At 53.0% G+C, this 57,671-nt stretch carries 50 protein-coding genes (1 of these 50 only partly in view); 11 read left to right on the forward strand and 39 right to left on the reverse strand.

Translation table 11 applies throughout. The features are described from left to right. Window positions 1–919 carry the 5' portion of a phosphate ABC transporter permease subunit PstC gene (pstC, locus tag MJO52_RS21025; protein WP_252083915.1) on the reverse strand. It extends 461 nt beyond the left edge of the window, so the window shows 919 of its 1,380 coding nt (coding positions 1–919); it begins with the start codon at window positions 917–919; its stop codon lies beyond the left edge, outside the window. Window positions 920–1,057: 138 nt separating this feature from the next. Continuing rightward, window positions 1,058–2,110: a PstS family phosphate ABC transporter substrate-binding protein gene (locus MJO52_RS21030; RefSeq protein WP_252083916.1), complete on the reverse strand. Its 1,053-nt coding sequence runs from the start codon at window positions 2,108–2,110 to the stop codon at window positions 1,058–1,060. 183 nt (window positions 2,111–2,293) lie between these two features. Here MJO52_RS21030 and MJO52_RS21035 point away from each other — a divergent pair, with 183 nt between their 5' ends. The 5 genes from MJO52_RS21035 (at window position 2,294) to MJO52_RS21055 (ending at window position 9,594) form a co-directional block, all read left to right on the forward strand. Then, window positions 2,294–2,866: a TRAP transporter small permease subunit gene (locus MJO52_RS21035; protein WP_252083918.1), complete on the forward strand. Its 573-nt coding sequence runs from the start codon at window positions 2,294–2,296 to the stop codon at window positions 2,864–2,866. Beyond that, a complete protein-coding gene (locus tag MJO52_RS21040; RefSeq protein ID WP_252083919.1) occupies window positions 2,863–4,227 on the forward strand; it encodes a TRAP transporter large permease in 1,365 nt (454 codons plus the stop codon). The genes MJO52_RS21035 and MJO52_RS21040 overlap by 4 nt, the downstream gene beginning before the upstream one ends. Before the next feature lie 303 nt (window positions 4,228–4,530). Then, window positions 4,531–5,424: an ABC transporter ATP-binding protein gene (locus tag MJO52_RS21045; RefSeq protein ID WP_252083921.1), complete on the forward strand. Its 894-nt coding sequence runs from the start codon at window positions 4,531–4,533 to the stop codon at window positions 5,422–5,424. A 19-nt stretch (window positions 5,425–5,443) separates the two neighbouring features. After that, window positions 5,444–9,025 (forward strand): ABC transporter permease/M1 family aminopeptidase, encoded by a 3,582-nt coding sequence (locus MJO52_RS21050; protein ID WP_252083923.1) that lies wholly within the window; start codon window positions 5,444–5,446, stop codon window positions 9,023–9,025. A 170-nt stretch (window positions 9,026–9,195) separates the two neighbouring features. After that, complete coding sequence (locus MJO52_RS21055; protein ID WP_152455932.1) at window positions 9,196–9,594, forward strand: acyl-CoA thioesterase; 399 nt, start codon at window positions 9,196–9,198, stop codon at window positions 9,592–9,594. Window positions 9,595–9,664: 70 nt separating this feature from the next. On the opposite strand, the gene MJO52_RS21060 is transcribed toward MJO52_RS21055, so the two are convergent. After that, a complete protein-coding gene (locus MJO52_RS21060; protein WP_252083924.1) occupies window positions 9,665–10,813 on the reverse strand; it encodes a TRAP transporter substrate-binding protein in 1,149 nt (382 codons plus the stop codon). Between the two features lie 139 nt (window positions 10,814–10,952). After that, window positions 10,953–13,157, reverse strand: coding sequence for a DNA helicase II (gene uvrD / locus MJO52_RS21065; RefSeq protein WP_252083925.1), 2,205 nt, complete (start codon window positions 13,155–13,157; stop codon window positions 10,953–10,955). A gap of 139 nt (window positions 13,158–13,296) precedes the next feature. Between uvrD and hexR the strand changes: the two genes are divergently transcribed. Both hexR and MJO52_RS21075 read left to right on the forward strand, forming a co-directional pair. After that, window positions 13,297–14,151: a transcriptional regulator HexR gene (hexR, locus tag MJO52_RS21070; RefSeq protein WP_108735063.1), complete on the forward strand. Its 855-nt coding sequence runs from the start codon at window positions 13,297–13,299 to the stop codon at window positions 14,149–14,151. Window positions 14,152–14,270: 119 nt separating this feature from the next. Then, window positions 14,271–15,530 carry a multidrug effflux MFS transporter gene (locus tag MJO52_RS21075; protein ID WP_252083926.1) on the forward strand — a complete coding sequence of 420 codons (1,260 nt, stop codon included), beginning with the start codon at window positions 14,271–14,273 and terminating at the stop codon, window positions 15,528–15,530. A gap of 57 nt (window positions 15,531–15,587) precedes the next feature. Here the strand turns inward: MJO52_RS21075 and MJO52_RS21080 are convergent, their stop codons facing one another. Together MJO52_RS21080 and MJO52_RS21085 are read right to left on the reverse strand one after the other, a co-directional pair. After that, on the reverse strand, window positions 15,588–16,037 hold the full coding sequence (locus MJO52_RS21080; RefSeq protein WP_252083927.1) for a GNAT family N-acetyltransferase: 450 nt from the start codon (window positions 16,035–16,037) through the stop codon (window positions 15,588–15,590). Between the two features lie 90 nt (window positions 16,038–16,127). Continuing rightward, on the reverse strand, window positions 16,128–16,541 hold the full coding sequence (locus MJO52_RS21085) for a rhodanese-like domain-containing protein (RefSeq protein WP_252083928.1): 414 nt from the start codon (window positions 16,539–16,541) through the stop codon (window positions 16,128–16,130). A 144-nt stretch (window positions 16,542–16,685) separates the two neighbouring features. On the opposite strand from MJO52_RS21085, the gene MJO52_RS21090 reads away from it, so the two are divergent. Next, window positions 16,686–17,675 (forward strand): helix-turn-helix domain-containing protein, encoded by a 990-nt coding sequence (locus tag MJO52_RS21090; RefSeq protein ID WP_252083929.1) that lies wholly within the window; start codon window positions 16,686–16,688, stop codon window positions 17,673–17,675. Window positions 17,676–17,799: 124 nt separating this feature from the next. Here the strand turns inward: MJO52_RS21090 and gstA are convergent, their stop codons facing one another. Both gstA and MJO52_RS21100 read right to left on the reverse strand, forming a co-directional pair. Then, window positions 17,800–18,399, reverse strand: a complete 600-nt coding sequence (gene gstA / locus MJO52_RS21095; RefSeq protein WP_252083930.1) for a glutathione transferase GstA — start codon at window positions 18,397–18,399, stop codon at window positions 17,800–17,802. 65 nt (window positions 18,400–18,464) lie between these two features. Then, window positions 18,465–18,863, reverse strand: a complete 399-nt coding sequence (locus MJO52_RS21100; protein ID WP_252083931.1) for a DoxX family protein — start codon at window positions 18,861–18,863, stop codon at window positions 18,465–18,467. Between the two features lie 442 nt (window positions 18,864–19,305). Here MJO52_RS21100 and MJO52_RS21105 point away from each other — a divergent pair, with 442 nt between their 5' ends. After that, complete coding sequence (locus tag MJO52_RS21105; protein ID WP_252083932.1) at window positions 19,306–20,613, forward strand: cation:proton antiporter; 1,308 nt, start codon at window positions 19,306–19,308, stop codon at window positions 20,611–20,613. A gap of 13 nt (window positions 20,614–20,626) precedes the next feature. Continuing rightward, complete coding sequence (locus MJO52_RS21110) at window positions 20,627–22,483, forward strand: monovalent cation:proton antiporter-2 (CPA2) family protein (protein WP_252083933.1); 1,857 nt, start codon at window positions 20,627–20,629, stop codon at window positions 22,481–22,483. A 117-nt stretch (window positions 22,484–22,600) separates the two neighbouring features. On the opposite strand, the gene MJO52_RS21115 is transcribed toward MJO52_RS21110, so the two are convergent. From MJO52_RS21115 to glmU, 9 genes are all read right to left on the reverse strand, one after another. Further along, complete coding sequence (locus MJO52_RS21115; protein WP_252083934.1) at window positions 22,601–22,963, reverse strand: cupin domain-containing protein; 363 nt, start codon at window positions 22,961–22,963, stop codon at window positions 22,601–22,603. A 41-nt stretch (window positions 22,964–23,004) separates the two neighbouring features. Continuing rightward, a complete protein-coding gene (locus tag MJO52_RS21120) occupies window positions 23,005–24,624 on the reverse strand; it encodes a Na+/H+ antiporter (protein ID WP_252083935.1) in 1,620 nt (539 codons plus the stop codon). A gap of 547 nt (window positions 24,625–25,171) precedes the next feature. Then, entirely contained in the window at window positions 25,172–26,020 is an 849-nt protein-coding gene (locus tag MJO52_RS21125; protein ID WP_252083936.1) for an alpha/beta fold hydrolase, read from the reverse strand. A 23-nt stretch (window positions 26,021–26,043) separates the two neighbouring features. Next, complete coding sequence (gene glmS, locus MJO52_RS21130; RefSeq protein WP_252083937.1) at window positions 26,044–27,873, reverse strand: glutamine--fructose-6-phosphate transaminase (isomerizing); 1,830 nt, start codon at window positions 27,871–27,873, stop codon at window positions 26,044–26,046. A 46-nt stretch (window positions 27,874–27,919) separates the two neighbouring features. Further along, on the reverse strand, window positions 27,920–28,696 hold the full coding sequence (locus MJO52_RS21135; RefSeq protein WP_252083938.1) for a DeoR/GlpR family DNA-binding transcription regulator: 777 nt from the start codon (window positions 28,694–28,696) through the stop codon (window positions 27,920–27,922). Window positions 28,697–28,810: 114 nt separating this feature from the next. After that, window positions 28,811–30,082: a dihydrolipoamide acetyltransferase family protein gene (locus tag MJO52_RS21140; RefSeq protein WP_252083939.1), complete on the reverse strand. Its 1,272-nt coding sequence runs from the start codon at window positions 30,080–30,082 to the stop codon at window positions 28,811–28,813. Further along, a complete protein-coding gene (locus MJO52_RS21145; protein ID WP_252083940.1) occupies window positions 30,079–31,074 on the reverse strand; it encodes an alpha-ketoacid dehydrogenase subunit beta in 996 nt (331 codons plus the stop codon). The genes MJO52_RS21140 and MJO52_RS21145 overlap by 4 nt, the downstream gene beginning before the upstream one ends. Then, on the reverse strand, window positions 31,074–32,165 hold the full coding sequence (gene pdhA, locus MJO52_RS21150; protein ID WP_252083941.1) for a pyruvate dehydrogenase (acetyl-transferring) E1 component subunit alpha: 1,092 nt from the start codon (window positions 32,163–32,165) through the stop codon (window positions 31,074–31,076). The genes MJO52_RS21145 and pdhA overlap by 1 nt, the downstream gene beginning before the upstream one ends. A 126-nt stretch (window positions 32,166–32,291) precedes the next feature. Continuing rightward, window positions 32,292–33,653 carry a bifunctional UDP-N-acetylglucosamine diphosphorylase/glucosamine-1-phosphate N-acetyltransferase GlmU gene (gene glmU, locus MJO52_RS21155; protein ID WP_252083942.1) on the reverse strand — a complete coding sequence of 454 codons (1,362 nt, stop codon included), beginning with the start codon at window positions 33,651–33,653 and terminating at the stop codon, window positions 32,292–32,294. 214 nt (window positions 33,654–33,867) lie between these two features. Between glmU and MJO52_RS21160 the strand changes: the two genes are divergently transcribed. Continuing rightward, the gene (locus MJO52_RS21160; RefSeq protein WP_252083943.1) at window positions 33,868–37,209 is read left to right on the forward strand and encodes an amidohydrolase family protein; all 3,342 of its coding nucleotides are present in this window, start codon (window positions 33,868–33,870) and stop codon (window positions 37,207–37,209) included. 118 nt (window positions 37,210–37,327) lie between these two features. Here the strand turns inward: MJO52_RS21160 and MJO52_RS21165 are convergent, their stop codons facing one another. The 22 genes from MJO52_RS21165 to rpmH form a co-directional block, all read right to left on the reverse strand. Then, window positions 37,328–38,050: a formate/nitrite transporter family protein gene (locus MJO52_RS21165; RefSeq protein ID WP_252083944.1), complete on the reverse strand. Its 723-nt coding sequence runs from the start codon at window positions 38,048–38,050 to the stop codon at window positions 37,328–37,330. A gap of 338 nt (window positions 38,051–38,388) precedes the next feature. Next, window positions 38,389–39,021: a glutathione S-transferase family protein gene (locus MJO52_RS21170; protein WP_252083945.1), complete on the reverse strand. Its 633-nt coding sequence runs from the start codon at window positions 39,019–39,021 to the stop codon at window positions 38,389–38,391. Between the two features lie 150 nt (window positions 39,022–39,171). Continuing rightward, window positions 39,172–39,606, reverse strand: a complete 435-nt coding sequence (locus tag MJO52_RS21175) for a VOC family protein (protein ID WP_252083946.1) — start codon at window positions 39,604–39,606, stop codon at window positions 39,172–39,174. Window positions 39,607–39,626: 20 nt separating this feature from the next. Beyond that, the gene (locus MJO52_RS21180; protein WP_252083947.1) at window positions 39,627–40,616 is read right to left on the reverse strand and encodes a hypothetical protein; all 990 of its coding nucleotides are present in this window, start codon (window positions 40,614–40,616) and stop codon (window positions 39,627–39,629) included. A 191-nt stretch (window positions 40,617–40,807) separates the two neighbouring features. Beyond that, window positions 40,808–41,227, reverse strand: a complete 420-nt coding sequence (locus tag MJO52_RS21185) for a F0F1 ATP synthase subunit epsilon (RefSeq protein WP_020413901.1) — start codon at window positions 41,225–41,227, stop codon at window positions 40,808–40,810. A gap of 18 nt (window positions 41,228–41,245) precedes the next feature. Then, the gene (atpD, locus tag MJO52_RS21190) at window positions 41,246–42,649 is read right to left on the reverse strand and encodes a F0F1 ATP synthase subunit beta (protein ID WP_252083948.1); all 1,404 of its coding nucleotides are present in this window, start codon (window positions 42,647–42,649) and stop codon (window positions 41,246–41,248) included. A 59-nt stretch (window positions 42,650–42,708) separates the two neighbouring features. Then, a complete protein-coding gene (gene atpG / locus MJO52_RS21195; RefSeq protein ID WP_252083949.1) occupies window positions 42,709–43,569 on the reverse strand; it encodes a F0F1 ATP synthase subunit gamma in 861 nt (286 codons plus the stop codon). 77 nt (window positions 43,570–43,646) lie between these two features. Beyond that, the gene (gene atpA, locus MJO52_RS21200; RefSeq protein WP_152455988.1) at window positions 43,647–45,191 is read right to left on the reverse strand and encodes a F0F1 ATP synthase subunit alpha; all 1,545 of its coding nucleotides are present in this window, start codon (window positions 45,189–45,191) and stop codon (window positions 43,647–43,649) included. Window positions 45,192–45,240: 49 nt separating this feature from the next. Beyond that, entirely contained in the window at window positions 45,241–45,777 is a 537-nt protein-coding gene (locus MJO52_RS21205) for a F0F1 ATP synthase subunit delta (RefSeq protein ID WP_252083950.1), read from the reverse strand. A 12-nt stretch (window positions 45,778–45,789) separates the two neighbouring features. After that, entirely contained in the window at window positions 45,790–46,260 is a 471-nt protein-coding gene (locus tag MJO52_RS21210; RefSeq protein WP_252083951.1) for a F0F1 ATP synthase subunit B, read from the reverse strand. A 52-nt stretch (window positions 46,261–46,312) separates the two neighbouring features. Continuing rightward, window positions 46,313–46,558: a F0F1 ATP synthase subunit C gene (gene atpE, locus MJO52_RS21215; RefSeq protein WP_020413895.1), complete on the reverse strand. Its 246-nt coding sequence runs from the start codon at window positions 46,556–46,558 to the stop codon at window positions 46,313–46,315. A 59-nt stretch (window positions 46,559–46,617) separates the two neighbouring features. Further along, the gene (atpB, locus tag MJO52_RS21220) at window positions 46,618–47,544 is read right to left on the reverse strand and encodes a F0F1 ATP synthase subunit A (protein WP_252083952.1); all 927 of its coding nucleotides are present in this window, start codon (window positions 47,542–47,544) and stop codon (window positions 46,618–46,620) included. Between the two features lie 50 nt (window positions 47,545–47,594). After that, entirely contained in the window at window positions 47,595–47,957 is a 363-nt protein-coding gene (locus MJO52_RS21225; protein WP_252083953.1) for an ATP synthase subunit I, read from the reverse strand. 201 nt (window positions 47,958–48,158) lie between these two features. Then, on the reverse strand, window positions 48,159–49,061 hold the full coding sequence (locus MJO52_RS21230; protein ID WP_252083954.1) for a ParB/RepB/Spo0J family partition protein: 903 nt from the start codon (window positions 49,059–49,061) through the stop codon (window positions 48,159–48,161). Window positions 49,062–49,073: 12 nt separating this feature from the next. Then, on the reverse strand, window positions 49,074–49,883 hold the full coding sequence (locus MJO52_RS21235) for a ParA family protein (RefSeq protein WP_252083955.1): 810 nt from the start codon (window positions 49,881–49,883) through the stop codon (window positions 49,074–49,076). 126 nt (window positions 49,884–50,009) lie between these two features. Further along, window positions 50,010–50,639 (reverse strand): 16S rRNA (guanine(527)-N(7))-methyltransferase RsmG, encoded by a 630-nt coding sequence (gene rsmG, locus MJO52_RS21240; RefSeq protein WP_252083956.1) that lies wholly within the window; start codon window positions 50,637–50,639, stop codon window positions 50,010–50,012. An 85-nt stretch (window positions 50,640–50,724) separates the two neighbouring features. Beyond that, complete coding sequence (mnmG, locus tag MJO52_RS21245; RefSeq protein WP_252083957.1) at window positions 50,725–52,614, reverse strand: tRNA uridine-5-carboxymethylaminomethyl(34) synthesis enzyme MnmG; 1,890 nt, start codon at window positions 52,612–52,614, stop codon at window positions 50,725–50,727. Between the two features lie 892 nt (window positions 52,615–53,506). Then, window positions 53,507–54,883, reverse strand: coding sequence for a tRNA uridine-5-carboxymethylaminomethyl(34) synthesis GTPase MnmE (gene mnmE, locus MJO52_RS21250; protein ID WP_252083958.1), 1,377 nt, complete (start codon window positions 54,881–54,883; stop codon window positions 53,507–53,509). A 75-nt stretch (window positions 54,884–54,958) separates the two neighbouring features. After that, complete coding sequence (gene yidC / locus MJO52_RS21255; RefSeq protein ID WP_252083959.1) at window positions 54,959–56,626, reverse strand: membrane protein insertase YidC; 1,668 nt, start codon at window positions 56,624–56,626, stop codon at window positions 54,959–54,961. 8 nt (window positions 56,627–56,634) lie between these two features. Further along, window positions 56,635–56,868, reverse strand: a complete 234-nt coding sequence (gene yidD, locus MJO52_RS21260; RefSeq protein ID WP_083922742.1) for a membrane protein insertion efficiency factor YidD — start codon at window positions 56,866–56,868, stop codon at window positions 56,635–56,637. Then, a complete protein-coding gene (gene rnpA / locus MJO52_RS21265; RefSeq protein ID WP_252083960.1) occupies window positions 56,865–57,251 on the reverse strand; it encodes a ribonuclease P protein component in 387 nt (128 codons plus the stop codon). Before rnpA ends, yidD begins: the two co-directional genes overlap by 4 nt. 27 nt (window positions 57,252–57,278) lie before the next feature. Beyond that, window positions 57,279–57,413 carry a 50S ribosomal protein L34 gene (rpmH, locus tag MJO52_RS21270; protein ID WP_020413885.1) on the reverse strand — a complete coding sequence of 45 codons (135 nt, stop codon included), beginning with the start codon at window positions 57,411–57,413 and terminating at the stop codon, window positions 57,279–57,281. Window positions 57,414–57,671 lie beyond the last annotated feature (258 nt).

Consider the following 57,671-nt stretch of genomic DNA (forward strand, 5'->3'; position numbering starts at 1 on the left):
AGGCCTGTAAACCCATTGAGGTGGCCAGGTCGCGAATAAATGGGGCAACAGTCAGTGCCGCAAAAAAGCCGTATACCACGGTGGGTACACCGGCGAGAATTTCCAAAATAGGCTTGGCTACGTTGCGCACGCGCTTGCTGGCGTACTCGGCCAGATAAATAGCGGCCATCAGGCCCACAGGCACCGCCACCAACATGGCGATTGCGGAAACCATCAGGGTGCCGGTAAATAGGGGTACCGCACCAAAGGCTCCGCTGGAACCAACCTGATCGGCGCGCAGGGCCATCTGCGGGCTCCAGTGCAGGCCGAACAAGAATTCAGTCACTGGCACCGACTGGAAAAAGCGCAGCGACTCAAACAGTACCGAGAACAAAATACCCACAGTGGTAAAAATCGCGGCGCAGGCACAGGTAATCAGAATAGCCTTCAGGACTTTTTCCACTTTCTCACGGGCACGCAGCTCCGGAGAAAAACGCAACAGTGCAAATGCCCCCAGGCCCACCGCCAATACCAGGCTTAAAAAGGCCTGTAGAGTATTGGAATTATTGCGCAACTGACTGAGGTGCTCGGCAGCCGACTGTAACTGTGGAGATGACTCTCCCACCAAATGGCCAGCGGCAAGGTTTTGAATTTGTGCATAGAGCAGGTTCTGCCCGGCAATGGTATCGGGCTTATCGGCGATGCTGTGCATCACCATAGAGCGAATAATGGCATCGTCAAAAATCAGCCAGGCACCCAGTAGTAAAAGTGCCGGTAAACCACACCAAAGCGCGGTAAATAATCCGTGATAGCTGGGCAGTGAGGCCAGATTACGCAGGCCTCCTCGGCTGCGCGCTGCACTCAGTGCACGACTAAAGCCGGTACCGTAGGCCACTAAAATCAACAGCAGCAAAAGGGCGAACAGTGTGGGGGTTTGCATTGAATTACCGTGCTAAAAATGTCGATGTCGGCATTATCCCGACTTTTCCCTGTGTTTCCACTTGGCTTTCATAAAAACGGCCAAGCCCTCTCGAGCTTGGCCGTCAATTCCCTTTGACTGTACTACTCCAAGATAAATTTACTTCGCAGCAAGATTGCTCAGGGCATTCAGCTTGCGAACGTCAGTAGCAATTTTCTGGCGTTTCTCTTGGGGCAACGGGATCATACCTTTGTCAGTCAGGTAACCTTCATCACCCCAAGCGCGCTCATTGGTGAACTCCGCCAGGAACTGCTTGATACCTGGCACTACGTCGGCATGTGCCTTCTTCACGTAAATAAACAGCGGGCGGGAAACTGGATATCTCTGATCGGCGATAGAATCGAAAGTCGGAGCCTGTCCTTCGATCAAAGAGCCTTGTACTTTATCGGCATTCTGGTCGAGGAAGCTGAAACCAAAGATGCCTAGGGCATTTGGATTGGCAACCAACTTGTTGACGATCAGGTTATCGTTCTCACCGGCTTCAACATAAGCGCCGTCTTCGCGTACGTTGTGACAGATCGCCTTATAAGCGCTCTTGTCTTTTTTCTTCATGGCCTTGATCCAGCCAAATTTCTTACAACCACCTTCCATTGCCAGCTCCGCGAAGGCATCGCGGGTACCGGAAGTGGGGGGCGGCCCCAAAACTTCAATTTTGGTATTGGGCAGCGCAGGATTTACGTCTTTCCAGGTCTTGTAAGGGTTAGCTACCAGCGTTTCGGAACCGTCCGGGTTCGGTACTTCTTTTGCCAGGGCCAAGAAAATATCTTTGCGGGAAAGCTTGAAAGGAGTTGCTTTCTTAGCATTGGCCAGCACGATACCGTCGTAGCCAATCTGTACTTCCACAACATCAACGCCGTTGCCGTTACACATTTCCAGCTCGGACTGCTTAATGCGGCGGGAAGCACCAGTGATGTCTGCAGTGCTTTCACCAACGCCCTGACAGAACAGCTTCATGCCGCCGCCAGTACCTGTGGATTCAACTACCGGAGTCTTGAACTGGGTAGCACGGCTGAAACGCTCCGCCACAGTGGTGGTAAAAGGGTAAACAGTGGAAGAACCCACAACACTGATGTAGTCGCGAGCCGCCAGGGCTACCTGAGAGGTGGCAAGGGTCAATGCCGCCAGGGAAGTAGCCAAAATTTGCTTGTTCATGTGTAACTCCGATGAGTGTTTTTTATTTCACGCGGCGATGCTAGGAACAACGGATGACGATTCTATGAATAAAACATGACAAAAAAGTTACAGCCGGAAATTTACCCCGCTGGTGCCCGGGCAAGCAAAGCGGTAACCTGCATACAAACGAGATAACAATAAGATGTAAAGAGAGAAGCCCCCATGCTATTTCTGATGCGTGGAGCGCGTGCACTGGAGAGTCTATCCAGTCGCACCGGCCACCTGCTCGCCTGGTTTACCTGGGCCATGGTCTTAATACAGTCCTGCGTTGTGGCTCTGCGCCACCTGTTCGACAGTGGCTCCATAGCGCTACAGGAGTCCGTAATCTATCTGCACGGTGCCGCCTTTATGTTGGGCCTGGCCTATGCGCTGCAAACCGACGCCCACGTGCGTGTCGATGTCTTCTATCGGCGAATGGGTCCCAGGGGTAAGGCTTGGGTTAATGCTCTGGGTTTTCTGCTATTTCTTTTGCCAGTCTGCACTTTTATGTTGCTGAGCAGCTGGCAGTTTGCTCTGAATAGTTGGTCAGTGCTTGAGGAGAGCGCCAATGCCGGCGGCCTTCCCGGTGTTTTCCTGCTGAAAAGTCTGATTCCCCTCGCGGCAGTAACCCTCGGTCTCGCCGGCACCGCCCAGTTTATTCGTGCTCTGCTACAGCTTATGGAGGTTTCAAGCCCGGTAAGCGAATCTGTAGCGAAACCACGATTGCTCAAGCAGGTGGAGGAGGCAGAGGCATGATCGAGCTGATACCTCTATTGATGTTTGCCGCCGTTTGCGGGCTACTGATGTTCGGTTACCCGGTAGCTTTCACGCTCGCCGGTACGGCCCTAATCACCGCCGGGTTGGGTATCGTGTATGGCGCTTTCGATGCCGAGCTACTGCGTGCCTTCCCCGACCGCCTCTACGGCATTATGCAAAACGGCACCCTGGTTGCCGTGCCGCTCTTTGTCTTAATGGGAGTCATTCTCGAGAGAGCAAAAATCGCTGAAGACTTATTGGTCAATCTGACCAAAGTATTTATGGGTGCGCCGGCGGGTATGGCCATTTCTGTAGTAGTTGTCGGTGCACTTCTGGCCGCTAGTACCGGTATTGTGGGCGCCACCGTAGTGACTATGGGTTTAATGTCCCTGCCCTCCATGTTGAAACAGGGCTACTCCCCAAAGCTAGCCACTGGCACCATCTGCGCCACCGGCACCCTCGGACAAATTATTCCCCCCTCTATTGCTCTGGTGCTTCTTGGGGATACTCTCTCCAACGCCTATCAGCAGGCACAACTATCTGCAGGTATTTTTAATCCCAAGCCGGTCAGCGTTGGCGACCTTTTTATCGGTGCCATTATTCCCGGCCTATTGCTGGTAGCAGCCTACATTGTTTATCTATTGTTCGTGGCGCGCCGTTCTCCGGGTAAGGCCAAGACCGCGCAGCAGCAACCTCTGGAAGTTTGGCCGCTACTGAGTAGCCTTTTTCCTCCTATCGCTTTGATGCTATTAGTGCTGGGTTCAATTATTACCGGTGCCGCAACGCCTACAGAAGCCGCCGCCGTAGGTGCTCTGGGGGCGGGATTACTGGCTTACAGTCGCGGTGCTCTGCATTGGGCGCAAGCGGGGGAGGTGGGTCGCAGCACTCTACAGGTAAGCGCGATGGTGTTTGCCATTCTTATTGGTGCTTCATTGTTCTCACTGGTCTTCCGTGGATATGGCGGTGAAGAACTTGTCACCAGTATTTTCCACAGTCTGCCTGGGGGTGTTATTGGTGCGACCTTGCTGGTCATGCTGGTGATCTTCTTGCTCGGTTTCATTCTCGACTTTATTGAGATCACCTTTGTGGTGGTGCCCATTGTTGGGCCGGTGTTGTTGGCGATGGGTGTGGACCCGATTTGGCTGGGCATCATGATTGCAATCAACTTGCAGACTTCCTTCCTTACTCCACCCTTTGGATTTGCATTGTTTTATCTTCGCGGCGTTGCGCCAAGTTCAGTGGCCACTTCCGCTATCTATCGCGGCGTTATGCCATTTATCGCTATTCAGCTGTTGATTTTGTGCCTCCTAGCACTCTGGCCTGCTCTGGTGACTTGGTTGCCGGGGGTGGTTCAGAATTAACCCAAAAGACAACGATCGGTAGTGATAAGACCTTGTATCGCTACCGATTGGATCCAGCCCAAAACGATCGTACTAACATTGAAACTTAATAAACCCTTCGCCCCTTAAATTCATCGGCACATCTTGATTCCCTACGGCAAGTCACCAGCACCTGCTAAATTGGCATTCAATTTTTAATTTGCTCGCCAGACCATCAATAAACCTCTGCGGATATCTTTCCTTAAAAAAATAGACCCATCAAAAGGAATTAAATACTGCTATCGATATCCAAGCACGAATAAAAAATTAAAAAGGATTTAAAAAATGCTAAATATAACTAGTCTTTCCAAGACCTACGATAACGGCGTGCATGCGCTTAAAAACGTCAACTTGGATATCCCCAAAGGAATGTTCGGGTTACTCGGCCCCAATGGCGCCGGAAAATCTTCATTAATGCGTACTATCGCCACGCTGCAATTTGCAGACAGCGGCTCCATCACTTTTGATGGTATCGATGTGGCCAGTAACCCTCAGAAAATTCGCAGCACCTTGGGTTATCTACCACAGGATTTCGGGGTTTATCCGAGAATCAGTGCCGAAGATATGCTCGATCATATGGCAGTTCTAAAAGGTATTAGTAATCGCAAAGAACGTCGCGAAATGGTGGCTGAATTACTGCACCAGACCAATTTATTTAAGGATCGCAAAAAAAACCTAAGCGGTTACTCTGGAGGTATGCGCCAGCGCTTTGGTATTGCCCAAGCCCTGATCGGCGACCCACGCCTGATTATTGTCGACGAGCCTACCGCTGGTCTCGACCCTCAGGAGCGCAATCGCTTTCACAACCTGCTTAGCGAAATTGGCGAGAACGTAGTGGTAATTCTTTCCACCCATATTGTCGAAGATGTTGCCGATCTGTGCCCCAATATGGCGATCCTGGCCGCAGGTCAAATTGTGGCCCAAGGTAAACCCGAAGAACTTATCTCTAAATTGCAAGGACGTGTATGGCGGCGCACCGTCGATAAATCTGAGCTGGAAGAATGCCACAATAATTTTGATGTGATTTCCACTCGTTTATTAGCCGGGCGCCATGTTGTGCATGCGCTGGCAGATACCCAACCGGCAGTAGGCTTTGAGCAGCTGCAACCGGACCTTGAAGATGTCTACTTCTCTACCCTGTTTAGCAATAAAAAAGCTCAAGTGGCTAGCGCCGCTTGAGGTGGGGGAGGATTTCTAAATGTTTTTATCGGTTGCTAAGTTTGAATTTCACTACCAGTTGCGCCAGCCACTGTTTTATGTGACCAGCCTGGTATTTTTTCTACTGACTTTTGGTGCTATGACCGTCGACAATATACAGATCGGCGGCGGTGGAGGTAGCACCCTGATCAACTCTCCCTACGCGATTATGCTAACCCTGTTAGTAATGTGCGTTTTCAGTATTTTTATCACTGCCGCCTTCGCAGCCAATCCGGTGCTGCGTGATCGCGATATGAAAATGGAAGGTATTGTCTTCAGTACCCCTATTAATAAGCGTGATTATTTATTGGGGCGCTTCACAGGATCATTCGCCGTGGCCTTTCTGGCTTTCTCATCTACGGCGCTGGGTATGCTGTTTGGTTCATGGATGCCTTGGCTAGACCCAGAGCGCTTGGGCCCCACTCAAATATCCCACTACCTGCAAACCTTATTCATACTTATCTTTCCCACCATGCTGTTTTGCAGCGCCATGTTTTTTAGCCTGGCAGCCATAACTCGCAGCATGATGGCCACTTACCTGGGGTTGATCGCCTTCCTGATACTCTATTTCACCAGCCAGGGAATCATGGATGAACCCGCCTATCGAAGTGCTGCCGCACTGGCTGACCCCTTTGGTATCGCCGCCTTCCAGGAGACAACTCGCTACTGGACCGCTTTCGATCGCAATACCTCTATGATCGCACTAGAGGGAAACTTTCTAATCAACCGCTTACTATGGCTGGGCGTCAGCTTATTATTTATCGGCTTAGGCTATAAATGCTTTTCATTTGCCGAACGTAAATCTCTCTGGTCGCGCCGCCGCACCACAGAAGCCGCAGATAGTGAGATACCTAGGTACATCAAGCCCCTACCGCGAATTACTCCAAACTTTGGGGCAGCCACGGTTTGGCAACAATTCCGTATACGCTGCGGTTTTGAAGTAAAAGCAGTAGTAAAAAGCCTAGCTTTTTGGGTAATCCTGGCACTGGGTGTTCTGAATGTCTTGGGCGCATCCCTGAGCCTGGAGGCAGTATTTGGCACCTCGGTATACCCGGTGACTCGTTCTATGGTCAGTCTGATAGAAGGTGCTTTTAGCCTCATCATGTTGATTATTCTGATCTACTATGGGGCTGAATTGGTGTGGCGAGAACGCCAGGCCGGTTGCCATGAAATTATGGATGCCGTGCCCACACCCAGCTGGATTTTCGTAGCGAGCAAGTTTATTGCAATGCTGGTGGTTCTGGCCGGTATCCTGATAGCCTGCATGCTTACCACTGTGGCTGTACAGCTGGGCAAGGGATATACAACGCTTGAGCCTGGACTGTATTTTTACGGACTCTGGTATCAGTTTGCGCTGCCGTTTTACTTGATGGCAGTCCTATCTATCTTTGCCCAGGTGATAACCCGCAATAAATTCCTCGGCATGCTACTGATGGTGGGCTACTTAATTAGCTCCAGTGTCCTTGATGGCCTTGGGTTCGAACACAACCTCTATCAATTTGCAGACTGGAACGCCGCACCTTACTCGGACATGAATGGTTATGGTCACTTTGATCAGGGTCGGGCTTGGTTTGCGTTATATTGGATCAGCTTCAGCCTGATACTGGCCATCTTGAGTTACGGGCTCTGGCAGCGCGGAACCCTGGCTCCTCTAACTAGCCGGGTCAAAGCCCTGCGCTTCCAATTGGGGCTTTCCAGTCGATTAACTGCCTCCACAACCCTGCTACTGTTTATCGGCACTGGCGCCTTTATTTACTACAACACCAATATTCTCAATCACTACGAAACCAGCAAGGATCGTGAACGACTAGCTGCAGACTATGAGAAGAAATACAAGGCCCTAGAGGATAAACTCGCACCACATATCACCGATGTCAAAGTGGATGTGGATATCTTCCCCAATGAACGCCGCTATGAAGTGCGCGGCCGCTATTTCCTGGTTAACAAGCGTGAGGAGTCGATTGATGAGGTAGTTATAGGGCTGGATCGCGGCCTTACAGTTAACCAGTTATCCCTAAATCAGGCCAAGTTACGCGAAAAGGACGAGCAGTTCGGACACTATTTCTTCGAGCTGGATCGCCCACTTGAACCCGGCCAGTCCCTCACGCTGGAGTTTGATCTGAGCAGGATCAATCGCGGCTTTATGAACTCCGGCTCCTCCACCACCTTGGTGCAGAACGGTACCTTCTTTAATAACTACGAAGCGCTGCCCTTTATCGGTTACAACAGCAATTTTGAGTTGACTGATCGTCACCTGCGTAAAAAGCACGATCTACCGCCGCCGCAGCGTATGCCCAAACTGGAGGACAAAGAGCACTACCGAAAATCCTATCTTCGCAGCGACTCTGACTGGATCAACTTTGAAACCACCGTCAGTACTTCCTTGGGACAGATAGCACTGGCCCCCGGCTACCTACAAAAAGACTGGCAGGAGGGAGAGCGCCATTACTTTCATTACAAGATGGACGCGCCCATTCACAACTTTTTTTCCTACCTTTCAGCGGACTACACAGTGGTCAAAGATAAATGGCAGGACGTTGCCATTGAGGTCTACCACCACAAGCCCCACGACTACAACATAGATCGTATGGTTGAGGGGGTGAAAAAGTCCCTGGAGTATTTCAGTGAGGCATTCAGCCCTTATCAATATCGCCAACTGCGTATCGTCGAGTTCCCAGGCTATGAATCCTTTGCCCAGGCATTCCCCAACACCGTACCTTTCTCTGAATCTATCGGTTTTGTCGCCGATCTGCGGGACCCGGATGAGATTGATTACGTCTTCTATGTAACCGCCCACGAGGTGGCGCACCAGTGGTGGGCGCATCAATTGATTGGCGCCAATGTACAGGGAGCGACTCTACTGTCTGAAACCCTGGCGCAGTACTCAGCACTAATGGTGATGGAGCGGGAATACGGCCCTGAAAAAATGCGTCGTTTCCTCAAATATGAGCTGGATGGCTACCTGAGCGCTCGGGGTACCGAGTTGCTTGAGGAGTTACCTTTATCTCGCAACGAAAACCAGACCTATATCCATTACGACAAGGGCTCGCTAGCGATGTACGCCCTTAAGGATGCGATGGGTGAAGATGCCGTCAATGCGGCTTTGGCTTCCCTATTAAAAGAAAAAGGCTTCTCCAGTGATCCCTATCCCACCAGCATGGATTTAGTGGCAAGACTCCGAGCCCACGCCGCCCCCCCCCAGCAAGAGCTGATCACCGATATGCTGGAGCGAGTAGTCCTCTTTGATCTCAAAGTCGCAAATGCCACCTATGAGCTGTTGGAGAACGGCAATTATCGCGTATTACTGGAGCTGGAAGCGCACAAATATGAAGCCGAAGGGGATGGACAGGAACAAGAAATTCCCATCAATAACTGGATAGATGTTGCCATTTTTGCAGAAGATCCCGACAAGAACACCAGTTCAGACAATGTGCTCTACTTGGCCAAACAGGAGATCAGTGAAGAGACCACCCTGTTGGAATTTGAGGTGAAGGGCAAACCGAGCATTGCTGGCTTTGATCCCTATATCAAGATGATCGACAAAAACCCGGACGACAATCTGTTGGCAATAGAGGCACTTTAGGGCTCTTGTCACTAATTTCCCGGCCACCTAGGGGGTGGCTGGGAAAAACTTCACTCGTTTTCGTTGGAAAAACTCAGACAAGCACTGGTCAAATACTACTCAATTTGTGCTAGAATGCGCCACCTTCCCTCAGGTGGAAACCAATAACTCTAACAATCTGTGAGTAGTCGATGTCCGCACTTTCAGCCCTTGATGAAAACCCGCAACCAACAGGCACGCTTACCCTGCAAACCCTGGCTATGCCCCGTGATACCAACCCCCAGGGGGATGTATTCGCTGGTTGGCTGATGTCGCAAATGGACCTGGCTGGAGCAATCTTGGCCCAAAGCATTGCACGCGGCAGGGTAACTACCGTAGCGGTCGGCAGTATGGTGTTCTTACGCCCGGTTCCGGTTGGCTCTACGGTCAGCTGCTATGCCGAGGCTATAGAGGTAGGGCGTTCCTCTATTAGAACAATGGTTGAGGTATGGCTGACACGGGTGGACTCTGGTGAGCAGGTAAAGGTCACTGAGGGTGAGTTTGTTTTTGTCGCTATCGACGATAGAGGACATACCAGACCACTGCCCTGAAACGACTTACAAAACTATTTCGGGAAACTGCCTTAAACCAGTTTCCCTTCTATGATATTAATTTTGCCTTTTATTCCTGTTTCTTGCTTTCCCCATCAAGTTCGCGCGCCTGGTAATAAGCCTCTTCACTTATCTGGTGATAGGGTCGCACATCCCGCTCAAAATCCTTAAAGGCTTTATAGATACGCGCAAATTCTGGGTCCTTATTTGCGGTCTCTTGCATCAGTTGAGTATTGATCTGCTTTAAATGGGCAAGCACATCATCTGGCAAACGCTTAACTTTGACTCCATGTGTTTCCACCAGCTCACGCAGGGCGCGATTATTACGAGCGGTGTACTCATCCAACATGTCCTGGTTTGCTTCGCGGGCAGCCACGCGCACAATGGCCTGTAGGTCTTTGGGCAATTTCTCAAAGGCTTTTTTATTGACGATAAATTCCATCATTGAGCCGGGTTCATGCCAGCCGGGATAGTAGTAGTACTCGGCAACCTGATGGAAACCGAAAGCGAGATCGTTATAAGGTCCAACCCACTCGGTCGCATCAATAACACCAGTCTGCAGCGCGGTATAGAGTTCACCACCGGGAATAGTCACAGCGGTACCGCCGGCCCGGTTTAATACTTCACCGCCCAGACCGGGAATTCGCATTTTTAAGCCCTGCAAATCCTTAACAGAGTTAATCGGTTTGTTAAACCAGCCGGCCATCTGTACCCCAGTAGAGCCACCCGCTAGGGGGATCAGGTTGAACGGTTCATAAATCTCTTTCCAGAGTTCCAAACCACCACCGTGGTGCAGCCAGCCATTCATTTCCTGGGCGTTTAAACCAAACGGTACCGCGGTAAAAAACTGGGCCGCTGGAATCTTGCCTTTCCAATAATAGGCGGCACCATGTCCCATCTGTGCAGCGCCCTCAGATACCGCACCAAAAATACCCAGAGCGGGTACCAGCTCACCTGCACCATAAACTTTAATTTTGAGGCGGCCGGAGGACATCAACTCAACGTTTTTTGCAAAGCGCTCCGGGGCTTGGCCGAGGCCGGGGAAATTTTTTGGCCAAGTGGTAACAAGCTTCCACTCAAACAACTCTTTGTTGCCATTATCGGAAAAATGTTGTGCAGGGCCCTGTGCCACACGGGAAGTGACCAGTGCAGCAAAGGTAATAACGAGCAGGGCGATAAGGCCCAAAATAATAGCGGGATACCAGTTAACTTTTTTCATCGCTTTTAATTATCTTTTTTCTTGTAAGGCGCTGATCATCGATAAATGATCTTTTTTAAATGGTCGGGATTTTGGGAAAAACCAAAATCAGTGCAGAAAAAATTTCTAATCTGACTTGGTTTTTATCAAAGCAAACAATCTATAAAGGCTGCAGCTTAGCCATAGCCACTACCAGCCATTTACTGCCAACATCATCGAAATTGACCTGTACACGTGTACGGGGGCCATTACCTTCGAACTGCACTACGGTGCCCTCGCCGAACCTGACATGCTCAACCCGGCCACCCAGTGCCAATGGTGGTAAATCATCGAAATCTGGCGCCGGGTCGGAAAACTGGCCCACCTTGCCATAATCCGCCTGGTAGAGGGGACGGGAAATTTCGGTCTTCAAGCGCACTTCGTGCACCAAATTTGGCGGAATCTCACCGATAAAGCGAGACGGACTGTTGTAGGTCTCGCTGCCAAACAGGCGCCGGTTTTCCGCGTAGGTAATATACAGTTTACACATGGCGCGGGTGATACCCACGTAGCAGAGGCGCCGCTCTTCCTCCATACGGCCGGGCTCCTGTGCAGACATCTTGTGGGGGAACAGGTTTTCCTCCACGCCCGCCATAAACACCAAAGGAAATTCCAGGCCCTTGGCAGAGTGCAGGGTCATCAGCTGGACGGCATCTTCAAACTCATCCGCCTGGCCTTCACCGGCATCGAGGGCGGCGCTGTCGAGGAACTGGTTAAGAAGAGGGATTTCCTCCTCATCTTCCTCCCCCTCGGGCAGGTCCACACCGGCAAAAGAGCGACAAGCAGTGACCAATTCCTGCAAGTTCTCCACCCGCGTCTGGCCCTTCTCACCTTTTTCTTTGCCGTGGAATTCCAGCAGGCCGCTAGTCTCGATCACATCCTCGGCAATGGCATCCAGCTCTTTATCTTCCGCATTTGCAGCCAGCTGGTTGATCAGATCCAGAAAGCTCTGCAGAGCATTACCGGCGCGCGCAGCCAGTACGCGCTGTTGCAACATCAGCTTGGCCGCCTGCCACAAGGAACAGCCCTGCTCGCGAGCAAAGGAGCGCACCATTTCCACCGTGCGCGCACCAATGCCACGAGTGGGGGTATTCACCACCCGTTCAAATGCAGTGTCATCATTGCGATTGCTGATCAGGCGCAGGTAGGACAGGGCATTTTTGATTTCCAGGCGATCGTAGAAGCGCTGGCCACCGTAGATACGGTAGGGCACCTGTTCGCGCAGTAGCCCCTCTTCAAGCACCCGGGATTGGGCGTTGGAGCGGTAGAGGATGGCAATGCTGTCGCGGCGATTGCCATCGCGCACCCAATCATTGATACGCTCGACGATAAAGCGCGACTCATCCTGCTCGTTGTAGGCGGCGTAGACGGCGATGGGCTCGCCTTCTTCCCCCTTGGTCCACAACTCCTTGCCCAGACGACCGCTGTTATTGGCGATCACCGCGTTGGCCGCATTCAGAATGGTGGAGGTGGAGCGATAATTCTGCTCCAGGCGTACCGTCTGCACTTCACGCAGATCTGTAGAAAAGTGCTGGATATTCTCGATCTTGGCGCCGCGCCAACCGTAAATGGACTGGTCATCGTCACCCACAGCGGTGATATGGCACTGTTCCCCTGCGAGCAGGCGCAACCAAGCGTATTGAATCGTGTTGGTATCCTGGAACTCATCCACCAGGATATGGGGGAAACGCCGGCGGTAGTGGGCCAGAATACTGTCGTTATTCAGCCAAAGTTCGTGGGCGCGCAGCAGCAACTCGCCAAAATCTACCAGCCCACCGCGCTGACAGGCCTCTTCATAGGCGAAGTAGATGCGCACCATGGTCTGCAACCAGGGATCGGCGCCGGCATTGATATATTGCGGGCGCAGGCCTTCATCTTTCTGCGCGCCAATCCACCACTGGGTTTCCCGCGGCGGCCACTTTTTATCGTCCAGCCCCAGATCTGCCTGTACCCGCTTGATCAGGCGCAGCTGGTCGTCGGAATCCAGAATCTGGAAGTTCTGCGGCAACTTGGCTTCTTGCCAGTGGGCTTTGAGCAGGCGGTGAGCCAGGCCGTGGAAAGTGCCCACCCACATGCCAAAGGTATTCACCCCCAGCAACTCTTCGATACGGGCGCGCATCTCGCGGGCCGCCTTGTTGGTAAAGGTCACCGCCATAATGGAGTAGGGCGAGGCGCCCTCCACCTGCATTAGCCAAGCGATGCGGTGTACCAGCACCCGGGTCTTGCCCGAGCCGGCACCGGCCAGAACCAATTGATTGCCGGGCGCGGCAGCTACCGCTTCGCGCTGGGCGTCGTTGAGGGGGTCTAAAATCTGAGATACGTCCATGGGCGAAGATTGTACCAGAGCTGCTGTATAAGACCTGTGTAAATAAACAGGATTTTACCCCGGCTGACAATGCAAAGCCCCTCGCCAGCCGGGGGCGCAGCGGCTAAACTGCGCCAACTGGCATAGAGAAGGAAGTCCTGTGAAACCGGCGGAAGTAACGCAACGAATCAGTGAGCAACTGTCATCCATGCGCAAATCTGAGCGCAAGGTGGCGGAGTATATTCTCGCCAATCCCGATGAAATTATTCATATGCGCATCGTCGACCTGGCCACCGAGGCCCAGGTGAGCGAGCCGACCGTGGTGCGCTTTTGTCGCGCCGTGGGCTGTTCCGGCTTCCAGGAGTTCAAGTTGAACCTGGCGCAACAGCTGGCTTCCAGCCCCAGCTTCGGCCAAATCGCGGTGACCGAGACCGACACCATTGCCGAGTACAAACGCAAGGTGTTCGACTCAACAGTAGATACTCTGCTAAAAGTGCGCGATAGAATTGACGACCGCGCCCTTGAGGCCGCTGTCACTGCGATGGCCGCTTCCAAGCGGGTGGAATTCTTCGGCTTTGGCGCCTCTGGTGCTGTCGCCGCCGATGCCCAGCACAAGTTCTTCCGCCTGCAATTGGCCACCGCCGCCCACTCGGACCACCACATCCAGAATATGTCAGCCATGTCTATGCAGCCGGGCGATGTAGTCGTGGCTATCTCCCAGAGTGGCCGCACCAAGGCACTACTGCGCTCCATGAGCATGGCAAAGGAGCAGGGCGCTCTGGTGGTTGGCCTGGCACCCAGCGGTTCGCCGGTGGCACAGCAGGCCAGTATCCCGCTAGAAGTGGATGTGGAAGAAGATATTGAGATCTATACACCACTGTCCTCACGCATCGCCCACCTAGTGGTGATTGATGTGCTCGCCATCGGCGTTGCCCAGCGCAAAGGCCCCCAGTTGCAAGAGCACCTACTAAAGCTGAAGCAGGGCCTGTACACATTGCGGGAAGACAAACACTGAGGGAAATTTGCAAGAATGCGGCACTGGATAATGTGTCACAGCCCCTCTACCATGCCTGCTGTATCCGGCAATCTACTGCCACTGCCAACAAGTGCCCCTAGCCGTTCCAGAGCAATTCCATGACATCCACCGCATTATCCGCTGAGCAAAAAGCACCGCGCTGGTTGGTGGTATGGCTAGCGGCGCTGGTCTCCCTGACGCCATTTTCCATCGACAGTTACTTGCCGGCTATCCCGGCCATGGCCGGTGCGCTCGATACCGAAGTGGAGCGGGTGCAGTATTCGGTCTCCAGCTTTTTACTGGGTTTTGCCCTAGGCCAGCTCTTCGGCGGCCCTCTCTCCGATCGTTGGGGCAGGCGACTGGTCGGCACTATCGGCCTGTGCATTTATATCGTCAGTTCACTGCTGATCCTGTTTGCCGACCATGTCGATCAACTGATTATCCTGCGTTTTTTCCAGGCCGTGGGGGGCGGTTTTGCTACAGTGATTTGCGCCGCCATAGTGCGCGATCTGCACAGTGGGCGTGAAGCCGCCAAAATTATTTCTATGATCAGTACCATCATGCTGATCGCCCCCCTGATCGCTCCAGTAATCGGCTCTCTACTGCTCGCAGTGGGTGGCTGGCAGAGTATTTTTGTATTCCTGCTACTGTACGCCGCTGCCATGCTGCTATTAGTGCGCTTACTGTTACCAGAAACTGTATCGCGTTTTACCCGCGCGCGGCGCCAGTTGATGCCATTAGCTTCACTGATTTCCACTTATGGACAAGTGCTACGCAACCGCCGCGCCCTCGGTTTTCTCGGCGCCCAGGCCTGTGTCAGTGGTTCGATGTTTATCTATATCACCACCGCACCCTTTGTCTTTATGGACTACTTCAGTGTCAGTCCGAGCCGCTTCCCGCTATTCTTTGGCGCCTGTATTCTGGGGCTGATCTGTATGGTGCAGGTCAATATCCGCCTGCTCAACCTGTTCCAGCCGCGCAATATTTTATTGGCTGGCGTCACCCTGCAGATGCTCGGCTGTGGTTTGCTATTACTCGGCACTCTGACCGGTATTAAAGAGCTGACTCTGTGGATGGTACCTCTGGTATTGGTAATGAGCTGTATCGGTATTACTGGGCCCAATGCCGCCGCCTGTTATCTGGAGTTTTTTCCCAAAATCAGCGGCAGCGCCAACGCCCTGTATGGCGCCACAATTTTTATCACTGGCGGTGTGCTGGGCGGATTAGTAAGCAGCCTGCACACAGGCACCCTGGTTCCTATTGCCGCGTCCATGTTTGGGTGTGCAGTAGTGGCCCTGTTCTCCACTTTGGTAATTGCTCAAGCGCGCAAACCCATCGACTCGGATATACCAATCACCAGGCGTTTTACCCCGCGTTGAGGAGTCTGTTTTGTGTTCATCTATTGAAAAGGGGGTATTTCGGCCCGGCTATATTGGCTAAATACTCAGGGACCATATTTGCCACTTCTGTTCCGGAGCTCCACCTAGTTGTTGATAAAAAGCTTGTGCATCTACATTAGTAGAAAGAACTTCCCACTTTATTTTGGCACTACCCCGCTCATAGGCCTCTTTTATTAAAAACCCCATCAATGCCCTTCCTACCCCTTTACGGCGATACTCTTTGTTACCAACTACGTAAAGTTCTTTAATCCACAACCAGGGAGTTAAATCATAGGTAAAGGGAAGGGCATAAAAAACCAGGTAGCCAATAGCTACACCGCTGTCTTCGGCCACTAAACATTGAAAGTCTGCCCGCTTAAATAGCCGATTATTTAATTCTTCCTCAGTAACCTTGAACTTATCTAAGTAGCCTTCGAATTTAGCTAACCCACGCATCATCTCCAATAGTTCGGGAATATCACTAGGCTTTGCGTTACGTATAAGCATTTATTTGTTGCCAAATTTGATGGATTGGTAGAGGGTGCAATCTTCACCCTCTTTGTTTCTGGCCTTGAGAGATAGAATCTCACTTTGATCTTAGGCGCTGATAGTTTCCTTTTCTCCCACCAGTTTGAACCCTTCATCTATCCATCCGGTTATACCACCAATCATTTTTTTCACTGGAAGCCCCAATTTTGCCAACCGGACAGCAGCCTTCTCTGTTGCATTGCAATGGGGCCCGGCGCAGTAAACGACGAACAAAGTGGAATCTAGATAGCGAGATACAAGCTCTTTATTGATGTGCTGATAGGGTAGGGACTCAGCGCCCAAAATGTGCCCCTGACGAAAGGCTTCTTCACCACGAACATCCAACAGCACGAAGTCCTGGCGCCCATTGGTTAGGGCATGATGAACATCCCAGCAGTCCGCCTCAAAGGCCATCAGTTCTTGGAAATGTTGCAGGGCTTTTTGGCTGCTAGCTGGGGCAATACGACTTACAGCAGAACTCATAATTATCTCCTTGGTTAACACTCACTCTTTGTCATATATGTATTCTGTTCTCTGGCTATTTATTTAACGATTGGCTTAAAAGCCATATAGCGTTAAATTTGAGCCAATCTGGGTCATCGAAGTGAGAAATCAAGGGAGGGCATGATGGATAAGGGAAAAGCAAAGCGCGTAGCGATTCTGGTTCATCATCAGGTTGCCTTATTTGAACTTGGCTGCGCGACCGAACTGTTCTGTTTACCCCGCCCCTGTACCGATACGCTCTATGAGGGAGAGGTTGTTTCCTTCACTGCCAAGGCACAGCTGGGGCTTGGGGGGGTATCCCTACAGTGCAGACAAGTGAGCAGCCTGATGGATTACGATTTGTTAGTCGTACCCAGCTGGCCGACTACACCACAAACCAAGGGCTGCTCCCTACAATCTGTATACGCTGCTGTGGAAGCCTTTGCGGCGGAACGCCGGCAAATTCTGACTTTTTGTTCTGGCGCATTTTTACCTGCCGAAATTGGTTTGCTGGATGGAAGGCAAGCCACCACGCATTGGCGCTATGCGAATACCTTTAAAAAGCGATTCCCCAAAGTAGAGTATGTAGGGGATGTACTTTATGTCTGGCAGGACAAATTGGCCTGTTCTGCAGGAAGCTCAGCAGCAATAGATTTGGGTATAGAGTATTTACGGCGTAGCCATGGTTATGAATTGGCTAATTCTGTAGCCAAGCGCCTGGTGATGGCTCCTCATCGGCAGGGAGGACAGGCCCAGTTTGTAGAGACCCCAGTTTCCAAGCGGCCCGATCATTTCGCGGGCGCCCTGGATTGGGCCCTTGCCAACCTGGATAAACCCATCATGGTGGGCGACTTGGCGAAACAAGCGCATCTCTCTCGTCGCAGTTTCGATAGAAAATTTCGCCAATCCATGGGGCTGGCCCCTAAAGAATGGTTAACGCAACAACGGCTTCGTGTAGCGCAAAAAGCTCTGGAGTCAGGCAGTGAGACCATTGATCATGCAGCACAAGTTTCTGGTTTTGAGAGCAGTGCAACCCTTCGCCATCATTTCCGTAAAGCTTTCGGTATCTCTCCGGGTCAGTACCAACGACAATTTGCCTGTCCAGATAAGGCTGAAGATATGTGTAGGGAGTAAATAAATCGAGGACTATTCCTGAACGGGATAAGATGCTTTCAGTGAGTACAGCCACAACTTCGACCAACGCTAGCGGAGCTGATGCACTGTTTATTTGGCGGCAATATACTCTTGGGCCCTCAATCTAACTGAGATTTTCCTCTTGCAAGGCGTGCTGAACTGCCGGGCGCGCTGCCATACGTTCCTGAAAAGCCTGTAACCTGGGCCAACGTGTCATATCAAAATCCTGCACCTTGAGCCAGCGGTTTATCAGGTAGAGATACGCATCCACGACAGATAAAGAATTCCCCAGCAGGTAGTCGTTCTGTAGCTGCTCTTCAATATAATCCATGCGACGTAGAATCCTTTCCCGAGCTTTTTTCTTTTCTTCCTCAGTGCCTTTCCAAAACAGGGGCAAGAAAGATTTATGAACCTCCGCGCTAATAAAATTCAACCACTCCAACAAGCGGTAATGGTCCAAAGTGCCCAACGGTGGCGCCAAACCGGCATCGGGCTTTTGCTCGGCGAGAAACTGCATAATAGCGACGCCCTCTGTGAGTAACTCACCCCCCTCTAGCTGCAGTACTGGTACATAGCCCTTGGGGTTAACTCTATAAAAGTCGTCGCCGTTTTCCAGGGTATGCGTCTTTAGATCCACTTTGCAGAGTTCGAGATCAATACCCGCCTCCAGGGCGACGATATGTGGGGATAGAGAACAGGCTCCTGGCGCATAAAAGAGTTTCACGGTGACCCTCCTGAGTGGACTGTGCGGCATCGGGCAATATAGGCGCCTACTGGCTTCACAAGGCGCTATTTTTTGCGAATCCAGTGATCTAGGCTGAAGCGCCCAGCACCCGCGCAGGCGAGAATCAGGTAGCCTCCAGCAATGGTGATGTTCTTCATAAAGCTGGTCATCTCTGCGGGATCGCCTGGTGAGTAATGCACCATCCAGGCACTAGCCAGACAGAAGAGAAAAAGAATCACTGCGGAAAAGCGGGTAAAGAATCCGAGCAATATCGCCAGGCCACCGACCAGTTCTACGATAATCACCAAGGGAAGTAACAGGGCGGGGATTCCCATGGAAACCATAAAGGCTTCCGTCATTTTGTAGCCGCCGATCTTATTCCAGCCGGCAAAGATAAACAGCAGGGACATTAATACCCGCCCGACAAGTTTAGAGGTATCACATAACAGGGGATGATGTGCCACGGCCTTCTCTCTTCTTTAACTGTTACATTGGGCTCTACCTGATGCCTCCAGTGTAGTTGGGAAGCCATATCGAAATGGGGGCGATGCCGACAGCAATGTATTCCACTAAGAGAAACTTGCACCGCAATTGAGAGTCAGACGAGGCGGAAATTAACGAATGACAGTTTCGGCAGGCGCGGAAAAGTTGTTGTAGATATAAATAGAAAATGCGGTTGTACCGCACTGAGGAGCCGTTACAATTGCGCGCCCCCAACCAGGGCGCAGCCGGCGGTATCTATACCTGACACCCCTGTGCCCAGAGCCCTGTCAGGGAAACTCGAGTGGGCCCCTGCGCGACTACACTAACGGCACACTCAGCAACTGATAATTTCGCCCGTAAAAGCATCGCTTTTGAGGGGTGGGCAAGGCCCCGCAATTCTTATCCCTGGAGTCCACGCACGGCATGGAAGTCTATTACACCTTTTGTTTTCTTGCCGCGGTGTCGGTCTTTCTCGGTTTCCTAAATCAGTATGTGCTGCGTGCGCAAACCACAATTGCCATCACCACTGGGGCCCTGGCCTTGTCGCTCATTGTCACCGGCCTGGGCAAATTGGGGATAGTGGAGTTGCGCACCTGGGCCGACCAACTGCTGCCGTTGCTTAACCTGGAAGACATCCTACTCAAGGGAATGCTGGGCTTCCTGCTCTTCGCCGGCAGTTTGCATATCGACCTGTTGGAATTGCGCAATCAAAAACTGGAAATTGGCTTGCTGGCAATCGTTGGTACTTTGATTTCCACCTTTGCGGTGGGCGGCCTACTGTATTGGTTCCTCATGTTGATCAATATGCCGGTAGCCTTCATTTACTGCCTGTTATTCGGTGCCTTGATCTCCCCCACCGACCCCATCGCCGTATTGGCCATTATGAAAAACCTCAAGGCACCGGAGCAGGTTTCCATTCAGGTGGAAGGGGAATCCCTGTTCAACGATGGCTTCGGTATTGTGGTATTTGCAGTAATTTACGCGGTGGCTTTCGAAGGGGGGCAACCAACTGTACCGGCAGTGGCAGAGCTATTCGTGCTGGAAGCGATTGGGGGGATTCTGCTCGGCTTGATTATCGGAGGGCTGTTCCACTGGCTGATCTGTTGCACCGACGACCACAGCCTGGAGCTGTTGCTCACTCTGGTCATTCCAACTGCCGGATTCTCATTGGCCAATATCCTCGGTGTCTCCGGTGCCCTGGCGATGGTAGTGAGCGGAATTATTATCGGCAACTTCACCCGCGAGCGCGGCTTTTCCAGGGTGAGCCAGCACGAACTGGATAACTTCTGGAATATCACCGAGGATTTCCTCAACGGACTGCTGTTCCTGTTGGTGGGCCTGTTCCTGATTACTATCGATCTGCGCCCGGCGGACTACCTGCTAATGGTGGCGGGGATTGTCATCGTACTAATGGCACGAGTCCTGGCTGTGGGGGTGCCCTTCCTGTACCTGAAAAGGCGCCGCAGCTACCACCCTTACACCAACCGGATATTGATCTGGGGTGGTCTCAAAGGCGGCCTGGCCCTGGCCCTGGCCATGTCCATCCCCTCTGGCAGTGCTTTTGTTCAGGGGCAGGACCTGCGCTACCTATGGGTGGTTATGACCTATGGCGTAGTGCTCTTTTCTATTGTGGTGCAGGGCTCTACCATAGCGCCATTAATACGCCGCAGTCGCGAATTTGCCGAACCGGAAAGCGCGCCCGCCAGCGATCAGCAACACACTGCTAACTAGCGATAATCGATCAATGGAACACTCTAACTTCCTTGTTGAAGCCGTCATCTTTATGGGGGCCGCGGTTATCGCTGTGCCTATCGCCACACGCCTGGGCCTGGGTTCCGTACTCGGATACCTACTGGCCGGGGTGGCCATTGGACCCAGCGCACTGGGCCTGGTGGGGGATGCCAGCGATGAAATGCATGTGGCCGAATTCGGCGTAGCGTTGATGCTGTTTTTGATCGGCCTGGAGATGCAACCTAAAAAGTTGTGGCAAATGCGCGGCGCCATCCTCGGCACCGGCAGCGCGCAACTACTCCTGACCGCTGCTGCAGTGGCGGCAATAGCGCTGTGGTTATTCGACATGAGCTGGCGCACCGGCGTAGCGATCGGTTTGATCCTGGCCCTGTCCTCCACCGCTATCGTCTTACAGTCCCTCAATGAAAAAGGGCTTCTCAAAACTCAAGGCGGGCGCAGTGCCTTTGCGGTGCTGTTACTCCAGGATATCGCTGTAATCCCCATTCTCGCCCTGCTGCCACTGCTCGCAGGTACTACCGCCGAATCCCACGCCAGCGGCTTGGAGGGATGGGGATATGCCGCTGCGGTTATTGCCACCATCGCCGCCTTCGCTATCACCGGCCGCTATCTGCTGGGACCGCTGTTACGCCTGGTAGCTGGCAGCCAGGTACGCGAAATGTTTACCGTTACCGCTCTGCTGATTGTCTTTGCTGCAGCGGCGGTAATGAGCTGGCTCGACCTATCACCGGCTTTGGGCACTTTCCTCGCCGGAGTACTGTTGGCGGAGAGTGAGTTTCGCCACGAACTGGAGGCAGATATTGAGCCGTTCAAAGGATTGTTACTGGGACTTTTCTTTATCGCCGTAGGCGCCAGCCTGAACTTTGCGCAGATCGCGCAAAACCCACTGCTGTTGTTTGGCCTGGTAGTAGCCCTGGTAGTGGTGAAATTTGGCGTTCTGTTCCTATTGGCAAGGTTTCTGCGCATGTCCAAGGGCGAAGATTGGTTATTCGCTCTATCCCTGGCCCAGGCGGGAGAATTTGGCTTCGTTTTGGTGTCCTTTTCCACTCAAATCCAAGTACTCGACGCCGAGGCCAGCAGCTTGTTGGTAGCACTGATCGCCCTGACTATGGCGCTCACACCGATTCTGTTACTGGTATTTGAAAGGTTTATTCAGCCGCGTTTTCTTATCGGCCCGGAAGCCCCACAGGCAGTCGAACACGAACCACCGATGGATTCCAATTCACCGGTCATCATCATCGGTTACGGCCGTTTCGGCCAGATTGCCGGACGCCTGCTCAATGCCTGTGGTTTTAGCACCACCCTACTGGAGCGCAACGCCGAACAGCTGGATTTAGTTCGTCGCTATGGTATTGAGGCCTATTACGGTGATGCCACGCGGGAAGACCTACTGCGCGCCGCCGGCGCCGCCCAGGCACGCTTGGTGATACTCACATTGAGTGATCAGGCCGCGTCTTTGGAGATCATCGCGCAGCTGCAAAAACACTTTCCGCACTTAAAGATTCTCGCGCGGGCGCGCAGCCGTATGCACCAATACGCGCTGATGGAAGCCGGGGTAAAATATATTTTTCGCGAGACCGTCGATCCCGCCTTGGCAATTGGTGAGAAGGCCCTGGAGCTGCTGGGACTCAGCCCCTTGCAAGCGCGCCGCGCTGCACGCAAATTTAAACAGCACGACCAGCGTATGCTGGAGGCACTGTTTCCCTACTGGCGCGATGAGGCACAGCATATCGCGCAAAGCCGTATCTATCGTGAACAACTCTTGCAGGCTCTACAAGAAGACCGCCGCGATAGGGACCTGCATCTGGACCATTACTGGGAAGAGGCGAAAGTGGAGACCGAAAGGTCTTAATTGGCCACTGCCTGTGCCGATAAAAGACTTAGGAACATAGCGCCAAGATAGCTTTTACCCAGATTAAGGTATTGGCTGACGGCGCAAACTTTTGAGCGCAATGTGGTTGAGTGCGACTTAGTGGCCAACTGCGGAGCTGTGATCGAGCACAGCGATCACAGCCCGACCTGGTATCAGAGTTTCACTCACATGTCCCTTTCCACACAAATCCTTGGCTAATAAAATATCGCCAGCTCTAAAAATATGCTGTTCGCCAGAGCTGGTCGTTATTTTCACCTCACCTTCCAGATAAAAAATAAACTGCTCTCGTGGCGCGCAGTGCCAATCAAAAATCTGATGCTCATCGAACTCGCGAAAATATATTTGCCGCACCTGATAGGGATCAGAATAATCCCCAAGTGGCTGATGGTTCTTCTGGATTATTTTCCGCTCTTTAAAGGTAGATACGCCATCAACACTTAGCAGCTCTATATACTTCATACCTTTCCCAACCTATTGCGAATATTGATCCGGGAAAACTTCTATTCCTTAGACAAAATACTGGCCTCTATCAGATCAACTTCGAGCACTAATTTTCTGTGCAACTCATCATCAATCTCCCGGCTCACACGGAGTTCCAAAAGACGCTGTCGCTCTGCGGCCAATGCCGCCAGACGAAAACGGCGTTCCACCCGTGCCCTCAACCATACCGTCTCGCCCGCTTCATCATCACCGATGTTGATGCGCCGACGGTATATCTCCAGCAGGTGATCGATCGCCTCGTAGGCAATCTCTTTATTTTTCCAGTGTACATCTATTTCTTTACGCAAACTGATCAGACGATGTTCCGCGGCCTTAGCGGCAGAAACCCTTGCTCCCTTTTCATCGCCAATCGCCGCAAGACTGGGCGTATCCGGTAAGCGCCTAAGAAGGAATGGTAAGAAAATACTGGCAACCAATAATGAAATCAGAATTACCCCCATAGCTATCGCTATAGATGCTTCACGGCCAGGCAATGGTTTGCCATCAGGCATTAAAAGAGGCATTGAAAATGCACCAGCAAGAGTGATAGCCCCACGCACACCAGCCACGCTCAACACACTGACCAGAGCAAATTGAGTAGAGAGAGAGGGAAGGTTGCGGCGAAAGCGCGAGAGATAAAGCGATACCCAAACCCAGATAAAACGCAGCATCAAAAGAACAAAAGAAATTGCCAGGACATACAATACAATCCAACCTAATCCAATATCCTGAGCCCAACTCGAATCTACATCGATAAGGCGCACCAGCTGTTCTCCCAGCAGCACGAAGATAATGCCATCGAGCACAGTTTGTACGGTATTCCAAACTGCTCTACGGTCCATCCGTGTAGCGGATTTTTCTGAACCATGCAGGCTGGTGTAATGAGTGGCAATTCCCGCACTTGCAGCAGCAAGAATTCCCGACACACCTACACTTTGACCGGCTTGGTAGGCGGCAAAAGGGACCAATAAGCTTACCAAAATCTGGATCGCCGTATCCTCACCGCGAAGGTACACCAACCAGCGCAACAGATAGCCACAGATAAATGCCACCCCCGCACCTATGGCAACCCCTCCTATGGCAACCCAAAAAAAACCGGTTACGGCCTGTGGAAAAGAAAAACTGCCAGTCATCGCCGCAGCCAAAGCAATACGAAAGATATCCAGCCCAGAGGCATCATTAAATAATGATTCTCCAGCAAGAATATGCTCAAGCCTTGGGGGAATATTATTGGTGCCCTGCACAACCGATACGGCCACAGGATCCGTGGGGGCAAGTATTGCCGCTAGTGCAAATGCCATGGCGATCGGCATAATCGGCAACAACCAAGCGATAAAAAACCCCATGCCAAATACGGTAAATATTACCAGCCCTACAGCCAAGGTAATTATCGAACCTAGATCCCTGAAAAGAGCACCCTTGGGAATGCGCCAGCCAGCCAAAAAAAGCAAAGGTGGAATAAAAAGCAGAAAAAATATTTCTGGGTCTAATGGTATTTTTATGCCGAACACGGCGCCGAGAAGAACACCGCCTAAAATTTGAATAAGAGGCAAGGGAACAGGAAAAGGCAAAACTCTAGCGACAATCAGGCTGAGCGCCACTACCAGCAATAACAGCAGAGCAACAACGAGATAGTGCATCGCCCACTCATATTCCTTTGAAAGACTGCGGCACTGCAATTTTCAACCCGACTTAACAGGTCAGCCATTCCGCCAGTATAGGAAAGAGGATTACCGAGGCTTCACAAAGTCATTCAAAGCGTGGGCTTTAGCGCCTAAGCAAAATCACAGACGCTTAAAGAAACAAAGATCCCCACAAGAGGGAAAAGAGTTAACCGAAACGGTGTAAACCTAACAATTAATTTCGAACAGGCACCTCTGGTATCGGTAGAGAGATACTCTCTAGAGAGAGTTCATTAAAAATAGGGAAAGATTGTTATTAACCTAAGGTCTTTCTCATAAATTAGAGTTCCTTGTGCATAATTTTGGGAAAACTGGATTCATTTAAAGAATACTTATCCACGTCAACAGCCACCTGCTACCGTAGGGTAAATTTTAATGTTAATAATACTCCCTATCTTACCCACCGGATAAGAACACAGATCAGGTAACAGAGTACCTGTGGAAAACCAGAGGATAATAATCAATCCAGCCAAAAAAATATTAACAGGCCTCTATTTAAACCCGACTAACTGGCGAGAAAATCACTCAGCAACCGATTAAACCTCTGTGGCGCTTCAAGAAATAGGAAGTGACTGCCTCCATCTTCAGCCTCGATAATCTCCAACCGAGAACTTTTAATTTGTTGATGAATCCATTGCTGGCATTCTACTGGGTGAGGGCTGGCACGGCCGAAGGCGATCAAAGAGGGTTTTTCAATTCTGGGGATAAAATCGCGCCAATCTCGAGTAACATTGTCAATAAACAGGCGCGCCGCCAGAGCGCGCGGGAACTGCAAATTGACCCCAACCAGCTCTTCCCTTTGATCCTGTGTCATTGCCGGAGTCACCATTGACATCAAAATGTCACGGGTTGCCTGCTCGCCCTGGGAGCTACGCAGTTGACCTGTAAACTGGAAGAGCTGTTCGGCAGTGAGGATTGCACCGGCCTGCAAACGCTCTTGTTCAGACCAATAAGGCTGGGCAAGTAAGGCGGCGGGTTCATCAATAAAAATCAGTTTGGAAACTCGCGTATCGCCAAACATCTCCAGGTAATTCCAGATCACCGAAGCACCGGCCGAGTGGCCAAGTAGATAGAGAGGGGCCGGGTCCAGGGCTGTGATCAACTCCTGTAAGTCCTTCGCCAAGCGGGCAATACGGTAGCCATACAAGGGTTTTTCTGACTGACCGTGGCCGCGCATATCGAGAGCAATGACTCGGTAGCGATCACATAAACCGGCAAGTTGATGCTTGAACAGGGCCGCCCCTTGAGACCAACCGTGCAGTATCAGTAGAGTCGGACCAGTCCCGGCACACAGATAGCTGAGCTTTACCCCATCCGACGTGGTAAAGCTAAAGCGCTGCGTGGATTTGTTCATAAGCCATCCATGGCCTTGGAGAGTTACTCTACCGTCACCGACTTAGCCAGGTTCCTAGGCTGATCAACATCGGTACCTTTCAGCAACGCCACATGATAGCTGAGTAACTGCAGAGGCACTGTGTAGAGGATAGGTGCCAAGCTCTCTGGGGAGTCCGGCACTTCAACCACAGTGATCCCTTCCTCGCTGGTGAAGCCGGCCTTAGGGCTGGCAAAGACAAACAGCTGTCCACCGCGCGCACGCACTTCCTGCAAGTTGGACTTAAGCTTTTCCAACAGCTCGTTGTTGGGGGCCACAACAATTACTGGCATATCCGCATCTACCAATGCCAGCGGGCCGTGCTTGAGCTCACCTGCCGGATAGGCTTCTGCGTGGATATAAGAGATTTCCTTAAGCTTTAATGCACCTTCAAGGGCGATGGGGAACTCGACACCACGGCCGAGGAACAGCGCATGGTTCTTCTCCGCAAAAGCCTCGCTAGTATGCTGAACCAGTGCATCGAGATCAGTAAATTCTTCCATCAGCTTCGGCAGCTGATGCAGCGCACTCACCAGTTCCGCCTCACGCTCACTGGGGAGGCCGTTGGCCTTGGCCAATGCAATACTGAATAACTGCAGGGCCACCAATTGGGTGGTGAAGGCTTTAGTTGAGGCCACACCAATTTCCGGGCCCGCTTCCGTCATCAGCGAAAGTTCAGACTCACGCACCAGAGAACTGTTGGGCACATTGCAGATCGTCATAAAACCCAGGTAGCCAAGTTTTTTGGCCTGACGCAGAGCTGCCAGGGTATCCGCAGTTTCGCCAGACTGAGAAATAGTCACAAACAAAGTACCCGGACGCACAACGGTCTTGCGGTAGCGGATCTCACTTGCCACTTCCACCGAGCAGGGCACTCCCGCCCAGTCCTCCAACCAATAGCGCGCAACCATGCCTGCGTGGTAGCTGGTGCCGCAAGCGACGATCTGCACCTGTTCTACCTTGGGTAAAATTTCCTGGGCGAGGCTACCCAGTGCCTGGGACAAGACCGTACGCTCTCCAATACGCCCAGCCAGAGTCGCTGCTACAACTTCAGGCTGTTCGAAGATTTCCTTCTGCATATAGTGGCGATAGCGCCCTTTGTCGGCAACGTCGTGGCCCCTATCCAGCTTATGCACCGGGTGGCTCACTTCTTCGCCCTGCTTATTGCGAACGGAAATTCCGCTGCGACGCACTTCCGCTACATCCCCCTCTTCGAGGAAAATAAAGCGATCGGTAACCTGGCGCAGTGCCATTGGGTCTGAAGCGATAAAGTTCTCCTCAATGCCAACCCCCAAAACCAAGGGGCTGCCGTAGCGCGCACAGGCCAGGACCTCGGGCTCCTCACTACTGATCACAGCGAGCGCGTAAGCGCCCTCAAGCATCTTGGTAGCCTTGCTTACTGCATCCACTAACCCATGGCCATTGGTACTCAAAGAATGAACTAAGTGAACCACCACCTCAGAATCGGTATCCGAGGCAAATTCATAGCCCTTAGCCTGAAGATCCTCACGCAAGGATTGGTGATTTTCAATGATCCCGTTGTGAACTAGGGTAATATGTCCGGACATATGGGGATGGGCATTTTCGTCGGAAGGCACTCCATGGGTTGCCCAGCGAGTGTGGGCAATTCCCTGGAGGCCCTCAGCAGGCTCGGTCGATAACTTGGCCTCCAGGTCTGCGACCTTGCCCAAGCTCTTACGCAGCTGTAGCTGGCCATATTCATCGCGAAGGCAGACGCCCGCAGAATCATAGCCCCGGTACTCCAGGCGGCGCAGGCCCTCAAGAAGAATGCCCGTCACATTACGCTGGGCCAGTGCCCCAACAATCCCACACATATCGATTTCCTCTCAAATTCCTAAAAGTCTTTTGCTTATTCTTTCGCTAGTCACCGGCAACAGGTTTTGGGGATGCACAAATCACCCGCACGCCCATATCCTTCAGTTTCTCCTGGGCACTCTCTTCCAAACCAGAATCCGTCACCAGTACATCGACTTGTGACCAGGATAGTTCCTGGTTGGGGATGCGCCTGCCAACCTTGCTGGATTCCGCCAACACCACCACTTCCCGTGCAACTTCCGCCATCACCCGGGAAAGACCTATTTGCTCGTTGAACGTACAAGTGCCGCGCTCCAGATCTATGCCATCGGCACCGATAAAAGCTCTGTCGAAGTCGTAATCGCGTAAAACCTGCTCTGCCACCTTGCCCTGGAAGGCCTCGAAGTGGGGGTCCCAGGTGCCGCCTGTCATTAACAGGGTTGGCTCGTTTTCCAGCTCCCGCAGGGCATTAGCCACATGCAAAGAGTTGGTCATGACCACGAGGCCACGCTTAGATTCCAGCTCGGGAATCATCGCCGCAGTCGTGCGGCCGTAATCGATCACGATGCGATGATGATCGGGAATCAAGGCCGCTGCGGCACGGCCAATAGCGCGCTTCACTTCCGATGGCCCATCCTCCACAACCAACTCTCGTGGAACCGGTATGGCACCACCACGCCGACGCAGCAGCAGGCCGTGGTTTTCCATCGCAGTAAGGTCCTTTCGAATCGTAACTTCTGAAGTTTCGAAACGCCTTGCTAAATCTTCGACACTGGCCTCCCCAGTTTCATTCAAAAGACTCATAATCCCATGGCGGCGCTGTTGGGTATTGCGTTTCGACATAACATGCTAACTTTCATTTCGAAACTTAAAGATAGCAAAATGAAAGATAAATTCCCACAGGAATTTCAAAAAGGCAGAGTCCCAACAGGGAAACAGCAGAAATGATGCCGCTACTCAGGTGGAAAGCGCGGCTAGCATCGCCTGGAGAAAGCGCGCCAGTTCACCACCCGTCACCGCTCGATGATCAGCACTAATAGAAAGCGGCAACAGTGGCCGCATAGCCGGCCAACGGTCTATGACGACGACTCCTTGGCAAACCCTGCCCGCACCGACAATGGCCACCGTAGGGGGCAACACAACGGGTGTCGCATAGCGCCCGGCAATAGCACCAAAGTTGGACAAGAGAATCGTTGCGCCCTGCAAATCGCTCTGGGCGATTCCGGTCTCCCTGGCCTGATGCTTGAAGTCGGCCACCTGGGCCATCAGTGATTCATCTGATCGCGTGGCTACATCTTTGAGCACAGGGACATACAGGCCTCGCGGGGAATCTACCGCCAATCCGATATTGACGGGCTGTTGAGGAGACAGCTGATCATCTTGGAAATACGCATTGAGGGTAGGCTCCGCAGAACAGGCAGACTGCACAGCGCGAATCAGTCTCAATAATGCCGGTTCGCTGCCCCACCAACTGGAGATATCCGCATCATCACATAGGGTAATCTGCGCCACCTGGTCCCTAGCGCGGCTCATGGATAGGCCCATGGCACGCCGAGCCGGGGACATAATTTCCCCAGGCTCTTGAGCTTTTACCAAATCCCTCTCAGGCAAAGGCTTCCATGTATTTTGCTCAGCTTGACCGGTAGCTATTTCCGCGGCACTAAATTTTGCCCCCGCGGCAGAGCGCACCTGTGCAGCTGTGATCACTCCCCCGTCCGTGGAGAGCTTTTCCAAATTCACCCCCAGGCGCCGAGCTAGGGCACGAACCGAGGGTGTTGCCAGCCGTTTAGGCCCCTCAGTAAGGCCCTGCTCGGCGCCGAGGACATCTTCACTCTGTTCGAGCTTCCCAACCACCGTTCCACTGTCGGCCCGCGACCGACTAGGTGCCGATGCGCCGCACACTTTTTCCTTTTCAGGTTCTTCCTGAATGACAGACTCTTTGGGGGAAGAAACTTCAGCAGGCACTGCTGATTGCGATGTCTCTTGGCTACTGCCTTCAGCGACAAAGCCCACTAAGGGCTCACCCACATTGACGGTTTGATCCGGCTCTGCAAACAGCTTTTCTATTCTGCCTCCCCATGGAGCTGGAACTTCTACCAGAGCCTTGGCGGTCTCAACGGTTACCAGGCTTTCGTGGGCGATAATTTCATCTCCTTCATGTACATGCCATTCCCGCACTACTGCATCCGGCAACCCCTCACCGAGGTCGGGCAGGGTAAAAATTTTCATGCCGCCCCTCCATTTGCGTATTCGAGCACTTCCCGCACTGCCGTCATAATTCGCGGCACACCGGGTAGGTAGACATCTTCAAGCTGGTAATAGGGCATCACCGTATCGAACCCCGTTACTCTTTGTACCGGTGCATGCAATAGATCGAAGGCGTATTCATTGATCTGTGAAGCCACCTCCGCACCCAGACCACAAAAACGTGCGGCTTCATGTATCAAGACACAGCGGTGGGTTTTCTCCAAGGAATCAATAATGGTGTGAATATCCAGGGGTTTTAGAGTGGCGAGATCGATCACCTCCGCTTCGATGCCTTCAGTGGAGAGCTGCTCGGCAACCTGCAGGGTCTCCTTCAGCAAAGCTCCCCAGGCGATCAAGGTGATATCACTGCCCTCTCGCAAGACAAAGGCACGGTCCAGCGGCAGAGCCTCACCATTGTCGACGACTTCCTGGCGCACAGCACGATAGATCCTCTTGGGTTCGAGAAAGACAACCGGGTCAGGATCGCGGATCGCCGCCAGTAACAATCCATAGGCCCGTGCCGGAGAGGAAGGCACCACTAAGCGCAATCCGGGAATATGGGCGAACAGGGCCTCAGTGCTCTCCGAATGATGCTCTGGTGCATGGATTCCGCCTCCATAGGGGGCCCGGTAGACAATCGGGCAGGAGAGACGGCCGCGAGTGCGATTGCGATAGCGCGCGGCGTGGCTGAGGATCTGATCGAGACCGGGATAGATAAACCCCATAAACTGAAATTCCGCCACCGGTCGCAGGCCCTGCACCGCCATACCAATCGCAATCCCGGCAATCATATTTTCCGCCAGCGGAGTATCCAGTACCCGTTCATGGCCAAAACGCGCCTGCAGGCCATCGGTAGCACGAAAAACGCCGCCGTTCAGTCCCACATCCTCACCGAAAACAACCACCTTGGGGTCTCTCTGCATTTCGAAAGCGAGCGCCTGGGTAATCGCTTCGACCAGGGTAATTTGCGCCATCAGCTGTCCCCCTGCAATTGTTGGTATTGCTCGATAAAGGCCTCGGGCAAGGTTCCATAGAGGTGATCGAAAATAGCCGTAGACTTATCTCGAGGAGTTTGCCGATACACCCGCACTGCCTCCTCCAGCATCTCCTTCAACTCCCGCTGTAATTCCTCTTCCTGTGAATCTCCCCAGATACCCAGGCTTTCCAAATAGATTCTCAGCCGCCTGAGCGGCTCCCTACCCCAAGCTTCTTTGACGCCCTCTTGTGGTTGGTAGCGGCTGGCATCATCCGCAGTGGTGTGATCGCACAGACGATAAGTCACCGCCTCAATCATTGAAGGCCCGCCACCTTCATGGGCCAGTTGCAGCGCCTCCAACACGGCCTGATACACAGCGATAACGTCGTTGCCATCAACCTGTAAACTGGGGATACCGGCGGCGATTGCCTTCTGCGCGAGGGTCTTACAAGCAGTCTGCCCAGAACGGGGTAGGGAGATGGCCCACTGGTTATTATTGATCACCACCACCAGCGGCAACTTCCAATCCCCTGCCAGGTTGATGGCCTCATAGAAGTCTCCCTTGGAAGTGGCGCCGTCACCGCCACTGGTAACCGCCGCGCGTATAGGCTCCCCCAGCTGCTCGTGTTTATATTTGAGCGCAAAGGCAACGCCGGCTCCATGCAACATTTGCGTGGCAATAGGTACGCTTAGCGGTAGATCCTCGCATACGTGGCGATAGTTCTGGCCGCGTTCATCTCCTCCCCAAATAGCGTAGATTTCCTCTATACGCACACCGCGCTCCAAAAGAGCACCGGTTTCCCGGTAATTGGGGCAGTAGACGTCTTCTTTTGCCATGGCGGCACCGACGCCCACACCGATCGCTTCCTGCCCAAGACTGGATGGGTAGGTACCGAGTTGACCGGTGCGCTGCATCTTCACCGCGCGATCATCGACCATACGCGCCAGGGTCATTTGCCGGTATAGGGAAACCAGAGTATCCGGGGTAGCGAAATCGGGCAGCGCCTGCGTAGTCTGTCCTGACTCATCCAGATACTGTAAAGAAGCGATATCAAAGCTGGCGAGCAGCTGCATTCTGGGCTTGTGCATCGGGCCATTCCTTTTGTTCCCGAAGCGCAAGTTTAATGGAAAGGAGATATCCCACCGGGTGGGAGGAGTGAAATCCCGCCGGAATTCGATTTTCCAGCGGGTTTCCCCTTTTAGGAAGGGTAAAAACTAATTTCGTTTAATGGGACGTTCCCAACCGGTGATATTGCGTTGCTTGCCCCGCGCAACGGCCAGCTCTTCACTACCCACCTCCCGGGTAATGGTGGAGCCCGCTCCTATGGTGGCACCACTGCCAACTTTCACCGGAGCAACCAGAGCGGTATTGGAACCAATAAAGGCGCCGTCACCAATTTCAGTAAGGGACTTATTCACACCATCGTAATTACAGGTGATGGTGCCGGCACCGATATTCACAGACTCACCCACGACTGAATCCCCTACATAGGAGAGGTGATTAATCTTGCTGCCGACTCCCACTTTGGCCTTTTTGGTCTCTACAAAGTTACCCACCTTGGCTCCGTCAGCCAGCTCGGTGCCAGGGCGCAGGCGAGCAAAAGGACCAATGGTACAAGCTTCACCCACATGGGCACCTTCAATGACAGAATTGGCCTCTACACGGGTGCCATCCGCCAGACGGCAATCTTTTAGCAGGCAATTGGGGCCAATCTGTACCCCCTTGCCCAGTAAGACATCACCTTCGAAGATACAGTTGATATCAATGGATACATCGGTATCGCATTCGAGGCTGCCACGGATGTCGATCCGGGCTGGATCGAGCAAAGTGACACCGGCATTCATCAGTGCCACTGCGCGGGTATGTTGTAAGGCCCGCTCCATCTGAGCCTGCTGGGCGCGGCTGTTGACACCGGCGACTTCCAGCGTGTCACTGGCACGCTCGCCCGTCACCGCGATCTCCTCACTCACAGAACGTGCGATGACATCGGTCAGGTAATACTCGCCCTGGGCATTCTCACAAGACAACTCAGGTAACCAACGAGCCAGCAGATCTGCCGGCGCCGCCAGGATACCGGTGTTCACCTCACTAATAGCCAGTGTATCGGCATCCGCATCTTTCTCTTCTACAATCGCCCGCACCCGACCCGACGTATCGCGCACTATGCGCCCATAACCGGCCGGATTGGCCATTTCTACCGAGAGCAGGGCTGGGCCATGATCCGCAGCCGACAGCAGGGACTGTAGAGTTCCCGCCCTGACCAATGGCACATCACCATAAAGTACCAACACGGTGGCACCCTCGCGGAACTGAGGGATAGCCTGTGCCACAGCGTGGCCGGTGCCCAGCTGTTCCGTCTGCTCAACAAACTTCACACCACTATCGGCAAAGCGCTGACGTACCTGGTCTGCGCCGTGTCCGACAACCACGGTAATTTCAACACCCTGCAACTGTCGCGCCGTCTCAATGACATGCCCCAACATGGGAATTCCGCCAATCGGGTGCAGCACTTTGGGCAAGTCCGATCGCATACGGGAACCTTTGCCCGCAGCCAAAATTACTACGTCAATAGTCATAATGGTCTGAAATCTCACTAACTCCTTAAATTTGTCAGCATTGTGGCTACTAGTCAGTTGTAACTCAACCCTATGTAACAGCTTGTCGCTTAACTCATCATGATTGCCGCCGGACGGCAATCCCGGTAATTTAGCCTCCTGAAGATCAATACGTTGCCCATTACAACAGTACAGTCAGAGCCAACGCAGACAATGCGGTGGAGGGAAATTGTCCATGAATACAATCGAGCAAAAAAAAACACGGCGCCATTTATTGGCCCTGGCAGCGCTTATGCTGTCCCTGCCCCTGGGAGCCGTAGCAGAAGCCGAAGGCGCTGAGGAACAAGAAGGAGATAAGGCAAAAGCCCAATCCTGGGATATCAACAAGCCGCCCTACGATTTTAAACCGATCCAGTTGGACACCCGCGAGACTACCTGGAGCAACCTAGATATCAGCCCAGATGGCAAAACCATCCTGTTCGATATGCTCGGCGATATCTACACTGTGCCCGTCGCCGGTGGTGAAGCTGTAGCCTTGACCAATGAAATCGCCTGGAATATGCAGCCTCGCTTCAGCCCAGATGGCAAGACTATTGTGCTTATCAGCGACCGAGACGGCGCCGACAATATCTGGCTCATGGATCGCAATGGAGAAAACCTACGTCAGCTCACAACTGAAAAGGAAAACCTGCTGCACTCGCCGAATTGGAGTCCAGATGGCCAGTACCTGGTGGCACGCAAAGGATTTATGTCCGGGCGCAGTATCCCCGCCGGTGAGATCTGGATGTACCACTATGGTGGAGGTGAAGGCCGCCAACTGAAAGAGCGCATTGGTGGCGATATCGCCCAGAAAAACATTGCCGACCCGGCTTTCTCCCCAGATGGACGCTACGTCTATTACTCCATCGACACCACACCGGGTACCGTATGGGAATACAATAAGAACTCCACCAAGGAAATTTTTGCGATCAAGCGCTACGACCTGCAGGACGGTGAAGAGGAAACCTTTATCTCCGGCCCCGGCGGTGCAGTAGCTCCTGTACCCTCTCCAGACGGCAGCAAGCTGGCCTTTATCCGACGCCAGGACAACCAAACTTCCCTATTTCTGAAAGATTTGGATACTGGGCTGGAAACCCCTGTTTACGCCGGCCTTGAGCGAGACCTACAGGAAATTTTCGGCCCTCATGGTAACTACGTTCAATACGACTGGATGCCCGATGGTGAGTCATTGGTCGTTTGGACTGGCGGTAAATTCCTACGTATCTCCATCAACGGCGACAGTGTTGCGCCGATTGCGGCTCATGTGAAGGTCGAGAAACAGGTCGCGGATGCGGTGCGCTTCCCTGTGGAAGTAGCCCCGGATACCTTCGATGTGAAAATGATTCGCTGGGCGCAAAAATCCCCCAATGGCAAGCAGGTCGCTTTCCAGGCCTTGGGCAAAATTTATATCCAGGATATTGCCAGCGGTGAACGCCGCCGGCTGACCCGCCAGGACGACCACTTTGAATTCTATCCCAGCTGGTCCCGCGATGGTCGCGAGATCACCTATGTCACCTGGGACGACCAAAAACTCGGCCATGTGCGTGTAGTATCCGCCCGCAGCGGTCGCGGCAAGAACATCACCAAACAGCCCGGCCTCTACGTAGAGCCGAGCTTCTCCCCCAGTGGTGACACCGTGGCCTACCGCCGCTTTACCGGCGGTTACCTACTCAGCCCCGAGTACTCTTTAGAACCGGGTATCTACCTGGCAGACGTCAACGGCAAATGGCAACGCCGGGTCGTGAAGTCCGGCTATGAGCCGCACTTCGGTGCCAGCGAGGACCGTATCTATTTCTCCGAGTACCAACACGCCGGCGGCGGCAAGCGCGTATTGAAGAGCACCAACCTGGAAGGCAAAGATGAGCGTGAGCACCTGCACGGTGCCGAGATTACCTCCTTCCGCCTGTCCCCAGACGGCAAGTGGGTCGCCTTTACCCAAGACTTCAAAGCTTTCGTCGCGCCTTTTATGCACACCGGCAAGTCCGAGGTGATCGGCCCTAATAGTAAAGCGGTCAAAGTCACCCAGGTATCCAAGCGCGCCGGTGAAAACCTGCATTGGTCTGCCGATAGTGACACCCTAGGCTGGGCACACGGGCCCAAGCTGTTCGAGCGGGAACTGAAAGACGCCTTCGAATTTGTCGCCGGCGCTCCGGAGGAACTACCAGAGCCGGTTTCTGAAGGCATCGACCTGAGCTTTGAGCAGTCCTTCGACAATCGCGCTGGCCTCGTTGCCCTCACCGGTGGCAAAGTCGTCACTATGCGCGATGCGGAGAACACCCGCGAAATTATCGAGGATGGCGTGGTTCTATTCCGGGGCAACCGCATTGTCGCGGTGGGCCCAGCTGCAGAAGTTGAAATTCCCGCCGAGGCGAAGCGCATCGATATCACCGGCAAAACTGTATTGCCAGGGCTGATTGACGCTCATGCCCACGGCGCTCAGGGTCGCGAAGAAATTATCCCGCAGCAAAACTGGAACCTGTTCTCCAGTCTGGCATTTGGCGTGACCACGATTCACGACCCCTCCAATGACAGCAGTGAGATATTCTCCGCCGCAGAAATGCAAAAGGCCGGTCTGATTACCGGACCGCGTATTTTCTCCACTGGCACCATCCTCTATGGCGCCAAAGGTCCAGGCTACAAAGCCAAGATCAATTCCCTGGAGGACGCTCAGTTCAACGTCAACCGCCTCAAGGAAATGGGCGCCATCTCGGTGAAGAGCTACAACCAGCCCCGCCGCGACCAGCGCCAGCAAGTGCTGCAGGCAGCCCGCGAAGCCGGCATTATGGTAGTGCCCGAGGGCGGCGGTAAGTACCAGCACAATATGAACATGATTGTGGACGGGCACACCGGTATCGAGCACTCACTGCCGATCGCCAATGTCTACGGCGATGTGGAGCAACTGTGGAGCCAAACCCAAGTGGGTTATACACCGACCTTCGTTGTGGCCTACGGCGGCCTCTGGGGTGAGGAGTACTGGTATGACCGCACCGAGGTATGGAAGAACGAGCGCTTGACCCGCTTTACCCCCGATTTTATCGTTAACCCCCGCTCTATCCGTCGCCCCACTGCGCCGGATGCCCACTACAACCACTTTAATGTGGCCCGTCAGGCCAAGCAGCTGCGCGACGAAGGTGTCACCGTACATATCGGCGCCCACGGTCAGCGCGAAGGACTTGGAGCGCACTGGGAGATGTGGATGATGGAGCAGGGCGGCTTTACCCCCTGGGAAGCCTTCCGCGCCGGTACCATCGATGGTGCCCGCTACTTGGGTATGGACGGTGATATTGGCAGCATTGAGACTGGTAAGCTGGCTGACCTGATCGTGGTTGACGGCAACCCCTTGGATAACCTGCGTCTGTCAGAGAACATTACCTACACGGTAATTAATGGCCGTGTGTTCGAGGCAGAAACCATGAACGAAGTCGGTGCTGGCGAACGCTTGGCATTCTTCCACGAACGCCTGCCTATCAGCGCTATGCCCGCTCCTACGGCAGAGGCGGTACAAGAGAAAATGGAACGCCACCACTGGGTACATTAATTCCCAGAGTCTTAGTTTGTATCCGGTGGCTTCCGCCGGATACAACTTCTAGGGCGCGGAGAACTATCAAAGCGCCCAATTACCTATCTCTTATAACCCTACTAAAGAGGGTTTTCGGCTAGAGCAAATTATTGGTGATATAGCCATATTTCAAAAGGCCCACAAATACGGCCCCGCCAAAGGTATTACCCAACGTGGCTAAGATTTGAAAGCGCAGTACTTCCATCAAACCTACCGAGCCATCACCACCTATCCAGGCACTAAATATTGCTACGGCTCCTGCTACACAATGCGGCAGACTGCCCAGACCGATTAGAAAGGTCACTATTACAATAACCATTATTCGACTAATGGTGTCAGTACTGGATGAAACCAGCCAACCGAGTAAACCCATTAGCCACCCAGCCAAAATTACACCAAGACATAACGCACTATTATTCGTACTAATCAGCTTTTGACCATAGTAATCAAAACCTGCTGAAACAATGTTTTGACTGACTGAGACATAACCCACCAGTATCAACGCAAATAAAAAAGTGCCAATCATATTGCCGAGATAAATGAATCCCCAGATACGCCCCAGATTACGCAAACGCTGCCTTCTATTAGTAACTGGTAAAATTGCCAATGTCGTATGTTCGGTAAAAAGATCCGTGCGTCCTATAATGACCAAAATAAAGCCAACCGGGTAACTCATCGACAACACAAGGAGTAACGCCGATTTATCCAGCTCTTCATGAAAACTGCTAAACAGCGCCATCATCAAGAAAACTAAAACCAATTTCCAATCCCGCAGCAATAGATGGCCATAACAGAGAGCGACTATCACGTTCATATTCATGCAGGCTGGCTGGCATCCATCTGTCCACACAAAACCACCCGTTCACTCTTGGGTCTATCGCTATTGATACTCATAGAAAATCAGAATGGGAGATGAAAAAAATCACATCATGGGAAGACGCGACACAGCATTCAGGATAGCTGCTTTGGACTTGAACAAGGCCCTAACTAGCCTCGCCATTAAATTAAAAAAATCATAAAATATGGGGTAATTATTCACTCTAAATAATTACAGGTGAACTTCAAATACACTCAATACTTGTCTCCAGACTTTAACTCTCATGCATTAAAAATGCCTCGTATAGCGAGGCTTTACATAGTAATCTCAAAAAGTGATAACTAAACTTCATTAACCTCTTCTATTAGAGCTTTATCCAATGCATGCGCTCGCTGGAAAGCTTCACGTTTAGATAAGCACTCAACATACTCCTGAAACTCTATTCGCTTCTCTATAGTGCCAAACTGAAGCCCCCATTCTAACTGGGCACCTATATAAACATCCGCTGCAGTAAAACGCTCACCGAGAATATAGGGGCCGGACTTAATCACCTTAGAAAGTGTGTCTAATGCCAACTGATAGGAACCGTAACCGAGCATTAGCTGCTTGTCTGCACCTGCCTCTTCCCCAAAGATATATTTATTCACAATGGCAGATTCCATAGGGCCAGCCGCAAAAAACATCCAGCGATAAAAGCTCGCTCTCTCATCGTCATTCATTGGCGCCAATTCTGACTCAGGGAACACTTCCGCCAAGTAAACACATATAGCTGAAGCTTCTGTAATAATTCTCTCACCATGAACCAGAGTAGGTACCTTACCCATTGGATTAATAGCAAGGTATTCGGTGGTCTTCATAGGTTCACCGTACTCAAGTACCTCTGTACGATAAGATAAGCCCAATTCTTCTAGCATCCAGCGCACTATGCATCCGCGGGACTGGGGATTAGTATATAAAATCAAATGATCTGACATGATTCTCTCCCTGAAAATGGAGAGAATAGTTTATTTTAATATTATTATTTTTCGAGAGACTTTTGCGCCAGTAGGGAGGTTCTTGCTGTGTGATTAGAATAATCTTGTAAATAATTAAGCTTTTAAAAATTTGATAAGGCTAATTTTTCATCACAGCCATTCAGCCAACTCTATCGTGATGTATTCAGGACCCTCAATGTATACCAACTTTCTGCTCAAATACTCTATAATCTGACCACGAACATGAACTCCATTTTTCTTCAAGTAGCCCACAGAAAACTCGATATCATCAACCCTCAAGCAAAGATGGTTATAGCCAGGTCTTGCCAGATTTAATAAATTGGAATCAGAAAATATCCTTGGTGTACGGAAGTGTAACAACTGAATTTCAAATCTTGGCTCAGCATTCTTCAAAACCATTGTTAAATGGTCTGCCTGAACATTGGGGACCTCCAGATATTTAGAGATTTTATCTCCTGAAATAACATCAGTGATCTCCAATTCAAAATCTAATAATTCAAAGAATTTTTGGCTTTTTTCCAAATTGGTGACAGCGATGGTTACATGATCAGGATTCTTTATCATCGACTAATCCTCCACTCTCTCTATCGATTCCTGGAAATTGCTCTACCAATTCTCTCGTACTGTTGGAGTAAGTTGGGCATACTCTCGGCGCCAATATATTCTTTTGAATTTTCGGCAAATCCTTTCCAATGAAAAGGAAACATCACTTCCACCTTGGAATTTGAAATAGCAAAGTTATAAGCTTGTCGAGCTCGAGAAATAAGTTGTGCCTCTGATAAAATTCCATAATCTCGATTAGTGGTCTTGAACCCTCTCGGAATTAAATAATATTTAGCATCCATATGCTGAGTTTTATGCATCAATTTTTCAACAATTTCGTCCTGAAAGTTCACCCCAACATAGTGATCAACACCGAATAAATTGTAGTTCTCTGGTACGATTAGCTGGAATCTAGCCTGACTCACAGTGTTGTGTGTAAATGTAATAGCAAGTTTTGCCTTAGGGAAATCTCTCCTTATCAATTCTCCAATCTCCTCAAGGTAATTTTTCAAATCTTTATCCGGTAACAGAGATCTTTGGAAGGGTTCATCTAGCGGATCAAAAGCGTAAATAATATCTTTAAAAGGCAGCAACTCTTGCCTGGCTTTTTCCCATCTATCCAGATAATCCTCCTGCTTACTTTTCCCAAAATCCTTAAAAAAAATAGGGGCCAAAGCCACCCAGATCTTTAACCCATGCTTCCTGGCAATTGCCATTAGGTCTTTATCGAAGTACCAAATATCAACGAAAGTAGAGAATCTTGCGACTTCAGGAATATCATCTTCATCCCAACCAGAGTGATAAAACCCAAATTCTTTTAGGTGGCTTGGCACCCTATTTTTCTCAGGAGTAATTCCTGTGACAAAAATATTACCGGGAATATAAAAAGGCTTGGTGTTACTGAGATATTCGGCGGGGGTGGGGGCGTCATAAAATTGAGAGTGGCTATTTACACCCAAGAACAATAAAAAAAATGTCAGAAAAATCGAAATTTTTCGAAATGAGGCCTGATACAACTTATTGAAAACCATAAATCAGCGCCACTTTAAATTGAATGAATACATTTGGCTAATTAAGCCAATATCCAGTATAGAAAAGGCACGGAGAAGAGAAACAAGAATAGGGATAATTACAGGGAGGCTTATTCAAGATGCAAAAAAAGCAGCCGAAGCTGCTTTTTTATCGCCTTGAAGTAGGCGCTTTACACAAATGTAAGCGCTACTTACTTGCCGGCCGCCTTGCGGATTGCCTGCAGAGTGCGCAGACGCGCCTCGGCTTCGGCCAGCTGGGCTGAGATACGCGCATAATCAACTTCAGAAGGCGCTTTGTGCAGGGCGTGTTCCGCTTCTTCGCGGGCCTTCTGCGCGGCTTCCTCATCAATTTCACGCTCGGCTACATCCGCGAGGATGGTAACCATGTTCGGCTGCACTTCGGCGTAGCCACCGCTGACGAACAGTACTTCCTCTTCACCACCGGGCTTGATGATGCGTACCGGACCGGGCTTCAGGGCGGTAAGCAGTTGCGCATGGCCGTAGGAGAGACCCAGCTCACCTTCGATACCACTCACAATCACCATCTGCACCAGTCCGGAGAAGAGAGACTGCTCGGCGCTGACAATGTCACAATGTACTGTCATGGCCATAGTATATGCCTCTCTGGCTTAGCCTTTGGTCTTGTTGGCTTTTTCCACGGCTTCGTCGATGGTTCCCACCATGTAGAAGGCCTGTTCAGGCATGTGGTCATACTCACCGTTCAGGATGCCCTGGAAGCCACGGATGGTTTCTTTCAGGGAAACATATTTACCTGGTGCACCAGTGAAGATTTCCGCAACGTGGAAAGGCTGAGACAGAAAACGCTCGATCTTACGGGCGCGGGCTACGATCTGCTTGTCTTCTTCAGACAGTTCGTCCATACCCAGGATCGCGATGATGTCCTTCAGCTCTTTGTAGCGCTGCAATACAGACTGTACGCCACGAGCCACTTCGTAGTGCTCCTGACCGATTACCTGCGGGTCCAGCTGACGAGAGGTGGAATCCAGCGGGTCAACAGCCGGGTATATACCTTTGGCGGCGATGTCACGGCTCAGTACTACAGTAGAGTCCAAGTGCGCGAAGGTGGTCGCCGGAGACGGGTCAGTTAAGTCATCCGCCGGTACGTATACCGCCTGGATAGAGGTGATAGAGCCAGTCTTGGTGGAGGTAATACGCTCCTGCAGAACCCCCATCTCTTCCGCCAGGGTCGGCTGGTAACCTACCGCAGAAGGCATACGGCCCAGCAGTGCGGATACTTCGGTACCGGCCAGGGTGTAACGGTAGATGTTGTCGACGAACAACAGTACGTCTTTGCCTTCATCACGGAATTTTTCCGCCATGGTCAGGCCGGTCAGGGCTACGCGCAGACGGTTGCCGGGCGGCTCATTCATCTGGCCGTAAACCATCGCCACTTTGGAGTTGGCTTTGTTTTCCAGGTCAACAACGCCGGATTCAGCCATCTCGTAGTAGAAGTCGTTACCTTCACGGGTACGCTCACCAACACCTGCAAACACGGACAGACCGGAGTGCTCGGTAGCGATGTTGTTGATCAGTTCCATCATGTTTACGGTTTTACCTACACCGGCACCACCGAACAGACCAACCTTACCACCCTTGGCGAACGGGCAAACCAGATCGATTACCTTAATGCCGGTCTCCAGCAGTTCGGTAGAGCTGGACTGCTCTTCGTAGGTCGGTGCAGCGCGGTGGATAGAGGAGCGCTCTTTCTCACCGATAGGGCCACACTCGTCAATCGGGTTGCCGAGCACGTCCATGATGCGACCGAGGGTTTCCAGGCCTACCGGTACAGAAACCGGAGCGCCGGTATTGCGCACGGGCAGACCGCGGCTGATACCTTCGGATGAACCCATGGCAATAGCGCGTACCACGCCGTCACCCAACTGCTGCTGCACTTCCATGGTGAGGTTCTTGTCCTCAACCACCAGTGCGTCGTATACATTCGGAACAGAATCGCGTGGGAATTCCACGTCGATGACCGCTCCGATCACTTGCACAATTTGCCCGTTACTCATTTCCGGATCCTCAGCTTTAAATTCTTTCTAGGCTGACCATTACTGCTAGGGGCAGCGGATTAAACCGCCGCCGCACCGCCGACAATTTCGGACAGTTCCTGGGTAATGGCCGCCTGGCGCGCCTTGTTGTAGACAAGCTGCAACTGATCGATCAGCTCACCGGCGTTATCGGTGGCGCTCTTCATCGCGATCATACGCGCTGCCTGCTCACAGGCTTTGTTTTCAACTACTGCCTGGTATACCTGAGACTCGATATAGCGAGCCAGCAATCCATCCAGCAATTCAACCGGATCCGGCTCGTAGAGGTAGTCCCACTCGTGCATGAGTTTTTCATCTTCGTCTTTCGGCAGCGGCAGCAATTGCTCAACCCGCGGCTTCTGTGACATGGTGTTGATAAACTCGTTGGATACCAGGAACAGGCGATCAATATCGCCTTCTGCGTAACGATCCAGCATTACCTTAACTGAGCCAATCAGCTTGTTGGCCTGGGGCGCATCGCCCAGGTCGCGAACTGCTGCGACAACCTTGCTGCCGATGGCGTTAAAGAAACTGGCCGCCTTGTTACCTACTGCGCAGACTTCTACGTCAACGCCTTTTTCGGACCATGCCTGCATCTCGCGAATGGCCGCTTTGAACATGTTGATGTTCAGGCCACCACAGAGACCGCGGTCAGTGGATACCAGGATAAAACCGACCCGCTTGGCCTCGCGCTCCTGCAGGTAAATATGCTGGTACTCGGCCGAAGCGTTGGCGACGTGGCCGATCACTGCGCGTATGCGCTGGGCGTAGGGACGCCCCAGTGCCATGCGATCCTGAGCCCTGCGCATCTTACTGGCTGCAACCATTTCCATTGCGGCAGTAATCTTCTGCGTGCTCTTGATGCTGGCAATTTTTGTGCGTACTTCTTTTCCGCCTGCCATAGTGATTTACCTTGTTCGCTGGAAGTTAGATTCCGAAAGAGCGGACACGCCGCTCTTTCGCGCTCTCCAGGGAGTTCTTACCAGCTGCTAGTAGCGACGAACTTCTCGATAGCGGCTTTGAAAGCTGCGTCGATTTCGTCGTTGTAATTACCAGTCGCGTTCACTTTCTCCATCAGCTCTGCGTGTTCGCTGTTCATATAAGCGAGCAGGGCGGCTTCGAAATCGAGAACCTTGGCAACTTCTACTTCTTTCAGGTAACCCTTGTCGGCGGCGTAAACGGAAACAGCCATGTCCGCGATAGACAGCGGAGAGTACTGTTTCTGCTTCATCAGCTCGGTTACACGCTCACCGTGATCCAGCTGGGCCTTGGTAGCTTCGTCCAGATCAGAGGCAAACTGGGAGAATGCGGCCAGTTCGCGGTACTGAGCCAGAGCGGTACGGATACCACCGGACAATTTCTTGATCACCTTGGTCTGCGCTGCACCACCTACACGGGATACGGAGATACCCGGGTTGATCGCAGGGCGGATACCGGAGTTGAACAGATCGGTCTCGAGGAAGATCTGGCCGTCGGTAATGGAAATCACGTTGGTCGGTACGAACGCGGATACGTCACCGGCCTGGGTTTCGATGATCGGCAGGGCGGTCAGAGAGCCGGTCTTGCCTTTCACTTCACCATTGGTGAACTTTTCTACGTAGTCGGCATTTACACGCGCGGCGCGCTCCAGCAGACGGGAGTGTAAGTAGAAAACGTCACCGGGGTAGGCTTCACGTCCAGGCGGACGCTTCAGCAGCAGGGAGATCTGACGGTAGGCCCAAGCCTGCTTGGTCAGGTCATCGTATACGATCAGGGCATCTTCACCGCGGTCGCGGAAGTACTCACCCATGGTACAGCCGACGTAAGGAGCCAGGAACTGCATCGCTGCCGGATCGGCTGCGCCAGCGGCCACTACGATGGTGTGGTCCATAGCGCCGTGCTCTTCGAGCTTGCGCACTACGTTGGCAATAGAGGACTGCTTCTGGCCCACGGCAACGTAGATACACTTAACGCCGGTGCCTTTCTGGTTGATGATGGCGTCGATCGCCACAGCAGTCTTACCGATCTGACGGTCACCGATGATCAGCTCACGCTGACCACGGCCAATCGGGATCATGGTATCAACCGCTTTCAAGCCGGTTTGTACAGGCTGGTCAACGGACTGACGGGCGATAACGCCAGGCGCTACCTTTTCTACCGCGTCGGTCAGCTTGTTGTTCAGTGGACCCTTGCCGTCGATCGGGTTACCCAGCGCGTCTACAACGCGGCCGAGCAGTTCCGGACCAACCGGGGTTTCCAGGATACGGCCGGTACAACGACACTTCTGACCTTCGGCCAGAGATTTGTAGTCGCCCAGGATTACAGCACCAACGGAGTCGCGCTCCAGGTTCAGCGCCATACCGTAAACGCCGCCTTCGAACTCGATCATCTCACCGTACATCACGTCGGCCAGGCCGTGGATGCGGATGATGCCGTCGGATACGGAAACAATGGTGCCCTCATTTTGGGCTTCAGTGCTCACATCGAGATTTTCGATGCGGCTCTTGATGATTTCACTGATCTCAGAGGGATTCAGTTGCTGCATGCTCTGTTCCTCAAGTCCCCCGCCGGCTGACGCCGACGGGGAGAGTAATTTAGGAGTTCATCGCCTCGGCGAGCTTGGCCAGACGGCCGCGTACGGAACCGTCGATGACTGTATCACCGGCGCGGATGATCGCGCCGCCCAGCAGGCTCTCGTCCACCGAGCTGTGCAGATGTATTTCGCGTTCAAACTTCGCCCTGAGCTTTTGGCCCAGTGCTTGCGCCTGTGCATCGCTCAGGGCGTGCGCGGAAACAACTTCCACCTCGAGGGTGGCTTCCGCCTGCGCTTTCAGCTCTTCGAACAGCTCGGAAATTTCCGGCAGCAGCTGCAGGCGGTGGTTTTCCGCCAGCAACCGGATGAAATTTTTTCCGTGCTCGCCGAGCTCGTCTGAACAGATCGACAGGAATTTATCTGCGCGCTCTTCACTGGTGAGCTGTGGATTATCCAGCAGCTCACGCACTTTTTCGTTCTGGCTGACCGCCGCCGCAGTTTCCAGCGCAGCGCTCCAACCACCTAAGTGGGAGGCTTGCTGCGCATAGGCAAATGCAGCTTTAGCGTAGGGCCGGGCCAGTGTGCTGAGTTCCGCCATGGGGTTCCTCGCTTACAGCTCGGCTGCCAGTTTGTCGATCAGGTCGTCGTGCGCCTTAGCGTCGATATTGACCGCGAGAATCTTCTCCGCACCCAGGACAGACAGGTCTGCCACACGGCTGCGCAGTTGCTCTTTAGCGCGATTCACTTCCTGGTCGATCTCAGCTTTAGCCGCAGCTTTCAGGCGATCGCCCTCGGCATGCGCAGCCTGCTTTGCTTCATCGATAATCTGATTAGCGCGCTTGTTGGCGCCATCGATAATCTCGCTCGCCTGATCTTTGGCTTCTTTCAGCTGCTCGGCAGCTTTGCGCTTGGCCAGTTCCAGATCTTTCTGCGCGTGCTCGGCGTCAGCGAGACCATCTGCGATCTTCTGCTCACGCTCTTTCATCACGCCCAAAAGCGGCGGCCAAACAAACTTCCAGCAAAACCAGACGAAAAACAGGAAAGTAATCGACTGGCCGATTAGAGTCAGGTTGATATTCACACCGACACCTCTTGCTCTTTAAATAGGGTTAAGGGCAATTGGAACGGCGTAATTAAACCAGACCAGGAGCTACGGCGAAGATCAGGTACATAGCGATACCAACACCGATCATCGGAACCGCGTCAAGCAGACCAGCCATCAGGAACATTTTGCCCTGCAGAGCCGGAGCCTGTTCAGGCTGACGAGCGGAACCTTCCAGCAGCTTGCCACCCAGAGTACCGAAACCGATAGCGGTGCCCAGGGCGCCCAGACCGATCAGCAGTGCACTTGCGATGTAAACCAGACCTAATGCTTCCATTGTGTTCTCCAAATCAAAGTTAAAGAGTTGTTGTAAAGGTCGAAAAAAGGGTTAAAAACTTATTGATCGTGCTCGTGCTCATCGTCGCGATGGTGTGCCATCGCCATGTACACGGTGCTCAATACCATAAATACGAACGCCTGCAGCACGATTACCAGTACGTGGAAGATCGCCCAGCCCATGTGCAGGAGACCCGCACCAATAAAGCCGAGAACGCCAACGCCAAAGACAATCGCGATCAGGATAAAGATCATTTCACCGGCGTAGAGGTTTCCGAACAGACGCAGGCCCAGGGAGATCGGCTTGGCGATCAGGGATACTGCCTCCAGCAGGAAGTTGACCGGGATCAGCAGGATGTCAAAGAACAGCTTGCCGGTATGGAAAGGGTGCAGAGTCAGCTCTTTCAGGAAACCGATGGCACCTTTTTCGCGAATACTGAAGAAAATCATCAGCGCAAACACCGCCAGGGCCATACCCAGAGTGGCGTTCGGGTCGGTAGTCGGAACCACTTTAAAGAAGAGGTGATCGTTACCGGAAATCTTGGCGGCAGCCATCGGTAGCCAGTCCACCGGCACCAGGTCCATCAGGTTCATCAGGAACACCCACACAAAAATGGTCAACGCCATCGGGGCAACCATGGTGTTGCGGTGGGGGAAGGTTTCCTTAACCAGCTTGTCGATAAACTCGGTGACCAGCTCCACAAAACTCTGGAAACCGGTGGGCTTATCCACACTGGCCTTTTTGGCAGCGCGGGCAAACAGGAAACAGAAAATCAGACCGAGGCCGATAGACCAACCCAGGGTATCCACATGTAGGGCCCAAAAGCCCATATCCGCGGCTTCCTGAGAGGAATGCGCCATAGTCCAGGTGGACTCACTAAGCACAGAACCATCGGCGCGGGTGTACCCGGCCGGCAGCTTGCCGTAAGTCATATTTTGCAGGTGGTGTTGGATATACCCCGTCGCAGTTAGAGCTTCGCCCGCCATAGTTCCTCAACAATCGTAAAAGTAAGAATTCTTTTTTTCTTATCCACCGGCTAGCGGACCATGCGCGCCACCATAATCCACTGCACGATCACACAGAGGACGTAGCTGATAAAAAGCGCTGCCGCATTCAGCGGCTTGACGGTGGCAAAAACTGCCGCAAAACCCGCCATGGTCAATATAAATTTGCCGGTTTCCGCGCGGTAGAAATTGCCTACCACGCGATGGGCCGCGCGCGCACCGCTATCGCGAAAGGCGCGCCTGCCGAAATATGCTCCGGGCAGTGCACATAGGGCACCGCCGATAAATACGGAGAGCGCCGTCACCGGTTTGCCACTCAAGTGCAGTACCGCACTGGCCACCGATATCAGCAGAAGCTGTACCGCGGCAATTCGTAATACCGGGGGTTTTCTCATAGACGGGATAAGCCGACTTCTGTGCGCTGTCCGCCCAAAATTTGGGCGTGCGAATTATGCTGCAACAGCATCGCCGATTCAACCGGCAAATGTCGCCAACTTATTTGATTTTCGGGAGGTTTTGCGCGGAATTACTCGGCGCAGTGAGTAATTGCCAACAGTTATTGCGCGCGCCACTAGGACGCGCATTTCGCCACGGCTTTAATCCTCGGCGTAACCGAGGTGGGCAAGGATTCCGTCCAGCTCTTCCAGAGTGGTAAATTTCAGCACCAGGCGACCATTGCCCTTTTCGTTGTGATCGATAGAGACCGGCACTCCGACCTTTTCCGCCAGGCGCTCGGTAAGGCGGCGGATATTGGGGTCGGGCTTGGGCTTTTCCTGCTTCGGCGTGGCCGGCTGTTGCAGGCGACGCACCAGCGCTTCCGTCTGGCGCACGGTGAGGCTGCGCTCGACAACCTGACGTGCGGCGGAACGCTGGGTGGCACCGGAGAGACCGAGCAGCGCCTTGGCATGGCCCAGCTCCAGGTCACCGCGCTCAAGGAAAGTGCGCACCTCTTCACTGAGGCTCAATAAGCGCAGTAAGTTGGTCACGGCAGTTCGAGATTTACCCACCGCATCGGCCACTTCCTGCTGAGTCAGCTTGAATTCATCCTGCAGCCGCTTAAGGGCCACAGCCTCTTCGACCGGATTCAGATCTTCACGCTGGATATTCTCGATCAATGCCATGGCGATGGCGGCTTCATCGGAAACGCTGCGCACCAGCGCTGGCACTTTCTCCAATCCCGCCAGTTGGGCGGCACGCCAACGCCGCTCACCGGCAATAATCTCGTAGCTTTGCTCGCCGATACCACGTACGACGATCGGCTGCATAATACCCTGGGCGCGAATAGAGTCCGCCAGTTCCTGCAGGGACTCCTGTGGAAAATCCCGGCGCGGCTGGTAGCGACCCCGTTGCAAAAACTCGATCGGCAATTCTTTCAACTCACCGTCGACCACGGCAGTTTCGGTTTCGGCCTCACCGGTAGCCTCGGCGATCACGGTGCTGTTTTTATTGCTGATCAGGTGGGATAAGCCCCGGCCCAGTCCTTTGCGTTTGGCGGCCATAGTTATTACCCCTTATACCGCTTCCGCCATGGGGCGGTTTTTCTTTTTGGTAGATTGATTGGCGGGATGGCGGCGATTGATTTCACAAGCCAATGCCAGGTAGGCGATAGCGCCCTTGGAGTGGCGATCGTAATCCAACGCCGGTTTACCAAAACTGGGCGCTTCCGCCAAGCGCACATTGCGCGGAATACAAGTTCGATACAGGCTATCGCCAAAATACTCCTGCAACTGCGCCGATACTTCGCTGGTAAGACTGTTGCGCGGATCGTACATGGTACGCAAGATGCCTTCGATTTTCAGGTCCGGATTAGCAGTCTGCTGGATCTGGGTGATCGTATCCACCAAGGCTGACAGTCCCTCCAGGGCATAATATTCGCACTGCATGGGAATCAATACGCCGTGAGCTGCACAGAGGGCGTTTACCGTCAGCATATTTAGCGACGGCGGGCAGTCGATAATCACGTAATCGTAACGATTGCTCACCGTTGCCAGAGCGCGGCTCAGACGAGATTCGCGCCCCTCCAGATTCAGCAACTCCACCTCTGCCGCAGACAAGTCACCGTTGCCAGGGATCAAATCAAAACCGCTCTCTGTGGATACAATGGCCTGCTCAACGGGTAACTCAGCGGCCAGCACATCGTAACCGGACATCTCCAGGTCACTTTTATCCACACCACTGCCCATGGTGGCATTGCCCTGGGGGTCCAGGTCGATCAGCAATACGCGCCGCTTGTTGGCAACCAAAGATGCGGCCAGGTTGACGCAGGTAGTGGTCTTGCCAACCCCGCCTTTCTGGTTGGCCACAGCAAATATCTTGCTCAAGATTCTTGTCCTTTGTTGTTTCCGGGTGCGTTTGCCCCGACGCCGGCTCGGCTTCGGGCGGCGGCTGTTGTGCCCCACGACAGGGGAGTAGGATTGAGCGGGCGACAGGCCCACCAAACTATCATCTTATTCTGTGCGACAGAGCTGAATCATATGTCGCTCACCGTCGCAGCCAGGCACCGACAACCGGTGCACCTGCTCGACCTTAATGCCTTTTGGCAGAGCGCTCAACTCATCCTCAGGCAGCTTGCCCTTCATGGCATAAAAACGACCCCTGGGTGCCAACATATGCTCACTGCCATTGACCATATCTTCGATGGAGGCAAAGGCGCGGGACACCACACCGGCAAAAGGCTGTTCTGGCACAAAGGCTTCTACCCGCTCATTGACTACCGTGATATTGGGCAGGGGCAGGGTGCTGGCCACTTGGAATAGGAAGCGGGTCTTCTTGCCATTGCTGTCGAGCAGGGTGATGGCGCGCTCCGGATGCACAATTGCCAGAGGAATCCCTGGTAGGCCGCCACCGCTACCCACATCGATCAAAGAGCCTTCGCCACAGAGATTTACCACACTGAGGCTGTCGATAATATGGCGCTCCAGCATCTGCTCCGGGTCGCGTATGGCGGACAGGTTGTAAGCACTGTTCCAGCGGGCAAAAAGCGCCAGGTATTCCAGTAGCTGATCCTGCTGCCGGTCACTGAGTACCACCGACATCTGTGCCGCCGCCTCTAACAGGCGCGGACGAAACTGTTCCATTGAGTGAGAAATGGGTCTATCCCCCAGTAGTCCCGCGAAATTCAAACCCCGCAGGGCCTCGCGGGATACCCTGTGGAAAACCGATTTATACCGCTTTTTTGCGCTTGAGCAGCCCGCGCTTTTTCAACTGGATCAACAGCAGGGATATGGATGCGGGCGTCACGCCCGGTATTCGCGAGGCCCGCGCCAGGGTATCCGGGCGGGTCTCTCCCAGCTTTTGCTTGACCTCATTGGACAGACCAGAAATATCGCTATAGTCGAAGTCCGCCGGGATCGGGGTATCTTCGTAGGCCTGCAAGCGCTCAATTTCCTCGCGCTGGCGATCGATATAGCCGGCGTACTTGGCCGAAATTTCCACCTGTTCGGCAACCTGCTCGTCGGTTACCGCTTCCCCTTTGAGGCCCGCCACATCCTGATAGCCCAGTTCCGGACGGCGCAGCAGGTCCATCAGGCTGTATTCCCGCGCCAATGGCTGCGGCAATTTGGTTTCTACAGAGGCGGCCTGGGGCGTCTTTGGGTGCACCCAGGTCTCTTGCAGTCGCTGGGTTTCCCGGGCGATCGCCTCGCGCTTTTCACTGAACGCTGCCCAGCGGGTATCGTCGACAAGGCCCAATTCGCGACCTTTTTCGGTCAGGCGCAGGTCAGCATTGTCCTCACGGAGCAGCAAGCGATATTCCGCACGGCTGGTAAACATGCGGTAGGGCTCTTTGGTGCCACTGGTGATCAAATCATCCACAAGCACGCCCAGGTAGGCTTCATCCCGACGCGGGGACCAGGCTTCGCGCTCTTGGGCCTGCAGGGCGGCGTTGGCGCCAGCCAGGAGCCCCTGGGCGGCCGCTTCTTCGTAGCCGGTGGTGCCATTGATCTGGCCAGCAAAATAGAGCCCCTGGATAAATTTGGTTTGCAGGGACGGCAAAAGATCGCGCGGATCGAAGAAATCGTACTCAATCGCATAGCCCGGGCGGGTGATATGCGCCTTTTCAAAGCCCTTGATGGAGTGCACCAGCTCAATCTGCACATCGAAAGGCAGACTGGTGGAAATACCATTGGGGTATAGCTCGTTGGTAGTCAGCCCCTCCGGCTCGATAAACACCTGGTGGCTGTCTTTGTCCGCAAAGCGGTGCACCTTGTCCTCAATGGAGGGGCAATAGCGCGGGCCAATCCCCTCAATCACACCGGAATACATGGGCGAGCGGTCGAGCCCCCCTTGGATAATTTCATGAGTACGGGTATTTGTGTGGGTAATCCAGCAGCAGACCTGGCGTGGGTGCTGATCGCGGCTGCCCAAGTAAGACATTACCGGTGTGGGACTGTCTCCCCACTGCTCCTCCAACTCACTGAAATCTACTGAGCGGGCATCAATACGAGGAGGGGTGCCGGTTTTGAGGCGCTCGACACGGAAAGGCAGTTCGCGCAGACGATCCGCCAAGGCAATCGAGGGTGGGTCTCCGGCGCGGCCGCCGGCGTGGTTATCCAAGCCGATGTGGATACGCCCACCGAGGAAAGTCCCGGCGGTCAGTACCACTGTCTTGGCGCGAAAGCGTACTCCTGCGTTGGTGACAACGCCCACAACGCGTTCGCCTTCGACAATCAGGTCATCTGCCGCTTGTTGGAAGATCTCCAGGTTTTCCTGTGCTTCCAGGATCGAACGGATCGCGGCACGATATAGGGCTCTATCGGCCTGGGCACGAGTTGCCCTTACTGCGGGGCCTTTGCGGGCATTGAGGACCCGGAACTGAATTCCGCCCAGGTCTGTTGCCGTTGCCATAGCGCCACCGAGGGCATCGACCTCCTTCACGAGATGACTCTTGCCAATACCGCCAATGGCCGGGTTGCAGGACATTTGCCCAAGGGTCTCGATATTGTGGGTCAGTAGCAGAGTGGAAGCTCCCATACGTGCCGCTGCCAGGGAGGCTTCGGTACCTGCATGGCCTCCGCCGATCACGATCACATCATAGGTCTTAGGGAATTCCATAGTGGCTGCTACTGGTTACAACTTGGGGCGCACATTTTATAGTCAGTAAGTGTCCTCAGCAATTGGCTTTATTCAAGCTGTTTAGGAAAGCTCTGCCTTTGTCTTTCTCTCTCCTTCCTGAATATCAACTTCTGATCGGATGAATTTCAAAACTCTGTCTTGCTTTCTTAAACACTCTTACTAATGAATATATGTATATCTTAAAGAGTATTTTTTTATATTTATTGTTTTTATTAGACCTACGGCAACTCGGTATAAGCACAAAAAAACCTTTAAAAACAATAAGTTATAAAGATGAAAACCCTGCCGACAAACCCTTGGTGGACACAGGGGTAACCGGGGTATGAGGCTGTGAAAACTTGGGACAACTTTGCCCTATCTACTCTTATTAGGAAGTTATCATCATACGATTATTCTATTTTGCAGGTGCTTATCCCCTCTTTTGCCCACAGTCAGCTTTTTTTGACTAGTGTCTGTGGTGCTTTACCCAGACTTTCTGGGGGATACCTGTGAGTAGTCGAACGCTATGTATAAATCTGTGCATATACCCATTGAATGGGTGTGGGTTAATGGTGAGATAACTGCCAATAAGATTATCCACGGGTAATCCCCGTGGACATGTATAACTTCTTTCCCTTAAGAGCCATTTAAATAGCTATCTCAAGCTTATTTCTCACCTATTTCGTGGAAAATATGCGGGAAAGCTGGGGATTAAATAGAACTTTTTTAACAACCTAGGATAGATCTGGGCTCTTCCTGTGAGCAAGAGGTGTGGAACTTGTGCCAGAAGGAGAATAAGAAGAAGGAGAGTGGGGAGGTACTTTAGGGAAGAGAAGAGGACGCTATTAGCTAGCGCCCCCAATTGGATAAGTGCGTGGAACTCCTCACCTTCTTATTTTCCGATACAAAAGCTGCCGAAAATTTTCCCGAGCAGCTCGTCCGCACTCATTGCACCGGTGATTTCCCCCAACGCCTGCTGGGCCTGACGCAAGTCTTCCGCGAGTAATTCACCGGCACCATGGCTGTGGAGCTGCTGGGAACCTTGCTCAATAAAGGCGCGGGCGCGCTCAAGAGCCTCTAAATGGCGTCTACGCGCACTAAAAGTGCCTTCGGCAGCACCACTGAAGCCGATAGACTGTTTCAAATGCTCCTTCAGTGCTTCGAGGCCCGCACCGGTCTTGGCGCTGATGGCTATAACCGGCACTCCTTGAGTGTGAGCTTGGAGGCCGGCACTGTAATCGCTGAGATCAATTTTGTTCAGTACCAGTGTGAGCTTGTCTAAGTCCTGAAGCTGGTTGGTAAATTCCGGCCAGGCCTCTGCCGGGTCCAGTGAGTGAAGTTGCTCTGCATCCATTACCAGGAGCACGCGATCCGCCTGGTGAATCTCCTCCCAGGCGCGCTCGATGCCTATTTGCTCTACTTTATCTGGCGCATCCCGCAGGCCGGCGGTATCGGCGAACTGCAGGGGCATGCCGTCAATGTGGATATCTTCCCGCAAGATATCGCGGGTGGTGCCGGCGATATCGGTGACGATGGCAGTATTGCGACCCGCGAGGGCATTGAGCAGGCTCGACTTGCCGGCATTGGGGCGCCCGGCAATGGCCACCCGCATACCCTCGCGCATAATGGCGCCCTGGCGCGCCTGAGCTTCCACACCAGCCATTTGTGCCAGTAGGGCCTGGATATCTGCAGCCACCTTGCCATCGGCGAGAAAGTCGATCTCCTCTTCGGGAAAATCGATGGCGGCTTCCACATAGATACGCAGGTGGGTAAGGCTTTCCACAAGGTCTTCGATCTTGTCGGAAAAAGCGCCCTGTAGTGAACGCATGGCGTTGCGTGCCGCCTGGGCACTACCGGCATCAATCAGATCGGCGATCGCTTCGGCTTGGGTGAGATCCATTTTGTCGTTGAGGAAGGCGCGTTCAGAAAACTCCCCGGGACGTGCCTGGCGGGCTCCCAGTTCGATCGTTGCCTTCAGCAGTTGATCGAGAATGACCGGGCCACCGTGGCCCTGCAGTTCCACCACGTCTTCTCCGGTAAATGAGTTGGGGCCTGGGAAGAATAGGGCGAGTCCCTGGTCGATCAGTTGCTCACTGTGGAAAAAATTTCGGTAATGGGCATAGCGCGCTTTGAGCGGTTTATCCCCGCAGATTTGCTGGGCAATGGACAGGGCTTTGGGGCCAGATAGGCGGATTACACCGATACCACCGCGCCCTGGTGCGGTGGCGACGGCGGCGATGGTGTCGCGATTAAGGCTTTGTTGTGTCATCGGCTGAGTGTACTCGACATAACGGAAAAGGGCCGCAGTTGCGGCCCTTGTTGTTTGTGATCTGTGGATACTTGATCAGTATTTTCCGGCATCCACCTGCTTGTTGATATACCAGGTTTGACCGATGGTGATCAGGTTGTTGGCGATCCAGTACAGAACCAGGCCAGCCGGGAACCACAGGAAGAACACCGTCATCATCACCGGCATCAGCTGCATGATACGGGCCTGGGTCGGGTCGGTGGGGGCCGGGTTCAGCTTCTGCATAAACCACATGGACAGGCCCATCAGTACCGGCAGGATGAAATAAGGGTCCTTTGCCGACAGGTCGTGAATCCAGAAGATCCAGGGCGCGTGGCGCAGCTCAACGGTTTCGGTAAGCATCCAGTAGAGGGCGATAAACACCGGCATCTGCAGCAGGATCGGCAGGCAGCCCCCCATGGGATTGATCTTCTCGCGGCGGTAGAGTTTCATGGTCTCTTCCGCCAACTTCTGACGATTGTCCTTGTACTGCTCCTGCAGTTTTTTCATCTGTGGAGCAAACTTGCGCATGCGCGCCATAGACTTGGTGCCTGCGGCGGACAGTGGCAGCAGCAGTGTCTTGATAAAGACGGTGAGCAAGATAATCGCCCAGCCCCAGTTGCTGACAATATGCTCCTGGATAAAGTGCAGTACGCGGAACAGCGGCTTGGCAATCCACCACAGCCAGCCGTAATCCACGGTCAGGTCAAGATAGGGTGAGATCTCCTCCAGGCGGTAGACATCCTTGGGGCCGGCATAGAAGGAAGCGCTCAGCTCGCCCTGAGTCGCGGCGGGGATTTGTACCGGCTGGGCGGTGAAGCCCATACGGAATAGTCCGTTGGACAATTCGCGCAGCTCAAAAGTGTTGCGTTCATCCTGTGGGGGAATCCAGGCGCTAAGGAAATAGTGCTGCACCATGGCTACCCAGCCGCCTTCCACTGTGGTGCGGGTGGGTTTCTCGGCGATTTCCTCAAAATCCTGCTTGAAGTAATTTTCTTCGTTGGTGTGAAGAGCGGCACCGAGGAAGGGTGACATACCAAAACCAGTATCAGTGACCGGCTCACTGGCATCGCGCTTGATCTGGCCAAACATGGCGGCGGACCAGGGCTTGGCGCTGGTGTTATCCACCAGGTAGGCCACTTGAACGAGGTAGTCCCCACGCTTGAAGGTGTAGCGTTTGGTGATATTTGCACCTTCTTGCTGCAGGGTCAGATCCACAATCAGTTGATCCTGCCCTTCCACCATGGCGTAGTTGGTCTTTTCAACCTTAAACAGGGGGCGGCCAGCGGCGCTATCGGTGCCGTTGTTACCGATCAGACCACTCTGGGCGATATAGGTGTGATAGCGAGTCTGGTTTAACAGGATTAAGGGCTGGTCAGGCGTATCCAGCTTTTCCTGGAACTGTCGCAGGGCCACTTTTACGATATCACCGCCACGAGGATCAATGAGCAGATCAAAGACGTCGGTGGTGACATTGATGAGCGTGCGTTGGCCGCTATCGGTGCCTGTCTCTGCTGGCGCTTGGGACTCCAGTTGGGGTACATCGCCATTGCCGTTTTCGCTGGTCTGCGCCGGGATTTGGCTGCCGCTCTGTATATCGTCGTGAACTATGGTTTCGCGGTCGAGTTCAGGAGTGTGCTGCTCTTGAAATGCATTCCACTGGAAGATAAGTGCGAGGAGAACCGCGAGAATTCCACCTAGCAGCGTATAGCGTTGCCAATCCATCTTAATACCTAGAGCGTGTTCTTGTGTTTGGTGGGGGGAACCGGGTCCAGTCCACCAGGGTGCCAGGGGTGGCATTTTATAAGGCGGCGCGCAGTTAAATAACCCCCCTTTAAGGCTCCGTGAGTTTCAATCGCCTCTTCGGAGTATCGCGAGCAGGTTGGGTAAAAGCGGCACTGGTTACCTACCCATGGGCTGGCCAGATAGCGGTAGACGTGTATCAGCTTGATCAGTAGCCACTTCATGACTTCGATTGTGGCTGTTGCGCGCGCTTGGCCAGCTTGCGCCAGAGCTTGTTTAGTGTCTTCGCCAGTACGGCCTTATCCAGATCTGCAACCCCCGGGCGAGCCAATACTACAGCATCCAGCGGCGGCAACTGGTGTTGCTGCAAGCGGAAGGTTTCTCGGGTAATTCGCTTGATTCGATTGCGGTCGGAGGCGTTGCGCACGTGCTTCTTGGCAATTACCAAGCCGAGGCGCGGATGCTCAGAATCACTGGGGCATGCGAGGATCAGGAGGTGGGGATGCGCGGCGCGCACAACGTTTTCATTGAAAACCTTGCGATACTGCGCCGCATTAAGCAGGCGCAGAGTCTTGGCAAATCCAAAGCTGCTGCGCACCTGCTGCATAGGGAGAATCTCTAAAAAGAAGAGATATTATGCAGACAGTACTTTGCGGCCTTTAGCGCGGCGGCGGGCCAGGATTTTACGGCCGTTTTTGGTTGCCATACGAGCGCGGAAACCGTGAGTGCGTTTGCGCTTCAAGTTGCTGGGTTGAAATGTGCGTTTCATAGTCTTGCTACCTGAGACTTTGTGTTCAAGATTTCTCGGGACCATCCCCGGCCGCGGCCTGGGCTCCGGTCCGGCACAGAGCCGGGGCAGACGGAGCTACGCGCTGCGAAGGCCGCGGATTGTATAGAAAGGCAACAGTGAAAGCAACGCACAGACGGGAGATATTCGGCTTGTTTACCACTAAATCACTGATGCCAAATAACGGCTAATCGACAAGCCCTTGAGCTACCTGATGTATTTCGTGATGCCCACCGATTG

The organism is Microbulbifer variabilis (genome assembly GCF_023716485.1).
Lineage (GTDB): Bacteria > Pseudomonadota > Gammaproteobacteria > Pseudomonadales > Cellvibrionaceae > Microbulbifer > Microbulbifer variabilis_B.

Bases quoted from the DNA above. Each gene is read 5' to 3' on its own strand.
- rpmH (WP_020413885.1), bottom strand. From the start codon at position 57,413: ATGAAACGCACATTTCAACCCAGCAACTTGAAGCGCAAACGCACTCAC.
- MJO52_RS21045 (WP_252083921.1), top strand. From the start codon at position 4,531: ATGCTAAATATAACTAGTCTTTCCAAGACCTACGATAACGGCGTGCAT.
- atpB (WP_252083952.1), bottom strand. From the start codon at position 47,544: ATGGCGGGCGAAGCTCTAACTGCGACGGGGTATATCCAACACCACCTG.
- mnmE (WP_252083958.1), bottom strand. From the start codon at position 54,883: ATGACACAACAAAGCCTTAATCGCGACACCATCGCCGCCGTCGCCACC.
- rsmG (WP_252083956.1), bottom strand. From the start codon at position 50,639: ATGGAACAGTTTCGTCCGCGCCTGTTAGAGGCGGCGGCACAGATGTCG.
- MJO52_RS21230 (WP_252083954.1), bottom strand. From the start codon at position 49,061: ATGGCCGCCAAACGCAAAGGACTGGGCCGGGGCTTATCCCACCTGATC.
- MJO52_RS21035 (WP_252083918.1), top strand. From the start codon at position 2,294: ATGCTATTTCTGATGCGTGGAGCGCGTGCACTGGAGAGTCTATCCAGT.
- MJO52_RS21135 (WP_252083938.1), bottom strand. From the start codon at position 28,696: ATGTCGAAACGCAATACCCAACAGCGCCGCCATGGGATTATGAGTCTT.
- MJO52_RS21225 (WP_252083953.1), bottom strand. From the start codon at position 47,957: ATGAGAAAACCCCCGGTATTACGAATTGCCGCGGTACAGCTTCTGCTG.
- MJO52_RS21160 (WP_252083943.1), top strand. From the start codon at position 33,868: ATGAATACAATCGAGCAAAAAAAAACACGGCGCCATTTATTGGCCCTG.
- MJO52_RS21145 (WP_252083940.1), bottom strand. From the start codon at position 31,074: ATGGCGCAAATTACCCTGGTCGAAGCGATTACCCAGGCGCTCGCTTTC.
- MJO52_RS21140 (WP_252083939.1), bottom strand. From the start codon at position 30,082: ATGAAAATTTTTACCCTGCCCGACCTCGGTGAGGGGTTGCCGGATGCA.
- rnpA (WP_252083960.1), bottom strand. From the start codon at position 57,251: ATGCAGCAGGTGCGCAGCAGCTTTGGATTTGCCAAGACTCTGCGCCTG.
- atpD (WP_252083948.1), bottom strand. From the start codon at position 42,649: ATGAGTAACGGGCAAATTGTGCAAGTGATCGGAGCGGTCATCGACGTG.
- MJO52_RS21125 (WP_252083936.1), bottom strand. From the start codon at position 26,020: ATGAACAAATCCACGCAGCGCTTTAGCTTTACCACGTCGGATGGGGTA.
- MJO52_RS21180 (WP_252083947.1), bottom strand. From the start codon at position 40,616: ATGGTTTTCAATAAGTTGTATCAGGCCTCATTTCGAAAAATTTCGATT.
- MJO52_RS21055 (WP_152455932.1), top strand. From the start codon at position 9,196: ATGTCCGCACTTTCAGCCCTTGATGAAAACCCGCAACCAACAGGCACG.
- yidC (WP_252083959.1), bottom strand. From the start codon at position 56,626: ATGGATTGGCAACGCTATACGCTGCTAGGTGGAATTCTCGCGGTTCTC.
- pdhA (WP_252083941.1), bottom strand. From the start codon at position 32,165: ATGCACAAGCCCAGAATGCAGCTGCTCGCCAGCTTTGATATCGCTTCT.
- MJO52_RS21110 (WP_252083933.1), top strand. From the start codon at position 20,627: ATGGAACACTCTAACTTCCTTGTTGAAGCCGTCATCTTTATGGGGGCC.
- MJO52_RS21060 (WP_252083924.1), bottom strand. From the start codon at position 10,813: ATGAAAAAAGTTAACTGGTATCCCGCTATTATTTTGGGCCTTATCGCC.
- mnmG (WP_252083957.1), bottom strand. From the start codon at position 52,614: ATGGAATTCCCTAAGACCTATGATGTGATCGTGATCGGCGGAGGCCAT.
- glmS (WP_252083937.1), bottom strand. From the start codon at position 27,873: ATGTGTGGGATTGTTGGGGCACTGGCCCAGCGTAATGTGACGGGCATT.
- MJO52_RS21120 (WP_252083935.1), bottom strand. From the start codon at position 24,624: ATGCACTATCTCGTTGTTGCTCTGCTGTTATTGCTGGTAGTGGCGCTC.
- atpA (WP_152455988.1), bottom strand. From the start codon at position 45,191: ATGCAGCAACTGAATCCCTCTGAGATCAGTGAAATCATCAAGAGCCGC.
- MJO52_RS21175 (WP_252083946.1), bottom strand. From the start codon at position 39,606: ATGATAAAGAATCCTGATCATGTAACCATCGCTGTCACCAATTTGGAA.
- atpE (WP_020413895.1), bottom strand. From the start codon at position 46,558: ATGGAAGCATTAGGTCTGGTTTACATCGCAAGTGCACTGCTGATCGGT.
- atpG (WP_252083949.1), bottom strand. From the start codon at position 43,569: ATGGCAGGCGGAAAAGAAGTACGCACAAAAATTGCCAGCATCAAGAGC.
- MJO52_RS21170 (WP_252083945.1), bottom strand. From the start codon at position 39,021: ATGTCAGATCATTTGATTTTATATACTAATCCCCAGTCCCGCGGATGC.
- MJO52_RS21185 (WP_020413901.1), bottom strand. From the start codon at position 41,227: ATGGCCATGACAGTACATTGTGACATTGTCAGCGCCGAGCAGTCTCTC.
- glmU (WP_252083942.1), bottom strand. From the start codon at position 33,653: ATGACTATTGACGTAGTAATTTTGGCTGCGGGCAAAGGTTCCCGTATG.
- MJO52_RS21105 (WP_252083932.1), top strand. From the start codon at position 19,306: ATGGAAGTCTATTACACCTTTTGTTTTCTTGCCGCGGTGTCGGTCTTT.
- MJO52_RS21075 (WP_252083926.1), top strand. From the start codon at position 14,271: ATGACATCCACCGCATTATCCGCTGAGCAAAAAGCACCGCGCTGGTTG.
- MJO52_RS21080 (WP_252083927.1), bottom strand. From the start codon at position 16,037: ATGCTTATACGTAACGCAAAGCCTAGTGATATTCCCGAACTATTGGAG.
- MJO52_RS21030 (WP_252083916.1), bottom strand. From the start codon at position 2,110: ATGAACAAGCAAATTTTGGCTACTTCCCTGGCGGCATTGACCCTTGCC.
- MJO52_RS21040 (WP_252083919.1), top strand. From the start codon at position 2,863: ATGATCGAGCTGATACCTCTATTGATGTTTGCCGCCGTTTGCGGGCTA.
- MJO52_RS21090 (WP_252083929.1), top strand. From the start codon at position 16,686: ATGGATAAGGGAAAAGCAAAGCGCGTAGCGATTCTGGTTCATCATCAG.
- MJO52_RS21165 (WP_252083944.1), bottom strand. From the start codon at position 38,050: ATGAATATGAACGTGATAGTCGCTCTCTGTTATGGCCATCTATTGCTG.
- MJO52_RS21085 (WP_252083928.1), bottom strand. From the start codon at position 16,541: ATGAGTTCTGCTGTAAGTCGTATTGCCCCAGCTAGCAGCCAAAAAGCC.
- MJO52_RS21205 (WP_252083950.1), bottom strand. From the start codon at position 45,777: ATGGCGGAACTCAGCACACTGGCCCGGCCCTACGCTAAAGCTGCATTT.
- uvrD (WP_252083925.1), bottom strand. From the start codon at position 13,157: ATGGACGTATCTCAGATTTTAGACCCCCTCAACGACGCCCAGCGCGAA.
- MJO52_RS21050 (WP_252083923.1), top strand. From the start codon at position 5,444: ATGTTTTTATCGGTTGCTAAGTTTGAATTTCACTACCAGTTGCGCCAG.
- yidD (WP_083922742.1), bottom strand. From the start codon at position 56,868: ATGAAGTGGCTACTGATCAAGCTGATACACGTCTACCGCTATCTGGCC.
- MJO52_RS21115 (WP_252083934.1), bottom strand. From the start codon at position 22,963: ATGAAGTATATAGAGCTGCTAAGTGTTGATGGCGTATCTACCTTTAAA.